This is a genomic window from Mesorhizobium sp. BH1-1-5 (genome assembly GCF_020165615.1).
Lineage (GTDB): Bacteria > Pseudomonadota > Alphaproteobacteria > Rhizobiales > Rhizobiaceae > Mesorhizobium.
Window position 1 is genome coordinate 333,810 of record NZ_JAIUIM010000002.1, and the last position, 48,776, is coordinate 382,585.

General features: G+C 64.5%; 33 protein-coding genes (1 of these 33 only partly in view). 15 read left to right on the forward strand and 18 right to left on the reverse strand.

Features of this window, described 5'->3' with window-relative positions:
- Nucleotides 1-511: the start of a GcvT family protein gene (locus LB572_RS04205; protein ID WP_224666832.1), read on the reverse strand. It extends 1,916 nt beyond the left edge of the window; the window shows 511 of its 2,427 coding nt (coding positions 1-511); it begins with the start codon at nt 509-511; the stop codon falls past the left edge of the window.
- A 63-nt stretch (nt 512-574) separates the two neighbouring features.
- The gene (locus LB572_RS04210) at nt 575-2,113 is read right to left on the reverse strand and encodes a trimethylamine methyltransferase family protein (protein WP_224666833.1); all 1,539 of its coding nucleotides are present in this window, start codon (nt 2,111-2,113) and stop codon (nt 575-577) included.
- Nucleotides 2,114-2,323: 210 nt separating this feature from the next.
- On the opposite strand from LB572_RS04210, the gene LB572_RS04215 reads away from it, so the two are divergent.
- Nucleotides 2,324-2,914 (forward strand): transglycosylase SLT domain-containing protein, encoded by a 591-nt coding sequence (locus LB572_RS04215; RefSeq protein WP_224666834.1) that lies wholly within the window; start codon nt 2,324-2,326, stop codon nt 2,912-2,914.
- Nucleotides 2,915-2,926: 12 nt separating this feature from the next.
- Here LB572_RS04215 and LB572_RS04220 read toward each other — a convergent pair whose 3' ends face one another.
- The 6 genes from LB572_RS04220 to LB572_RS04245 all read right to left on the reverse strand — a co-directional run bounded on the left by LB572_RS04220 (nt 2,927) and on the right by LB572_RS04245 (nt 17,575).
- Entirely contained in the window at nt 2,927-5,257 is a 2,331-nt protein-coding gene (locus tag LB572_RS04220; RefSeq protein WP_224666835.1) for an ABC transporter ATP-binding protein, read from the reverse strand.
- Between the two features lie 50 nt (nt 5,258-5,307).
- Nucleotides 5,308-6,465 (reverse strand): ABC transporter permease, encoded by a 1,158-nt coding sequence (locus LB572_RS04225; protein ID WP_140803568.1) that lies wholly within the window; start codon nt 6,463-6,465, stop codon nt 5,308-5,310.
- 12 nt (nt 6,466-6,477) lie between these two features.
- A complete protein-coding gene (locus tag LB572_RS04230) occupies nt 6,478-7,512 on the reverse strand; it encodes an ABC transporter permease (RefSeq protein WP_224666836.1) in 1,035 nt (344 codons plus the stop codon).
- A 149-nt stretch (nt 7,513-7,661) separates the two neighbouring features.
- Nucleotides 7,662-9,323: an ABC transporter substrate-binding protein gene (locus LB572_RS04235; RefSeq protein WP_140803572.1), complete on the reverse strand. Its 1,662-nt coding sequence runs from the start codon at nt 9,321-9,323 to the stop codon at nt 7,662-7,664.
- 264 nt (nt 9,324-9,587) lie between these two features.
- On the reverse strand, nt 9,588-15,644 hold the full coding sequence (locus tag LB572_RS04240) for a translocation/assembly module TamB domain-containing protein (RefSeq protein WP_224666837.1): 6,057 nt from the start codon (nt 15,642-15,644) through the stop codon (nt 9,588-9,590).
- Nucleotides 15,645-15,646: 2 nt separating this feature from the next.
- Nucleotides 15,647-17,575: an autotransporter assembly complex protein TamA gene (locus LB572_RS04245; protein ID WP_224666838.1), complete on the reverse strand. Its 1,929-nt coding sequence runs from the start codon at nt 17,573-17,575 to the stop codon at nt 15,647-15,649.
- A 277-nt stretch (nt 17,576-17,852) separates the two neighbouring features.
- Between LB572_RS04245 and LB572_RS04250 the strand changes: the two genes are divergently transcribed.
- The 10 genes from LB572_RS04250 to LB572_RS04295 all read left to right on the forward strand — a co-directional run bounded on the left by LB572_RS04250 (nt 17,853) and on the right by LB572_RS04295 (nt 33,742).
- Nucleotides 17,853-23,333 carry an alpha-2-macroglobulin family protein gene (locus LB572_RS04250; RefSeq protein WP_224666839.1) on the forward strand — a complete coding sequence of 1,827 codons (5,481 nt, stop codon included), beginning with the start codon at nt 17,853-17,855 and terminating at the stop codon, nt 23,331-23,333.
- 75 nt (nt 23,334-23,408) lie between these two features.
- Nucleotides 23,409-25,499, forward strand: a complete 2,091-nt coding sequence (gene pbpC / locus LB572_RS04255) for a penicillin-binding protein 1C (RefSeq protein ID WP_224666840.1) — start codon at nt 23,409-23,411, stop codon at nt 25,497-25,499.
- Between the two features lie 253 nt (nt 25,500-25,752).
- Complete coding sequence (locus LB572_RS04260) at nt 25,753-26,463, forward strand: M15 family metallopeptidase (RefSeq protein ID WP_412033532.1); 711 nt, start codon at nt 25,753-25,755, stop codon at nt 26,461-26,463.
- Between the two features lie 199 nt (nt 26,464-26,662).
- Complete coding sequence (locus LB572_RS04265; RefSeq protein ID WP_140839575.1) at nt 26,663-27,691, forward strand: sulfate ABC transporter substrate-binding protein; 1,029 nt, start codon at nt 26,663-26,665, stop codon at nt 27,689-27,691.
- Nucleotides 27,692-27,784: 93 nt separating this feature from the next.
- Nucleotides 27,785-28,636 carry a sulfate ABC transporter permease subunit CysT gene (gene cysT / locus LB572_RS04270; protein WP_140803584.1) on the forward strand — a complete coding sequence of 284 codons (852 nt, stop codon included), beginning with the start codon at nt 27,785-27,787 and terminating at the stop codon, nt 28,634-28,636.
- The gene (gene cysW, locus LB572_RS04275) at nt 28,629-29,513 is read left to right on the forward strand and encodes a sulfate ABC transporter permease subunit CysW (RefSeq protein WP_140803586.1); all 885 of its coding nucleotides are present in this window, start codon (nt 28,629-28,631) and stop codon (nt 29,511-29,513) included. Before cysT ends, cysW begins: the two co-directional genes overlap by 8 nt.
- A 14-nt stretch (nt 29,514-29,527) precedes the next feature.
- A complete protein-coding gene (locus LB572_RS04280; protein ID WP_224666842.1) occupies nt 29,528-30,568 on the forward strand; it encodes a sulfate/molybdate ABC transporter ATP-binding protein in 1,041 nt (346 codons plus the stop codon).
- Nucleotides 30,569-30,761: 193 nt separating this feature from the next.
- Complete coding sequence (locus tag LB572_RS04285; protein WP_224666843.1) at nt 30,762-31,748, forward strand: sulfate ABC transporter substrate-binding protein; 987 nt, start codon at nt 30,762-30,764, stop codon at nt 31,746-31,748.
- 235 nt (nt 31,749-31,983) lie between these two features.
- Nucleotides 31,984-32,433: an RrF2 family transcriptional regulator gene (locus LB572_RS04290; protein ID WP_027167615.1), complete on the forward strand. Its 450-nt coding sequence runs from the start codon at nt 31,984-31,986 to the stop codon at nt 32,431-32,433.
- Between the two features lie 163 nt (nt 32,434-32,596).
- Nucleotides 32,597-33,742, forward strand: a complete 1,146-nt coding sequence (locus LB572_RS04295) for a hypothetical protein (protein ID WP_224666844.1) — start codon at nt 32,597-32,599, stop codon at nt 33,740-33,742.
- Nucleotides 33,743-33,754: 12 nt separating this feature from the next.
- Here LB572_RS04295 and LB572_RS04300 read toward each other — a convergent pair whose 3' ends face one another.
- The 7 genes from LB572_RS04300 to LB572_RS04330 all read right to left on the reverse strand — a co-directional run bounded on the left by LB572_RS04300 (nt 33,755) and on the right by LB572_RS04330 (nt 41,754).
- The gene (locus LB572_RS04300) at nt 33,755-34,258 is read right to left on the reverse strand and encodes a gluconokinase (protein ID WP_224666845.1); all 504 of its coding nucleotides are present in this window, start codon (nt 34,256-34,258) and stop codon (nt 33,755-33,757) included.
- 44 nt (nt 34,259-34,302) lie between these two features.
- Nucleotides 34,303-35,289, reverse strand: a complete 987-nt coding sequence (locus tag LB572_RS04305) for an ABC transporter permease (protein ID WP_140803594.1) — start codon at nt 35,287-35,289, stop codon at nt 34,303-34,305.
- A complete protein-coding gene (locus LB572_RS04310) occupies nt 35,286-36,266 on the reverse strand; it encodes an ABC transporter permease (RefSeq protein ID WP_224666846.1) in 981 nt (326 codons plus the stop codon). The genes LB572_RS04305 and LB572_RS04310 overlap by 4 nt, the downstream gene beginning before the upstream one ends.
- Nucleotides 36,263-37,807: a sugar ABC transporter ATP-binding protein gene (locus LB572_RS04315; RefSeq protein WP_224666847.1), complete on the reverse strand. Its 1,545-nt coding sequence runs from the start codon at nt 37,805-37,807 to the stop codon at nt 36,263-36,265. The genes LB572_RS04310 and LB572_RS04315 overlap by 4 nt, the downstream gene beginning before the upstream one ends.
- A 73-nt stretch (nt 37,808-37,880) precedes the next feature.
- On the reverse strand, nt 37,881-39,008 hold the full coding sequence (locus LB572_RS04320; RefSeq protein ID WP_140803600.1) for a sugar ABC transporter substrate-binding protein: 1,128 nt from the start codon (nt 39,006-39,008) through the stop codon (nt 37,881-37,883).
- A 341-nt stretch (nt 39,009-39,349) separates the two neighbouring features.
- Nucleotides 39,350-40,378, reverse strand: a complete 1,029-nt coding sequence (locus tag LB572_RS04325) for a LacI family DNA-binding transcriptional regulator (protein WP_224666848.1) — start codon at nt 40,376-40,378, stop codon at nt 39,350-39,352.
- Nucleotides 40,379-40,521: 143 nt separating this feature from the next.
- On the reverse strand, nt 40,522-41,754 hold the full coding sequence (locus tag LB572_RS04330) for an MFS transporter (RefSeq protein WP_140803604.1): 1,233 nt from the start codon (nt 41,752-41,754) through the stop codon (nt 40,522-40,524).
- Nucleotides 41,755-41,911: 157 nt separating this feature from the next.
- On the opposite strand from LB572_RS04330, the gene LB572_RS04335 reads away from it, so the two are divergent.
- Nucleotides 41,912-42,199, forward strand: a complete 288-nt coding sequence (locus LB572_RS04335; RefSeq protein WP_140803606.1) for a DUF3175 domain-containing protein — start codon at nt 41,912-41,914, stop codon at nt 42,197-42,199.
- 296 nt (nt 42,200-42,495) lie between these two features.
- Here LB572_RS04335 and LB572_RS04340 read toward each other — a convergent pair whose 3' ends face one another.
- The gene (locus LB572_RS04340; RefSeq protein WP_140803608.1) at nt 42,496-43,272 is read right to left on the reverse strand and encodes a FadR/GntR family transcriptional regulator; all 777 of its coding nucleotides are present in this window, start codon (nt 43,270-43,272) and stop codon (nt 42,496-42,498) included.
- Nucleotides 43,273-43,353: 81 nt separating this feature from the next.
- Nucleotides 43,354-44,250, reverse strand: coding sequence for an NAD-dependent epimerase/dehydratase family protein (locus tag LB572_RS04345; protein ID WP_140803610.1), 897 nt, complete (start codon nt 44,248-44,250; stop codon nt 43,354-43,356).
- Nucleotides 44,251-44,395: 145 nt separating this feature from the next.
- Here LB572_RS04345 and LB572_RS04350 point away from each other — a divergent pair, with 145 nt between their 5' ends.
- Nucleotides 44,396-45,334 (forward strand): NAD(P)-dependent oxidoreductase, encoded by a 939-nt coding sequence (locus tag LB572_RS04350; RefSeq protein ID WP_224666849.1) that lies wholly within the window; start codon nt 44,396-44,398, stop codon nt 45,332-45,334.
- 102 nt (nt 45,335-45,436) lie between these two features.
- On the opposite strand, the gene LB572_RS04355 is transcribed toward LB572_RS04350, so the two are convergent.
- Nucleotides 45,437-46,426: a sugar-binding protein gene (locus LB572_RS04355; RefSeq protein WP_073985322.1), complete on the reverse strand. Its 990-nt coding sequence runs from the start codon at nt 46,424-46,426 to the stop codon at nt 45,437-45,439.
- A 452-nt stretch (nt 46,427-46,878) separates the two neighbouring features.
- Between LB572_RS04355 and LB572_RS04360 the strand changes: the two genes are divergently transcribed.
- Nucleotides 46,879-47,622, forward strand: a complete 744-nt coding sequence (locus LB572_RS04360; protein ID WP_140803614.1) for an ATP-binding cassette domain-containing protein — start codon at nt 46,879-46,881, stop codon at nt 47,620-47,622.
- A 42-nt stretch (nt 47,623-47,664) separates the two neighbouring features.
- Nucleotides 47,665-48,663 carry an ABC transporter permease gene (locus tag LB572_RS04365; RefSeq protein WP_140803616.1) on the forward strand — a complete coding sequence of 333 codons (999 nt, stop codon included), beginning with the start codon at nt 47,665-47,667 and terminating at the stop codon, nt 48,661-48,663.
- Nucleotides 48,664-48,776: the final 113 nt, after the last annotated feature.

Consider the following 48,776-nt stretch of genomic DNA (forward strand, 5'->3'; position numbering starts at 1 on the left):
AGCGCTCGACTTCGGCGCCCAGTTTGCGCGCCGCCTTGGCATAGGCATGCGTCACGCCAGACGGATCGAGGTGGCCGTCCTCCTTGTTGCGCACCGCGCCGACGAACTGGCTGGGATCGATGAGCGGCATCAATTCCGCCGCTTCCTTGGCCGAAATCACTTCGAGGTCGATGCCGAGATAGCGCCCCTTCGACACCACGCCGCGCAGCCAGTCGAGCCGCGCCTCGGTCGCCGCCAGCAGCACGCCGCCGGTGAGATGCACGCCGGTCGCCTGTCCCGAGAGTTCCTCGATCTCCTTGTAGAGCGAGATCGTGTATTTCTGCAGCTTGGCGACGTTGGGATCGCCATTGATCGTGTGCATGCCGCCGGCCGCGTGCCAGGTCGAGCCCGACGTCAGCTCGTCGCGCTCCAGCAGCACGACATCGGTCCAGCCATGGCGAGCAAGATGGAACAGCACCGAGCATCCGACGACACCGCCGCCGATGACCACGACCTTTGCATGCGACTTCATGGGTTTTCTCGTTGGTTCAGTGAGTTGAGAGGTTGAAATGAATCAATATGGGAAGCTGGTCCCTCACGGCTCGCCTTGCCCGATCGTTTCCTTGCGGCGGGCCATATAGGCTTCGAGCGCCTCGCGCACGGCAGGGTCCATGGCCGGCTGGACGTACTCCTCCAGCGCTTTCTTCCAGAGCCGCGTCGCGCGCGCCGTCGTGTCCAGCGCCCCCGCCTCCTGCCAGGCTTCGTAATTCTGCCAGTTGGACAGCATCGGCTGATAGAAGGCGGTGGCGTAGCGCTCCAGCGTATGCGGCTCGCCGAAGAAATGGCCGCCGGTCGGCACAGCGCCCAGCGCCTCGACCGCGAGCTCCGGCTCGTCGACCACGATCGGCCGCAGGAATTCCATCATGTGCTGGATCATCTCGACATCGATGATGAGCTTTTCGAACGAGGCGGTCAGCCCGCCCTCCTGCCAGCCGGCGGCATGATAGACGAGATTGCCGTGACCGAGCACCGCGCCCCACAAAGCCATCAGCGTCTCATAGGCGCCCTGCGCATCGGCTGCATTGGAGGCCGAGCCCGGCGTGGTGCGGTAAGGCAAGTTGTAGCGCCGCGCCAGCTGTCCGGAAGCGATATTGGCCTTGGTGTTCTCCGGCGTGCCAAAGGCTGGCGCGCCCGACTTCATGTCGACATTGGAGGTGAAGGCGCCATACATCACCGGCGCGCCGGTGCGCACCAGTTGCGTCAGCACGATGCCGAACAGCGCCTCGGCGTTCTGCTGCGCCAGCGCGCCGGCCAGCGTCACCGGGCTCATCGCGCCCATCAGCGTGAACGGCGTCACCGCCACCGACTGGCCGTATTCGGCCATGGTCATCAGCCCTTCGGCCATCATCTCGTCGAAGCGGCGCGGCGAGTTGACCGAAATGATGGTGGTGATGCCGGGGTCCTGCGCCAACTGCTCGAGAGTCAGCCCGCGCGCGATCGCCATCATCTCGATGCCGTCCAGCGCCCTGCCCCGCCCGATCGCCGAGACGTGGAAGCATTTGTCGGTCAGCGTCAGATTGGCGAAATAGGTGTCCATGTGCCTTGTGTTCGCCGGCAGCTCGATCGGCGCGCAGACCTGGTTGCCCAGCATGTGGATGCAGTTGAAATGCTGCGCCAGCCGGACGAGGTCCGAGTAGTCGGCGAGGTTGCCGGCGCGGCGGCCGCGCTCCATGTCGTGCACGTTGGGCGGGCCGGCGACGAGCGTGAAGTTGATGGTGCTGCCGCCGAGATGGATGGCGTGCGCCGGATTGCGTGGAGTAAGCGTGTAATTGCTGCGTGTCGACTTCAGCGCCGCCTCGACCATGCCGCGATCGACGCGCACATTCATCGAGCCGCGATCGACCTTGGCGCCGGCGCGCTCGAACAGCGACAGCGCCCGCGGGCTCATCACCTCGATGCCGAAATTCTCCAGTATACGCATCGATGCCTGGTGGATGGCCTCGATCTGGTCGGCCGACAGCAACGCCATCGGCGGATAGGGATTCTCCACCCGCCGCGGCGGCAGTTGCGGGATGGCGGCTGGCCCGCGGTTGCTGGTGCGCTCGGCGCCGCGCTTGCGTCTTGGTTCGCTCATGCGCGCATCAGAGCGCCGGCATCACATGCGAGCTGTCAGGAATTCGCCATTTGCCGGCGTGATTTTAGCCAAGGCGGCATTTTTCAAAATCAACGAAAAGAATAACGACACAGACAGTCGCGATACCGATACCCGGCTTTTTGCGCCCCCGCGCCGGCGTTAAGGAACCGCGCAAGACTCCTTTTATGATTTCGGCCTATTCGTCTTCCAATGCGTAGGTCGAGTTTTAGTAAAATTGTAGCTGTTTCCGTGCTGCTGGCGCTTTCGGCCTGCGCGACGGCGCCCAGCCACATCAACAATGTCTGCGCCGTCTTCGACCAGAATGACGGCTGGTTCGACAACTGGCAGTCGGCCGCCGAGCGGACCGAGCAGAAATACGGCATTCCCGTTCCCGTGCTGATGGCGACGGTGCGCAAGGAATCCGGCTTCAAGAGCAATGCCCGCCCGCCGCGCACCAAGCTGCTCGGCTTCATCCCGTGGAAGCATGTCTCGAGCGCCACCGGCTACTCGCAGGCGCTCGACGGCACCTGGTCGCAATATCAGCGGGAGACCGGCAACTGGGCGGCACGCCGGACGCGCTTTACCGACGCCGTCGATTTTGTCGGCTGGTATCATTCCAAGACCGCTGACACATACGGCGTCGCCCGCAACGACACCTACAATCTTTACCTCGCCTATTACCTCGGCTGGACCGCCTATGGCCGCGGCAATCGCGGCGACGCCGGCGTTCAAAGCTACGCGCGCGCCACCGATCAGATGGCGCGCGATTATCAGGCGCAGCTACGGCAATGCGGAAACTAGCTGCTTCCGGGACTAGTGCCGCCTCGTCCTGTCTTTTGGCCCTTTGACACCGGTTTCGGAAGTCTCGTCGCGCACTTTGTTGCGACGACCTCGCATTCCGGCCTGGTCCTGCTCCACGGCGTCGCCGATCTCGTCCGCTTCCGCGGTCGAGGATTTGCCACGCGGTCTGTTGGGCGCCGCGCCTGTCGACCCCGGCCCGGTGCCGTGCGCATCTTCCGGCACGCCTTCATGCGCGGCATGTTCCTTGTCGAACTTGATGACCGGCTCCATCTTGGCCAGCACGTCGTCCGAAAGCCAGCACAGGCTCGTATGGCCGCCGCCGAGATCCTTCACCGGCGGCACCTTCGTCTCGCACAGATTGTCCGGCACCAGCTTCTTGTAACCGCAGCGCGTCTGGAACGGGCAGCCTGTCGGCGGGTTCATCGCCGACGGGATGTCGCCTTCGAGCACGATGTGCTTCTTGACCACGCTGGTGTCGGCGATCGGGATCGCCGAGAGCAACGCCTCGGTGTAGGGATGGTAAGGCGGCGAGAAGATCTGGTCCGTCGTCCCCTGCTCGACGATATAGCCGAGATACATGACGACGACGCGGTCGGCGATGTAGCGCACCACCGACAGGTCGTGGCTGATGAACAGCATCGTCGTCTTGTTCTTGCGCTGGATATCCATCAAGAGCTCGGTCACCGCCGCCTGCACCGAGACATCGAGCGCGGAGACCGGCTCGTCGGCCACGACCACCTTGGCATCGCCGGCAAAGGCGCGCGCGACGCCGATGCGCTGCTTCTGGCCGCCCGACAGCTGGCGCGGCTTGCGGGTCTCGAAGGCGCGCGGCAGCTTCACCAGGTCGAGCAGCTCCAGCATGCGCTGGCGCCGCTCGGCGACATTCTTGCCGACATTGAACTTTTCCAGTGTGCGGATGATCTGCGATCCGACGCTGTGGCTGGGGTTCAGCGTATCGAACGGGTTCTGGAACACCATCTGGATCGACGAGACGGTATCGACGCCGCGGTTCTCGATGCCCGTCGACTGGATCTCCTTGTTGGCCAGGGTCACCGTGCCGGAGCTGGCGGTCTCCAGGCCGAGCAGCACCTTGGCCAGCGTCGACTTTCCGCAGCCGGACTCGCCGACGATAGCCACCGTCTCGGATTCGCGCGCGGTGAACGAGATCGTCTCGTTAGCCTTGACGACCCGGCCTTCGCTGGAGCCGAACACCTCGCTGCCGCCGACCCTGTAGTATTTCTTGAGGTCCTGGATCTTCAGCACCGGCGCGCCGGGCTCGACCTTTTCGCTGACCTTCTTGGCGCCGGGCGGCAGCGCCTCCCAGTCGATCTCGTTGAACCGCACGCAGCGCGAGAAATGCCCCTCATGGCCCTCGACCGGGATCATCGGGATTTCCGCGGCGTTGCAGACGCCCTCGACGAAATGGTGGCAGCGCGGCCCGAAATTGCAGCCCTTCGGCCGCTCATGCGGCAGCGGCAACTGCCCAGGAATGGAGATCAGCGGCCGTGAATTCTTGTCGGCGCCGGGCAGCGGGATCGAACGGAACAGCCCTTGCGTATAGGGATGGCGCATCCGGTCGAACACGTCCTCGATCTTGCCGGTCTCGACCGCCTCGCCGGAATACATCACCGTGATCTTGTTGCAGGTCTCGAGGATGAGGCCCAGATTGTGCGACACGAAGATCATCGAGGTGCCGAACTTCTCGCCGAGCCCCTTGACCAGCTCGACGATGCCGGCCTCGACGGTGACGTCGAGCGCGGTGGTCGGCTCGTCGAGCAGAAGCAGCGCCGGCTTGGACAACAGCGCCATGGCGATGACGATGCGCTGCTGCTGGCCGCCGGAAAGCTGGTGCGGATAGGAACGCATCATGCGCTCAGGGTCGGGCAGCTTCACCGCCCGCACCATCTCCAGCGCTCTGGTGTAGGCCTCTTCCTTCGACACCTTGTCGTGGATCAGCGGCACTTCCATCAATTGCTGGCCGATCTTCATCGCCGGATTGAGGCTCGCCATCGGCTCCTGGTAGATCATGGCGATCTTGTTGCCGCGGATGGCGCGCAGCTCTTCCTCGGAGAGCTCGCCCATATCCTTGCCCTGGAACTTGATCTTGCCGCCGACGATCTTTCCGATGTTGGAGAGGTCGCGCATGATGCCGAGCGACACGGTCGACTTGCCGCAGCCGGACTCGCCGACGATGCCCATCGCCTCGCCGGGCATCACCGTGCAGGAAAAATCCATCACGGCCGGGATCTCGCCCTTGCGGGTGAAGAAGGAGATTGAGAGATTCTCGATCTCGATGATCGGCTGACCGGTCGCCTTGGCTGGATCTCGAACTGCCTCGTTCATGGGTCGCTCCAATCCTTGGTTCTTGGCAAGTAGGGCCTAAGACCCCGCCATCAATCCTTCATCGACTGTTCGCGCAGTGAGTCCGCCAAAAGGTTCAGCCCCAGCACGAACGACATCAGGGCAATCGTCGGCGGCAGCGCCGGGTGTATGAAGGAACGCAGCAGCCGGCTGGCGTCCTTGATCGCGGTGCCCCAGTCGGGGCTTTCCGGCGCCAGGCCCAGGCCGAAATAGCCGAGCGTTCCGAGCAGGATCGTCGTGTAGCCGATGCGCAGGCAGGCATCGACGATCAGCGGACCGCGCGCATTGGGCAGTATCTCCCACAGCATGATGTACCAGGGCGATTCACCGCGCGTCTGCGCCGCCGCCACATAGTCGCGCGTCTTGATGTCCATTGTGAGCCCGCGCACGATGCGGAACACACCGGGGCTGGAGGCGAACACCACCGCCACGAAGATGTTGAGCTGGTTGGGATCGATGTGGACGATCTTGAGCGGATCCTTGTCGAAGACCAGGCCGGTATAGATCCAGCCGCCGACGACCAGCGTTATGCCGAGCAGGATATAGAGCCGGTCCGGCCGGTTCTTGTAGCGGGTCCAGAACAGCACGCAGAAGAAGATGATCGGGAACAGGAAGAACAGTCCCGCCATCGCATAGGGGATCGGCGTGTCCATGATGCCCGGCGTCACCAGCAGGTAGAACAAGAGGATAACCGGGAAGGCCAGCACCAGGTTGGCAAGGAACGACAGCAGCGTGTCGATCTTGCCGCCATAGTAACCGGCCGGCAGGCCGAGCGTGATGCCGACCATCAGCGCGAAACCGGTGGCGGCCGGCGCGATGATCAGCACGATCTGGCTGCCATAGACCATGCGCGAGAACACGTCGCGGGCAAGCTTGTCGCCGCCGAAATAATAGACGAGCTTCGACGCCGGCTCGATCGCGCCGGGCAGCGTGTCCTTCATCACCGAGACCTGCGCCAGCGGATCGAAGGGCGAGATGGTCGAGGCGAAGATCGCCGTGAACAGCCAGAACAGGCAGATGAAGACGCCGGCAATGCCGACGCCGCTGTCGAAGAGCTGGCCGTAGAGTCCCAGCCGCTTCTTGTAGGTAAAGCTGGCGCCCATCACCAGGATGAGGGCGACCCACACCGGCCAGAACCGCCAGAGCACGCCGAGAACCACGTCGAAGGCGCTGATATATTCGGTTTGCATCGGCCCTGCCCTCTACTGAACCCGGATACGCGGATTGAGAAACGCGTAGCCGACATCGGAAATGAGCTGCGTGATCAGCACGATGAACACCGAGACCAGCGAGCAGCCGAGCAGCAGGTCGATGTCGTTGTTGCCGGCGGCTTCGACCAGCGTGTAGCCGAAACCCTGGTAGCGGAACATCACCTCGACGATGACAACGCCGGTGAGCAGCCACGGGAACTGCAGCATGATGACGGTGAATGGCGCGATCAGCGCGTTGCGCAAGGCGTGCTTGATCACCACGCTGCTGAAGGACAGGCCCTTCAGCCGGGCGGTGCGGATATATTGCTGCGTCATCACCTCGACCATCGAGGCGCGTGTCATGCGCGCGATGTAACCGATGCCGTAGATCGCCAGCGTGATCACCGGCAGGGTGAAATTGTAGAAGGTGATGCCCTGGCTGGCGGACGCAGCCGAGCCGTTCAGCCAGCCGAGCCAGGATGCGAAAATGACGGTAAAGATGACGCCGGACACATATTCGGGCGTCGCCGTCGAAGCGATCGAGGCGACGGACAATGTCCGGTCCGTGCGTGAGCCTTCGCGCATGCCGGCAAGAATGCCGATGAGCAGCGAGATCGGCACCATCACCGCCAGCACCCAGAACATCAGCAATCCGGTGGCGCCGAGGGCCGGGAAGAGTTTCGCGGCGACGGTCGTCTTGAATTTGGTCGAGCAGCCGAAGTCACCCTCCAGCACGCCGGAGAATTTCGGCTCCGTCGGATCGTTGCAGAAGGAGAAGCGCTGCGTCGTCTTGCCGGTCGCCGGATCGGTGATCGGGTGCTTTGGCACGACGCCAAGCCACTGGCCGTAACGCACGAAGAAGTTCTGCCGGTAGCCATGATTGACCAGCCAGCTTTCAAGCTGGTCGGCGGGCGTGTGCATCTCGGTCTGGCTGATCGCCAGCTTCTTCAGATTGGGCTCGAGATTGACGAGGAAGAAGACGACCAGCGTCAGGCACAGCATCGTAAGCAGTATCGTTCCGATGCGTCTGGCGATGAATGAGAACATGCGCACCCCCTGCCGGCCGGGTTGGGGTCAGATACGTTCAACCCTGTTTCGTAATGCGGATGACGCCCCGCCACCGCTGCAGGATATGCAACGGCGACGAAGCTGCAAATACGAGGGGCGGCTGCCCCTCGTATTCATCGCGCCATGGATCACGCCTGGTCGAGCCAGACCTTGCCGAAGTCGTGCTCGTAGGTGGGGTGCATCGAGTGATTCTTCACCTCGGGCTTGATGTTGATGTAGAGCTTGCGCCAGTAAGGCTGGATGATGATGCCGGAATCCTGCAGGGTCTGCTCGATATCCTTCATCACAACCTTGCGCTTCTCCGCATCGGCGATGCCGAGCGCCTCGTTCACCTTCTTGTCGAAGTCCGGATTGGCATAGGCCGTCTCGTTCCACGCTTCACCGGTGCGGTAAGCGATGGCGATCACCTGGATGCCCAGCGGGCGCATGTTCCAGTTGGTCTCCGAGAAGGGATACTTGGTCCAGTCGTTCCAGAAGGTCGAGCTCGGCAGCACCGTCCGCTTCACCTTGATGCCGGCTTCGCGCAGCTGGGCCGCGATCGCGTCCGTGGTGTTCTTGTGGTAGTCCTCGTCGTTGCTGATCAGCTCGTGCTCGAAATCGATCGCGCCGGCTTCCGTCAGCATCTGCTTGGCCTTGGCGATGTCGCGCTTGACCTCGGGCAGCTTGACATATTCCGGATGGATCGGCGCGACATGGTGGTTTTCGGCCGGCGTGCCGGCATTGCCGTAGCCGAGCTGCAGCACGGTGGCGTTGTCGACGGCGAGCAGCATCGCCTGACGAACCTTCTGGTCGTCATAGGGCTTTTTGCCGACGTTGAAGCGCGACACAACCGTGGCGGCCGTCACGACTTCCGAAACCGGCGCGCCGACATCCGCGATGATCTTGATGTAGTCGGCGGTGGTTTCGTGGTTGGTCTGGACTTCGCCCGACTCGAAAGCCGAGACGGTCGCCGCCGGATCGGTGCCGTAGTCGATGAACTCGACGCCGTCGAGGAAGGCCTCGCCCTGCCACCACTTGCCGGTCGTGCGGCGCTTGTAGACCACTTTCTGACCGACGTCGTAGGAGACCAGCTCGAACGGACCGGTGCCGATCGGGCAGTTCTTGAAGTTGGCGCCCTTCTCGTCGAAGGTCTTGTGCACGACCAGCGCCGGGTAGTCGCACAGGTTCGGGATGATGGCGATGTCGGGCTTGGTCAGCTTGAGCTTGACCGTCATGTCGTCGACCTTGACGACGGAGCCCTCGCGCAGCTTCTTGGACGTCTCGTCGACCAGGCTGCCGAGGCGGCCAGGCATCGAGTTGCCTTCCGCGCCCTTGTCGGCCCAACGGGTGAAATTGTAGATCACGTCGTCGGCGGTGAACTTGTCGCCATTGTTCCATTCGACGCCCGGCCGCACATGGAGCGTGTATTCGGTGGCGTCGTCATTGATGTCCCAGCTTGCCAGCAGGTACGGCGCGAAGGTGTATTCCTTGGTGTATTTCACCAGCGGCTCGAGCGCCTGGCGCTCGGCATTGGAGATTTCGGACCAGTCGGCGGTGCGCGGATCCTTCGGGTCCTTGATGGACATCGCGACCTTGATCACGCCGCCCTTCTTGCCCTGCACATCCTCGGCCCTGGCCGGGGTCGGATCGGCGAGGCCGAGCATGCCATAGGCCATTGCCGTCGATGCGCCGAAGACGCTGGCCAATGCCAGGAATTCTCGACGGTCCACATTGCTGCCCGTCTTGGCTTCTTCGGCCATTTTCAGGATGTGATCCGGAACACGATCACCGTTGCTCTTATAGATTGCCATGACTTACTCCCATTGTTGGCTTTCCGCCTTTTAACATTCCGCATCCAGACCGCGTTGTCAAAAGACGGTGTGGAGCAGGAACATGCTAGGGAATGTGCATCTTTGGTGGCAACCCGGTTCGCGCGATAGCGACAGTCTTGACGCAAATTTGTTATCGCGACGCGGATTTCCCAAAAAATCGCCGCGACCGATTAAATCAATACATTTTATGCGGATAAAGGCCCCGCGCCCGTGGCGCGCAGGCAGGGAAACGGCGGCGCGGCCTCAATATTCGCGTTCGTAGAAGACGCCGCCCTTTGCTTCGCCGGCATCATTGGCCTCGCCGCGCAGCTTCACGCCGCGACCGACATTGAGGTCGATCGTGGCCTTGCCGGAGCCCGGCTTGTCGCCCTTCTGTATGGTCACATAGGTGCGGTCGTTGAGGTACTTGCCGGCCGAAACCGCGGTGCCGCCCTTCTCGTCCGTCGTCACGTCGAGATCGTCGACGCCGATGGCGCTTTGCAAATTCTCGAGCAACGAGGTCGAGCCGCCGACGCCGGCCAGTTGCGCGGCCGCGCTTGCAAGTTGCGCGATCTGCAGCGGCGACAGTTTGGACATGGATTGACCGAAGATGAGCTGCGCAAGCACCTCGTCCTGGGGCAGCGCCGGCACGGAGGAGAAGGTGAATTTCGGATTGGTCGCCTCGCCCGACACGAGGATCGTGACCGTGGCGCTGCTCGTCGTGGTGGTCGCCGTCATGTTGAGATAGGGCACCAGCGAACCCTGGAACCCGATCGTGCCCTCGGTGAAGGTCAGCCGCTTGGAGAGGATGATCAGCCGTCCGCGCTGCAGGGTGAAAGTGCCGACCGCCTGCGGCGCCGAAGCCGGCCCTGTCAACTTCAGCGAGCCCCCGAGCTCGGCGTCGACGCCCCTGCCCTGGATGAAGATCTGGTTCGGCGCGTTGACCGTCACATCGAGCGTCAGGCCGCTGCCGCTGTTGCTGCTGCCGCTGGACGTCGCCGGACGCAGCGCCTTGTCCTGCGCCCGCACCGAAGCCGGCGCATTCTTGTGCTTGACGTCCAGCGCCGACAGCGAGCCCGGCAGCTTCTCGGGAACGGTGATGACCGTCCTCGCCAGGTTGACGGTACCCGCGATCACCGGCGCCGAGACGAGCGGCCCCTTGACGGTCAGGTCGCCGCCGAGATTGGCGGTCACCACCCGGCCGTCGGTGTAGCGGCCGTCGGTGAGCTTGATCGACAGGTCGGCCGGGAAGCCTTGCGCCGGCGTGATGCCGACCGTGCCGCTGGCCGAAAGATTGCCTTTTGTCGAAAGCGTGCCGGTGAGCCGATTGATCCTGGCCACGCCGCTCCCGATTGAAACGTCGGCGGCGATGTCGTTCACCGCCAGGCCGGAGCGGGCATCGACCAGGCGGGCGCCGGAGGTGCTCACCGTTCCGCCGATCACCGGCGACGACGCCGGACCACGCACCTGCACGTTGACATTGGCGATTCCGGTCAGCCCCAGCCCTTGCGCGGCGAGCTTCGAGGCAAGGAAGGAGAACGGCACCTTGCCGTTGAAGTCGAGAACCAGGGCCGGCGTGCCCGCCGTCGTCACCGAGCCGCCGCCCTTGAGGCCGAGGCCGGCGCCATCGCTGATATTGGCGTCGAAGGCGAGCTTGTTGCCGGCAAAGGTTCCCGACGACGACACATTCATGCCGCCGAGCCCGGCGCCGCGCGTCTGCGAGGTCTGCACGCCGGAAGCATCGATGTTGAAGGCGACCGAGGGGGCCGCCGGCACGCCGGTGACCTTGACCGTGCCCGAGATCGAGCCGGCCGCGTCGAGGCCCGGCGAAAAACTGTTGGCGAGCGAGATCGGCACCCTGGCCAGATTGGCGTTGATGTCCAGCGCCTGCGCGACCTTGCCCGTCACCGTCGCCGTGCCGCCGCCAAGGTTGAGCACCAGCCGGTCGAGCGTCGTCACGCCGTTGGCGATGGTGACCGTCGAGGTCTGCGCGATCGCGGCCTTGATGCCCTGCACCGTCGCCTGCCCCGATGCGAGCTCGATGGTCGTCGTGCCGTTGGCGACCTTCACCCGGCCGGCCGCCTTCGCCGGGATGTTCTTGACGGTGGCCCCGCCCGAGAAGCCGGTCCAGTCGCCGTCGCGCTTGAGATCGACATCGATGCCGGTGATGGCGGTGCCGCCGGACGTCACGCTCTCGGCGCGCACAGTGCCCGCGATGACGGGTGCTGCCATATAGTTCGCGATCTGCGCGTCGATGGCGACATTCCTGGCCGAGAGGTCGCCGCGCTTGATCTCCGAGGTGTTCGCCTTGATCGCGACATTCGGCCCGTTGGCCGCCTTGGTGAAGGCGATCGTGCCGCGCACATTGCCCTCGGCCTTTTCCAGCGCCAGCGCCGCGAGCGGCCCGATATCGGGCAGGTCGAGCGACACTGTGCCGACCGGCACGAAGGCGTCGTCAAGGGCGAGATCGCCGGAAATCTTGTTCGGACCGAGCGACAACAGAAGCCCGTTGATCGCGCGGCTGCCATCGGTCGTGGCGAGCACCGCGCTGCCTTGCAGGTTCTGGCCGGCGACATTGCCGGTGAGCTGCACATTGGCCGCCGGATTGGCGGCATCGGCCTTGCCGCTGGCCGTCAGCTTCAGCCCGGTGATCTCGCGCGCCGCCACCGAAAGGCGGTCGCTGCTCACCGTCATCGACAGGTCCGGCGCGGTGACCGGGCCTTGCGCATTCAAGGCAAAGGCAATGGCGCCCTTGGCGTCCTTCGACAGCCCCGAAACATCGCTCAACGCACCTCTGATCCCAGCCGCCAACTTGCCGTCGGCAAGGCCTGCCTGCCCGTCGGCGCTGAGCGCGCCCGAATTCAGCTTCAGCCCGTCGACATTGACATTGCCTTTGGCATCGCGCTTCAGCGCGGCGCTCAACTGCGCGGTCTCGCCAAGCATGCCGCGCACCGCAGCCGGCAAGGCGGAAGAAGCGACGTCGGCCTTCATATTGAGGTCGACCACGCCGTCGCCCAGCGATATACGGCCCGCGACCTGGCTGTTGAGCGCATCGCTCGTCAAGGACCCGCTGTTGACGGCGACGGAATCGGTTGCCAGGCGGCCGTTGACCTTGGCCGTGACCTTGCCGGCGATGAGCGGCGCGATCAACTGATTGTCGAGGCCGATCCTGTCCACCGACACCGTGCCGGAAACCTGGCCTGCCCGTCCCCTGAGGTCGAAAGCGTCCGAATGCAGCGCGAGCGTCAGGCCGTCCACCTTGGTCTGGCTGGCCACGATGGACGGCAGGATTGCGGACACATCGAGCCGCGCTTGCGTGCTCTCGCCCACCATCTTCGCCGACAAGGACTGGACCGCGATTTTGACCGGGCTTTCGGCGCTGCCGACCGTCAGCGGCAGGCTGGGTCCGGACGACGTAAGGTCGAGGGAGAAATCGCTGGCGCCGTTGGGGTTGAGGGTACCGGTGGCCTTGCCCGAAATCCCCTGGCCCGAAAGCGTGGCGTGATCCAGGGCCACGCCGTCCGCCAGCGTGTAGCTGCCGGCAGCGTCCAGATCCAGCGGCCCGAGCCCCGCCTGCCGGGTCTGGCTGGTCTGCGCGCCCGCCACCTTCGCGTTGAACTGCACGTCGGGGTTGGACGATGGTCCCGTGACATGTGCCGTGCCTTCCACCGTCCCAGCCCCGTCGAGGCCGGGCACGAAATCATTGGCGAGCGCCACCGGCAGGTCGGCAAGATTGGCCGTCAGGTCGAGGGTCTGACCGGCGCTGCCGGAAACCGTAGCCGAGCCGCCGCCGAGATTGAGCGCTAGCTTCTCGATCGTAGCGACGCCATTGGCGATGGAAAAGCTGGACGGCTCGGCGATGGCCGCCTTGATGCCGCGCACCGTCGCCTCGCCGGAAGCGATTTCCACGCTCGTCGTGCCGTTGGCAATCTTCACCCGCCCGGTGGCGGTGGCCGGAATGCCGGACACCGTGGCACCGCCGGTGAAGTTGGTCCAGTCGCCGTCGCGCTTCAAATCGATGCCGATGCCGCTGATGACCGTGCTGCCGGACGTCACGCTGTCAGCCTTGATCGTGCCCGAGATCGCAGGCCCCTTGAGATAGTTGGCGATCAACGCGTTGACGGTGATCGTCTTTGCCGCCAGATCGCCGCGCGCGATCGACGTGGCGGCGGCATTGATGGTGACGGTTGGCGCCTCGCCCTCCTTGGCGAAGGCGATCGTGCCATTGATATCGCCGGTCGCGGTCTGATTGGCGAGCGCCGCGAGCGGCCCGATATCGGGCACGGCAAGCGTCAGCGTGCCGAGCGGCAGGAACTTGTCGTCGAGCGCGAGATCGCCCGAGACCTTGTTGTCGCCGAGCGCAAGGCTGAGCCCCTTGATCGAGCGCTTGCCGTCGGCGGTCACCAGCGACGCCTCGATATCGAGCGCCTGCCCCTCGGCGTTGCCGGTCAGCGAGACGTTGGCGGTCGGATTGGCGATGTCGGCCTTGCCCTTGGCCGAGAGCTTGATGTCCTTCACCGTGCGGCCGGCCGCCGTCAGGCTAGCGCTGTCGGCGGACACCGTGAAATCCGGCGCCAGGCGCGGACCGGTTGCGCTCAGCGCGAAATTGACCCCGCCGGCAAGCGGCGTGCCGGCGAGCGACGACAGCGACGAGACGTCGCCCAGAGTGCCTTTCACATCGGCCTGGATGTCCGAGCCTTGCGCGCTGGCGGTGCCGCTGGCGCTCAGCGAACCCGAGGTGAGCTCCAGCGAATTGGCGGCGAACGCGCCCTGCGGATCGCGGGTCGCGGTCGCCGAAAACTTCACGCGCTCGCCGAGCAGCGAGCTGATCTGCGGCGGCAATGCCTTCGAGACGGCGTCGGCATTCATCTTCAGCGTCATCGACAGGTCGGCGAGCGAGATGCCTGCCGTCAGCGCGGCATTGAGCGCATCGCTGCGCAAGGTGCCCTTGTCGATGGTCACGGTCTCGCGGCTGATCGTGCCGGAAAGATCGGCGGCAAGCTTGCCGGTCACCAGCGGCGCCAGTGTCGCCACGTCCGTCTTCAGTCCGGCGGCGGCGAGATTGATGCTGACCGGGCCGCTGAGGGTGACGATGTCGAAGCCGTCGGAATGGATCTGGCCCGTAATGTTGTTGAGCTGCGTGCCGCCGACGGCCACCGAGGTAAGCGACGTGCCGATATCGACCATCGGCGCCTTGCCGTCGCCGAAGGCGCGCACGGTCGCCTTCTCGACCGCGACCAGGATGGGAACCGCGCTGTTGCCGACATCGATGGTGACCGGCTTGCCCTTGGCGGAGAGCTCGACCGCGAGGTCGCTGGCGCCCTTCGGATCGACATTGCCGGTCGCGGCGCCGTGCACCGCATCGCTCTCGATGGTCGCGCGCTCGATATCGACCCCGCCCGACGTGGTCGCCGTTCCGGCAAGGTCGAAGCTCGTCTTGCCGGCAAACAGCGCCTTTATCTTTTCCGGCAGGAAGCCTTCGAACTCGCCGTCGCCCTTGGCTTCGATACGATGGCCCTTGTCGGTCAGCTGGTGCCGGCCGGTCAGCTGGCTGACGATCCGGCCATCGACCATGAAGGTGCCGACGCCGCTCCAGTTGGCCAAAGGCCCGCTGCCGGAAACGACGATGTTGACGGGCGGCGCATCCGGCAGCTTGAGCAGATTGGCGATGATGCCGCCGGCCGGCTCCGACGCCTTGAGATCGAGGTCGAGCTTGTTGTCGGCCGGCGCAAAGTGGATCTTGGCGTCGACATTGCCCTGCTTGCCGTCATGGCGGGAGACGTTGAGCACACTCTCGATCGCCAGCGGCGACGGATCGGCCTTGAGCGAGCCCTTGGCGGCCAACTCGGCAATGCCGGAGCCAGCCAGTTCCTGTCCCAGAGCGATCTCCGGCAGGTCGATCTGCTTGACGTCGATCGAAACCGGCAGGCTCGTCGAGCCGCCGCCCTGCGACGGCTGCTGGCTCGGCTGCGGCAGCCGCGCCACCTCTATGCGCTCGGCGGCGAAGCGGTCGGCAGTGAAATTCCGGGAGAGCAGCGCCGTCGGCGACCAGTCGAGCGCTACCTTACGCGCCACCATCCAAGGGCCGGCGCGGTCTTCCAGCACGACGTGGTCCACCCTCAGCGCACCCGACCAGATGCCTTCTATGCCGGCGACCGTGACCTTGCGGTCCTCGTTCGAAGCCATCTTCGAAATCAGGCTGGCGAGATTCTGGCGGCCGCCCTCGGTGCCGGTAAGCACGACCAGCGCGCCGATCGCCACCACCAGCAAGACGAGCAGCGCGTAGAGGCATATGCGGAGAATGCGCCAGGAAATCTTCATCGTCAGAACGCCTGACCGATGCCGGCATAGATGCCGAAATGCGGATCGCCCGGATCGCGGTTGAGCGGCACGGCGGCGTCGATGCGCAGCGGACCGAACGGCGTGATATAGCGCAGGCCGACGCCGGCGCCGACCTTCACATCCGAGAAATCGGGGAAGGATTTGATCGAGACCGTGCCGGCGTCGACGAACGGCACGATGCCGATCGTGTCGGTGACGCCGATGCGCATCTCGACCGAGGTTTCGAAGAAGGAGAGACCGCCGATCGGTTGGCCGTCAATGTCCTTCGGGCCGATGCCCTGGTAGGAATAGCCGCGCACCGAGCCGCCGCCGCCGGAATAGAAGCGCCGGTCGGCGGGCACGTTCTGCAGCCCGGTGCCGACGATCGAGCCCAGCGTCGCGCGTTCGGCGAGCACGAACCGGCTTGCCGTGTCCAGCGACTGGTAGGTGTAGCCCTCGCCCTTCAGCTTCAGGAAGGTCGCGCCATTCAAGATGTCGTAGCTCGGCTCGGCATAGGCGAGGAAGCGGAACCCCCTGGTCGGATTCAGCTTGTTGTCGCGGTTGTCATAGACATATTGCAGCGGCACGCTGGCGATCAGATAGGTATGCTTGCCGAAGGCGTCGGTGATCCGCGAATAATCGAGGTCGAATTCGGCCGAGACGCGCTGCTTCTTGTCGAGGTCGTAGGAAACGCCGACGTCGCCCTTGACCGAGAAATGGTCATAGGCATCGGGATGTTCGAACACCGTCTTGACGCCAGTGAAGAATTTCGACGTCGGCCCGAGCACGCCCGGCTTCTCGAACATCACGCCGGCATTGTAGTTGAGCGCCGAAAGGCTGTTGCTGCCGATGCCGCTGATCGAGCCGTCGATGCGCAGCTTCTCGGCCTGGCCGAACAGGTTGCGGTGTCCCCAATAGCCTTCGAGCCCGAGCCCTTCCGTGTTCGAGAAGGTGCCGCCGATGCCGAAATAGCGCGGCTTGCGCTCGCTCACCTGGACATCGATCGGGATGTTGCCGTTGGCGTCGAGGCTGTCGGCTTCCTTGATCGTCACGCTGTTGAAGACTTCGAGCCCGAGCAGCCGGTCGCGGGCATCGTCGATTTCCTGCGGCGAATATTGCTGGCCCCGCTTCAGCCCGGTCATGTATTCGGTGAAGTCGCGATCGACCTTTTCCGTGCCCTCGACCGTCGTATCGCCATAGCCGGCGACCGGGCCGGCCGCCACCGTCAGCGTGACGTCCAGCGTCGAGCTGGCATGCTCGGCGACGATCTCGCGGTCCGTCACCTTGGCCAGCGGCCGACCCTCGTCCTTCAGCGCCCGCACGATCAGGGCCTCGGCCTTGAGCACGGCGCCGGAACCGGCATCGCCGCCGGCGATCAGCCCGAAATCGGCGCTCGCCAGCCCGGCGGCATCGCCCTTCAGCCGGATGTTGCCCAGCGTGAATTTCGCCCCCGGGACGACGCTGACGACGACCGGAATGGGCTGCGGCCCCTTGAATTCGGCGTCCGGCGGCAATTCGTCGATCGATTTGCCGTCGATCGTGATGGTGACCACGCCCTCGTAGCGGGCATCGGCATAGAGCGCGGCGACGAGCTGTTCGCGGTCGCCGCGCGCCTTGGCCATCAGGCCGAGCGATCCGGACACCGGATGGTCCTCGTCGTTTTTCAGCGCCGAGGCGTTTTCGAGCTTCTTGACCAGATCCTTGTCCGCATCCGGGGCGTCGATCGTCACCGAATAGCGCAGCGGATCGACGATCTCGGCATCCTCGTCCTTGGACGAACCCCAAAGCTTGATGCCGAAAATCTCGAAAGCCGCCGCCTGCCGCACCTCCGTGGCCAGCACGGTCGAGCAGACGAGCGCGAAAAACAGGGCGCGCGAAAGCCCGCACCCTGGCGCGAACCCTCCTGACATCTGCGTTTCATGCGCCGGCATTAAGACAACCTAGTCGACAAAACTAAAATTGGAATGAAGTTCCGCAACGTTCGTAAAGGAGCCACAATCCAATTGTCTGAAACAGAGCGGGCTTGGAATTCACACCTTTTGCGATTCCGCAAGAAAGTGTGATCCGTCTCACAGAGGTTCTGTCGAAATACCGGCCTTTGGCCGGCATGGAAACCGTTTGCGGGTGATAAACCTGCGGCGCTCCGGCGTTGACAAGCCTGCACGAAGCTTGATCATACCTGGACGCTGGCGATGTCTGGAGGGTGGTATGGCAATGCGCGCGGCTCGTGGTCTCTCTTTCCTTCTTCTCATCTTTTTCGCCCTGGGCGGGGCGGCCTTTGCGGCCGAAGCCCGGCGAATCGTGACGACCGACAATTCCGACTATTTCGGTTTCGACCTTCGGTCGGAGCAGAATGTCAGCCTCGACCAGTGCAAGACCACATGCCTCGGCGACTCGGCCTGCCGTGCCTTCACCTACAACACCAAGGCCAAATGGTGTTTTCTCAAATCCGACTATAACCAGCTGAAATCCTTCACCGGCGCCGTTGCCGGCAAGGTCGCGAACGTCGATGGCGACCCCGATATCGGCGCTCCGCCGGCGCTGGCCTTTTTCCCGAACTGGATGGCCGACCAGGCCCAGCAGTTTCGCAACAAGCTGACCGATCCGGCCTATGACAAGCCGACCGAGGGCCTTTCCGCCCTGCAGGCCGCCGCCGAGCAGGCATCGCTTACCGGCGACCATCGCCTTGCCATGCAGAAATACCAGTCCGCGATCTCGGTCCTGCCCGATGACGGCGCGCTGTGGCTGATGCTGGCGCGCGAGATACTCGCCGTGGAGCCGGCGTCGAACACCACCGAACCCGCGACTTTCCCGATGAACGCCACCTCGGCGGCCTTCAACGCCTACAAGCTGGTGCGCACGGCAAAGACCCGCGCCGAGGCGTTGGCGCTGCTCGGCGCCGGCCTCGACAAGCGCGACCTCTACCGGCCTTCGCTGCAGGCCTATGAAGCGAGCCTTGCGCTGGTGAGCTCGCCGGCGGTCCAGGCCGACTACGCCGACCTCAAGGCGCGCAAAGGTTTCCGCGTCGTCGAGCACACCGTCGATGCCGATTCCTCCTCGCCGCGCATCTGCGCCCAGTTTTCCGAGGAACTGGTCAAGACCGGCGTCGACTATTCGCAGTTCGTGACCGTCGACAACGCCGCGCCCAAGGCCGTCGAGGCCAAAGACAAGCAGATCTGCGTCGAGGGTCTGGAACACGGCCAGCATTATGACGTGACCTTCCGCGCCGGCCTGCCGGCGGCGATCGGCGAGACGATCGCAGCGCCCGTCGTGCTGTCGATCTACGTCCAGGACCGTGCCCCGTCCGCCCGCTTCACCGGCGACAGCTTCGTACTGCCGGCAGGCGCCCGCCGCGGCATTCCGGTCGTCACCGTCAACATGAACGCCGCCAAGATGACGCTTTACCGCATCGGCGACCGTTCGCTGGCGCAGCTCCTGTCCGGCTATCAGTTCCTGCATCAGCTCGATGGCTATGACATCTCCACTATTTCCGACCAGATGGGCTCTCCCGTCTGGTCGGGCACGCTCGATATCGCCAATGATCTCAACAAGGAGGTTACCACTTCGTTCCCGGTGGATGAGGCGATCCCGCAGCGCAAGCCCGGCGTCTATGTGCTGACCGCTCAGCCTGTCGACGACAAGAGCGACGACTATGGTTCGCGCGCCACGCAGTGGTTCGTCGTCTCCGATATCGGCCTTTCCACCTATACCGGCCAGGACGGCCTCAACGTCTTTGCCCGGTCGCTGGGCTCGGCCAAGCCGATTTCCGGCGCCGAATTGACGCTGCTTGCCAAGAACAACGAGATCCTCGGCATCGCGACCACCGACGCCGAGGGCCACGCCGTCTTCAATCCCGGCCTCACCCGCGGCGAAAACGGCATGGTGCCGGCCGTGCTGATGGCCAAGCAGGGCGACAACGACTTCGTCTTCCTCGACATGGGCAAGGCCGGCTTCGATCTGTCGGATCGCGGCGTCGAGGGACGCGCCTCGCCGGGCGCTCTCGACGTCTATGCCTGGACCGAGCGCGGCATCTACCGTGCCGGCGAGGACGTGCATGTCGCCGCCCTCGCCCGCGATGGCGCGGCGAAGGCGGTCGAGAACTTGCCGCTGACCTTCATCTTCACCCGTCCCGACGGCGTCGAGAACCGCCGCGTCGTCAGCAATGGCGAGTCCGCGGGCGGCCACGCCGTCGACCTGCCGCTCGAGGCCAACGCCATGCGCGGCACCTGGACGGTGTCGATCTACACCGATCCCAAGCAGGCGCCGGTCGCCAGCCAGATGTTCCTGGTGGAAGACTTCGTGCCGGATCGCATCGAGTTCGACCTGACCGCCGACAAGAAGGAGATCGCCCAGGGCGAGACCGCCAACGCCACCGTCGACGGCCGCTTCCTCTACGGCGCGCCGGCCGCGGGCCTGGCGCTTGAGGGCGAGATGACGCTGTCGACCACGAGCAGCTGGGACAGCTTCAAGAATTTCACCTTTGGTCTGGCCGACGAGCAGTCGAGCGAGCCTACCGTGACGCCTCTCGCCAACCTTCCGGTCGTCGGCGACGACGGCAAGGCGACCTTCCCGGTCACCGTCGACCAGTTGCCGTCGACCACCAAGCTGGTCAACGCCAAGGTCACCGTGCGCATGCGCGAGGCCGGCGGCCGCGCCGTCGAGCGCTCTCTCGACATCGGCGTTCGCCCGCAGCGCGACGTCATCGGCGTTCGCCCCGATTTCGCCGATGATGAGGTGCCGCAAGGCGGCACCGCCAAGTTCAGCATCATCGCCGTCGACCCGAACGGCAAGCGCGAGGACTTGAAAGGCGCCCAGTGGTCGCTGGTCAAGGTCGAGCGCAATTATCAATGGTACCGTACCAACAATTCCTGGAGCTACGAAGCGGTGAACCTCACCAAGGCCGTCGCCAATGGCGCGGTCGACCTGAAGGCCGATGGCGAGGCGACGGTGTCGCTGCCCGTCGACTGGGGCCGTTACCGGCTCGAGGTCGAGACGGCCGATCCGGACGGTCCGGCGACCAGCTATGAGTTCGATGCCGGCTGGTATGTCGCTTCCACCACCACCGAGACGCCCGACGGCCTGGAGATCGCGCTGGACAAGGACAGTTACGCCGCCGGCGAGGTCGCCAAGCTGAAGGTCTCGCCGCATTTTGCCGGCGAACTTCTGGTCACCATCGGCGCCGAGAAGCTGTTGAAGACGGTCACCGCTTCGGTGCCGGCCGGCGGCAGCACCGTCGACATCCCGGTCGGCGACGATTGGGGCGCCGGCGCCTATATCACGGCGACCTTGTTCCGGCCCGGCGACGCGCAGGAATCGCGCATGCCGGCCCGCGCCATTGGCATCCAATGGCTGTCCGTCGATCCGGGCTCGAAGAAGCTGGCGGTCAGCCTGACACCGCCGGAAAAGACCGTGCCGCGCCAGCAGCTGTCGATCCCCGTTGCGGTGAACGGCGCTCAAGCCGGCAGCAATGCCTATGTGATGGTGGCTGCCGTCGATGTCGGCATCCTCAACCTCACCAACTACAAGGCGCCCGATCCCGAGGACTGGTTCTTCGGCCAGCGCATGCTGGGGCTGGAGATCCGCGACCTCTACGGACGCCTGATCGACGGCTCGCTCGGCACCATGGGTAAGATACGGACAGGCGGCGATGGCGCGAACATGCAGGCGCAAGGCAGCCCGCCGACCGAAAAGCTGGTCGCCTTCTTCTCCGGCCCGGTCGAGCTCGACGCCAACGGCAAGGCGCGGGTCGATTTCGACATCCCGCAGTTCAACGGCACCGTGCGCGTCATGGCCGTCGCCTGGACCAAGGATGCGGTCGGCCATGCCCAGACCGACGTCATCGTGCGCGATCCGGTGGTAATCACCGCCGGCCTGCCGCGCTTCCTGGCGCCGGGCGATGCGGCGACCATGCGCCTCGACATCGCCGACACCGATGGCCCGGCCGGGGACTACGCCTTGTCGGTCACCACGACCGGAGACCTTACGACCGGCGACAAACCCCTGCCCGAGAAGCTGACGCTCGCCCAGGGCAAGCGCCAGTCGCTCACCTTCCCGCTGGTCGCGAAGACCGCGGGCGACGCCTCGATTACCGTCAAGCTGGCCCACGCCGACGGCACGCAAGCCGAGCAAACGCTCTATCTGCCGGTGCGTCCGGCGCAGCTTCCGGTCACCAACCGCATGGTTGTCGACCTGAAGCCCAATGGCGGCTCGCTGCGCGTCGACAAGGAACTGCTTGCCGCAAGCGTGCTCGACGGCGCCTCGGTCAGCGTCGGCGTTTCGCAGTCCTCCGCGCTCGACGTGCCGTCGCTTCTGATGTCGCTCGACCGCTACCCCTATGGCTGCGCCGAGCAGACCACCAGCCGTGCCATGCCGCTGCTCTATGTCAACGACATGGCCAAGAGCATCGGCATGGAGAACGACCCGGACCTGCATCAGCGCATCCAGGACGCCATCTACAAGGTGCTCTCCTATCAGTCGTCGAGCGGCAGCTTCGGCCTCTGGGGGCCGGGTTCCGGCGATCTGTGGCTCGACGCCTATGTCAGCGAATTCCTGACCCGGGCGCGCGAGGAGAAATATGACGTGCCGGCGCTCGCCATGAACCAGGCGCTGAACAACCTGCAGAACTCGCTCGGCTACGACCAGGACGTCCAGGATAAGGGCAGCGAGATCGCCTATGCGCTCTACGTGCTCGCCCGCAACAAGAAGGCCTCGATCGGCGATCTGCGCTACTACGCCGACACGCAGCTCGAAGCTTTCTCCAGCCCGATGGCCGTCGCCCAACTGGCGGCAAGCCTGGCGCTCTACGGCGACACGCAGCGTTCGGAATCGACCTTCCAGACGGCGCTCAGGCTGGCGCAGTCGGAAACCGACTACGATTGGTACCGCTCCGACTACGGCTCGCGGCTGCGCGATGGCGCAGCGATGCTGGCGCTGGCGGCGGAATCGAAGCCGGTGCCGAGCATCATGCCGCAGCTGATCAAGCTGGTGGGCGTGGCGCGCGCCGATGCCCGCTGGACGAGCACGCAGGACGAATCCTGGATGCTGCTGGCCGCGCGGGCATTGAAGGAAGGCAATGATTCCATCACGCTTTCCGTCAACGGAGCGCCGCATTCGGGCGGCTATTCCGACCAAGTCGCCGGCAGCGAGCTTGTCGACAGCCCGCTCACCATCGCCAACACCGGCGCGACGCCGCTGCAGGCGGTGGTCACGGCGGTTGCCGCGCCGGTCGATCCGCTGCCGGCCGGCGGCGACGGCTTCACCATCGATCGCACCTACTACAAGCTCGACGGCACCGCGGCCAATGTCACCGAAGCCAAGCAGAACGAGCGCTACGTGGTCGTGCTCAAGGTCTATGAGCAGAACAAATGGCCGTCGCGGCTCCTGATCACCGACCTGTTGCCGGCCGGCTTCGAGATCGACAATCCGAGCCTGGTTTCCAGCGCGCAATTGTCGAACTTCTCCTGGTTGGCGCAGACCGACGCCGCGCATCTGGAGTTCCGCGACGACCGCTTCGTCGCCGCCTTCAATCCGAACGAAGGCGACGGTGACCGCAACATCACGCTGGCCTATGTCGTGCGCGCCGTGACGCCGGGCACCTACGCCCATCCTGCGGCGACGGTGGAGGACATGTACCGTCCGCAATATTCGGCCCGCACCGCCACCGGCGTGATGGAGGTCAAGGCGGAATAGCAAGGTTGCCGGTTTAGCCTTCTCCCTGTCACGATACAGGGAGAAGGTGCCGGCAGGCGGATGAGGGGCAGCGACATGCTCTCCAAGAAATTCTTCAGACGAACCGCAATCGCAGGCCTCTGCATCGCCGGCTTCGCAGCGCTTTCGATCGCCGTGCTCTGGGAGCTCGACCGCGCCTTCCCGCCGCCATTGCCGGCAAAGCTGACGGTCTCGACGGAGGTCCAGGACCGTGACGGACAGCTGTTGCGCGCCTTCGCGACGCCGGACGGCTACTGGCGGCTCGAAACCCGCCTCGATCAGGTCGACAAGCAATTCGTCGACATGCTGGTCACCTATGAAGACAAGCGCTTCTGGGATCACCGCGGCGTCGACCTGCTGGCGCTGTGCCGGGCCGCCGGCCAGCTCGTCACAAGCGGCCATATCGTGTCCGGCGGCTCGACCTTGTCGATGCAGCTTGCCCGGCTGATCGAGCCGCGCGACAGCCGCAGCCTCGGCTCCAAGCTCAAGCAGATGCTGCGTGCCATCCAGATCGAACGGCGGCTCAGCAAGCAGGAAATCCTCGAACGCTACCTGACGCTGGCGCCCTACGGCGGCAATCTCGAAGGCGTGCGCGCCGCATCGCTCGCCTATTTCGGCAAGGAGCCGAAGCGGCTCACCGTGTCGGAAGCCGCCCTGCTCGTGGCGCTGCCGCAATTGCCGGAAAAACGCCGGCCCGACCGCAACCTGGACACCGCCCACGCCGCGCGCGACCGCGTGCTGACCCGCATGGTCTCGGCCGGTCTGCTCGGCGAGCGCGAAGCCGTGCGCGCCGCGCTCGACGATGTTGCCGGCCTGCGCCGCAAGCTGCCGGCGCTGGCCGCGCATGCCTCCTATGCCATGCTGCCCAAGGCCGTGCCCGGCAAGCCGTTGCAGCTCACCATCCGCAAGAGCGTGCAGCAAGGGCTGGAACAGGTGGCAAGGGATGCCGCCAGGAAGCTCGGACCAAAACTTTCCGTCGCCATGGTCATGGCCGATGCGCGCACCGGCGACATCCTCGGCGAAGTCGGCTCCGCCAATTTCTTCGACGCCAGCCGCTCCGGCTGGATCGACATGACCAAAGTGGTGCGCTCGCCCGGCTCGACGCTCAAACCTTTCATCTACGGACTTGCCTTCGAGCAGGGCCTGGTGGCTCAGGAGATGATCATCGAGGACAGCCCAGCCGATTTCGGCGGCTACCGTCCGAAGAATTTCGACATGGGTTACCAGGGCGATGTCTCGATCCGCCAGGCGCTGCAATTGTCGCTCAACGTGCCGGCGATCCGGGTGCTCGACGCCGTCGGTCCGGCGCGGCTGACGGCGCGCTTCCGCCAGGCCGGCGTCAACCCGATCCTGCCGGTCAACGAGGCGCCAGGCCTGGCGATCGGGCTCGGCGGCGTCGGCGTGACGTTGCGCGACCTGGTGCAGCTCTATACGGGGCTCGCCAATGGCGGCAAGATGCACACGCTGCATGACGGCACCGAGCCGGCCAATGCCGAGCGCACCACCGCCACCATCCTCGACGACCAGGCGGCCTGGCAGATCAACGATATCCTATCCGGCGTGAAGCCGCCGGAAGGCGCCATGCAGCGCGGCATCGCCTACAAGACCGGCACCTCCTACGGCTATCGCGATGCCTGGTCGGTCGGTTTCGACGGCCGCTACGTGCTGGGTGTGTGGGTCGGCCGCGCCGATGCGAGCCCCGTCCCCGGCCTGTCCGGCTATGTCTCGGCGGCACCCATCCTGTTCGAAGGCTTCGTCCGTTCCGGCCTTGCCAGCGTGCCGCTGCCCAGCCGGCCGCCGGGCGTCTTCAACCCCAAACGCGATGAACTGCCGGTAACGCTTGCCCGCTTCGGCGCCGGCGCCGACGGTCTGGTGCAGGCCACCGTCACCGAGCCGGCGCCGACCATCATCTTCCCGCCCAATGGCGCGCGCGTCGACCTCGGCACGAATTCAGCCGATGCCACGCCGCTGGTGTTGAAACTGCAAGGCGGCCGCGCGCCGTTCCGCTGGCTCGCCAACGGCAAGCCGCTAGCCGGCATCGACCGCCGCCGCACCGCGACCTGGCAGCCCGATGGCACCGGCTATTCGACGCTGACGGTGATCGACGCGGCCGGACGCGCGGCGAGCGTGAAGGTGTTCGTTGAGTAGAACGCGGCAAGCGATTCAGCGGGTTGCGCTTTCTAAGGCTCCTGGCCACGAAACTTCTGGCCTGATGTATGGCGCGAGGCCCCCCTCTCTGCCCTGCCGGCCGTCTCCCCCTCAAGGGGGGAGATTATTCGCCTCGTTGCCTTCGCTAATCTTCAACGTTGAAAAGGCGGAGGCGGCGCCGAAACTGCCAATCTCCCCCCTTGCGGGGGAGATGCCCGGCAGGGCAGAGAGGGGGGCCTCGCGCCAACCTTTGTTGGGAACGTTCTTCGCGGGGCTTGCGCTGGCAATCGCGAGCCCTCTCTCGGCCCACGCCGATCCCCTGCCCGCCGGCTTCGTCAGGCTTGCCGATGTCGACCCGACCATCCGCCAGGACATCCGCTACGCCGGCCTCGACAACTTCCTGCACCGCAAGGCCGATGGCTATGACGCGCCGGTCTGCATCCTGACCGCGCAGGCGGCGAAGGCGCTGTCCGGCGTCCAGAAGGCAATGGCCGCCAGGGGCCTGACGCTGGTCGTCTTCGACTGCTATCGCCCGGCCCGCGCCGTTGACGACATGGGCAAATGGACGAGAGAAGGCGGCCCGCCGGATCCACAATGGTATCCAACAGTCCAGCGCGGCGACCTCATCGCCAAGGGCTATGTCGGGGAACTGTCCAGCCATTCGCGCGGCTCGACGGTAGACCTCGCCATCGCCGGGACCGGCAAGAAAAGCGCCGTTCATCCGGCCTGCGGCGCGCCCGACGGCGGCACCCTCGACTTCGGCACCGGTTTCGACTGCTTCGATCCGACGAGCGAGACGGCGCATCGCCCTCTTTCCGCCGAGGCGGCAGCGAACCGCAGGATGCTGCTTGCCGCCATGCGCGCCGCCGGCTTCCGCAACTATGCGCGCGAATGGTGGCACTTCACCCTAGTCAAAGAGCCTTTCCCGAAACAGCGCTTCCATTTTCCGGTCACCGCCGATTGAGCCACCAGGCTTGCCCTGGCCTCGACCGTTTCTAATTAGCCCGGCTGACGGGATGCATGCGGTCAAAGCTGAGGAAGTTATTTCCTCTACCAGCCCAATTACGGCGAAAAATTGCTTCGAGGAGGCGAAAAAGGCAACATTCAATGCATCTAAATTCTATAAACTCGGTAGAGTTCGCAGCAGTTCAACGGAGGCGGGAATGACCAAACCTCATTTCAGGAAACTGCTCGGCGCGCTGGTCGCCACATCTGTCCAGTTCGGCACGCTCGGTTTCGCGTTCGCCGACACGACCATTTTGAATGTGTCCTACGACCCGACACGTGAACTTTACAAAGCCTATGACGAGGCGTTTGCCGCGCACTGGAAGGCGGAGACCGGCGAAACCGTGACCATCCAGCAGTCGCATGGCGGATCCGGCGCGCAGGCCCGGGCGGTGATCGACGGCCTCGACGCCGACGTCGTGACGCTGGCGCTGGAAGGCGACATCAACGCCATCGTCTCGAAGACGAAGAAGATCAACCCGGACTGGCGCACGAAGTTCGAGAACAACTCGGCACCTTACACCTCGACCATCATCTTCCTGGTGCGCAAGGGCAATCCCAAGGGCATCCACGATTGGAGCGATCTGGTGAAGGACGGCGTCCAGGTGATCACGCCGAACCCGAAGACTTCCGGCGGCGCGCGCTGGAACTATCTTGCCGCCTGGGCCTATGCAAACGCCAATGACGGCAACGACGAAGCCAAGACCAAGGAGTTCGTCGGCAAGCTTTATGCGAACGTCCCGGTCCTCGACACCGGCGCGCGTGGCTCGACGGTGACCTTCGCGCAGAAGGGCCTGGGCGATGTGCTGATCGCCTGGGAGAATGAAGCCTATCTCGCGCTCGACGAATTCGGCGCCGACAATTTCGACATCGTCTACCCGCCGACCTCGATCCTGGCGGAGCCGCCGGTCGCGGTCGTCGACGCCAATGTCGATGCCAAGGGCACGCGCAAGGTCGCGGAGGCCTATCTGGGCTGGCTCTATTCCAAGGAAGCCCAGACCATCATCGCCAAGAACCACTATCGCCCGGCCAAGCCCGACCTGGTGCCGGCCGAGGACCTTGCCAAGCTCCCGGCAATCAAGCTGGTCACCATCGACGACCCGCAATTCGGCGGCTGGAAGAAAGCGCAGCCTTACCATTTCGGCGACGGTGGTATATTCGACCAGATCTACAAGCCGGCGCAGTGAGGCCGGGCGGCCGGTAAGGCTCCCGGGCATACCGGCCGGATGCGACCGCGCAAAGCCATTCTGGTTTGAATAGAAGGGACGATCCAGAACAGCATGACCACAGCACCCGCCAAGGCGGGGTGGCGGTTCAGACAGCCGAGCGTCATTCCGGGCTTCGGATTGACGCTCGGCTTCTCGCTTGCCTACCTCACGCTCATCATCCTCATCCCGCTTTCGGGGCTGGTCTGGCGTTCGGCCGCGCTCGGCTGGACCGATTTCTGGGCGATCGCCGTTGACCGACGCACCCTCAACGCGCTGAAGATAAGCTTCGGCACCGCCTTCCTGGCGGCTGTCGTCAACGTCGTGTTCGGCACCCTCGTCGCCTGGGTTCTGGTCCGCTACCGTTTCCCCGGCCGCCGCATCGTCGACGCGATGGTCGACCTCCCCTTCGCCCTGCCCACGGCCGTCGCCGGCATCGCGCTCACCACGCTCTATGCGCCGAACGGCTGGATCGGCCATCTCCTGATGCCGCTCGGCATCAAGGTCGCCTATACGCCGCTCGGCATCGTCATCGCGCTGGTGTTCATCGGCCTGCCCTTCGTCGTGCGCACCGTCCAGCCGATCATGGAAGAACTCGACAAGGAGGTCGAGGAAGCGGCCGCCACGCTCGGCGCCAGCCGTTTCCAGATCATCACCCGCGTGCTTTTCCCGGGCCTGGCGCCGGCGATCGTCACCGGCTTCTCGCTCGCCTTCGCGCGCGGCGTCGGCGAATACGGCTCGGTCATCTTCATCGCAGGCAACCTGCCTTTCAAGTCCGAGATCGCGCCGCTTCTGATCGTGATCCGGCTCGAGGAGTACAATTACGAGGCGGCGACCGCGATCGCCGCGATCATGCTGGCGCTTTCTTTCCTGATGCTTCTGGTCGTCAATCTCGTCCAGACATGGAGCCGCAAGCGCTATGGCTGATCCCGAGATCAAATCCTACGAGCCGCATCACGAGAGCCAGTCGGCAGCGGTGACCGAAAGCCGGCCCGTCAAGGCCGTGCTGATGGCAATCGCCCTTGCCTTCCTTGCCGTCTTCCTGCTTTTGCCGCTGATCGTCGTCTTCCATGAGGCGCTGGCCAAAGGCATCGGCGCCTACATGGAGGCCCTTTCCGGCCCCGACACGCGCTCCGCCATCCGCCTGACATTGCTTGTGGCGGCGATCTCGGTGCCGCTCAACGTCGTCTTCGGCATCTCGGCCGCCTGGGCGATCGCCAAGTTCGAATTCAAGGGCAAGGCCTTCCTGACCACCCTCATCGACCTGCCCTTCTCGGTGTCGCCGGTCATCTCGGGCCTTGTCTATGTGCTGCTCTTCGGCGCGCAAGGTCTGCTCGGCGCCTGGCTGAAGGCGCATGGCATCGTCATCCTCTTCGCCGTGCCCGGCATCGTGCTGGCCACCATCTTCGTCACCTTCCCCTTCGTCGCGCGCGAGCTCATCCCGCTGATGCAGGAACAAGGCAATGGCGACGAAGAGGCGGCGCTTTCGCTGGGCGCCAGCGGCTGGCAGGCCTTCTGGTACGTGACGCTGCCCAACGTCAAATGGGGGCTGCTCTACGGCGTGCTTTTGTGCAACGCGCGCGCCATGGGCGAGTTCGGCGCGGTCTCGGTCGTGTCGGGCCACATACGCGGCCTCACCAACACCATGCCGCTGCATGTCGAGATCCTCTACAACGAATACAACGCCGTCGGCGCCTTTGCCGTCGCTTCGCTGCTCGCCGGCCTGGCGCTGGTGACGCTGGTCTTGAAAACGCTTCTCGAGATGCGCTACGGCGCCGAGCTCGCCGCCACGCGCGGGCACTGACAAAGGTCTTTTTTATGGAAGTTCGCGTTGCCAACGTGCGCAAGGAGTTCGAGCGGTTTCCGGCGCTCCATGACGTCTCGCTCGATATCAAATCGCGTGAACTGATCGCCTTGCTGGGCCCGTCCGGCTCCGGCAAGACGACGCTGCTCAGGCTGATAGCCGGGCTGGAGCGGCCGACACGGGGAAAAATCTTCTTCGGCGACGAGGACGCCTCGCAGAAGTCGATCCAGGAGCGCAATGTCGGCTTCGTCTTCCAGCATTACGCGCTGTTCCGACACATGACGGTTGCCGACAATATCGGCTTCGGCCTGAAGGTAAGGCACGGTGCAGCAAGGCCGTCGGGGCAGGAAATCCGCCGCCGGGCGCTCGAACTGCTCGACCTCGTCCAGCTGTCGGGCCTGGAAAAACGCTATCCGGCACAGCTTTCCGGCGGTCAGCGCCAGCGCGTGGCTTTGGCCCGCGCCATGGCGATCGAGCCCAAGGTGCTTTTGCTCGACGAACCGTTCGGCGCGCTCGACGCGCAGGTCCGCCGCGAGCTGCGCCGCTGGCTGCGCGAGATCCATGACCGCACCGGCCATACGACCGTCTTTGTCACGCATGACCAGGAAGAAGCGCTGGAGCTCGCCGACCGCGTCGTGGTCATGAGCCAGGGCCGCATCGAGCAGGTCGGCACCGCCGACGATATCTACGACACGCCGAACTCGCCCTTCGTCTACTCCTTCATCGGCGAGTCGAGCTCGCTGCCGGTCAAGGTCGAGAACGGCGAGGTCTGGATCGCCGACCGGCCGATCGGCTTGCAGGCGCCGCATGCGCCGCCCGGCGAGGCGGTTCTCCACTTCCGCCCGCATGACGTCGACCTGCTCGACGGCTGCAGCGGCTGCATCGCCGGAACGGTTGCCGCCAGCCGCCGCGTTGCCGGCACCAGGCGGGTCGAGCTCGAGGTCGGCGGCGAGCGCCGGCGCGTCGAGATCGAGCTGCCGGTCGACCATCCGGCCGCGCAGAAGAGCCGCGTCGCCTTCAGGCCGCGGCGCTGGAAGCTTTTTCCCGCATCCTGAACCGTCTTCCACTCCGGCGCCCCGGCTTGACGCCATCCATGAATCCGCCTGGAAGAAAATCCTAGCAAAGAGCTGTTTTGGCGAGATTTTTTCCAGTGCTTCGCCCACCGCTCGGAGCGCGTGCCTCGTCGCACCAGGCTTTCCCGACTATGGTCTCGCCATAGCTTGATGCATTTCCAAGGAGCCTGTTTTCATGAAGCGTCTATTGTTCGGCATCGCAGCTGTTGCCGGCCTCGTCCTCGCGTCCTCCCAAGCCTGGTCGGCCGACAAGCTTTTGAATGCATCCTATGACGTCGGCCGCGAGCTGTTCGTCGCCGTCAACAAGGCCTTCATCGCCAAGCACCCGGGCGTCACCGTCGATCAGTCGCATGCCGGCACCTCGGCGCAGGCGCGCGCGATCGCCGAAGGTCTTGGCGCCGATGTCGTCACCTTCAACCAGGTCACGGACGTCGATTTCCTGGTCAAGAAGGGTCTTGTCTCACCCGGCTGGCAAAAGGATTTCCCGGACAACGCCTCGCCCTTCTACTCGCTACCGTCCTTCCTGGTCCGCGCCGGCAATCCCAAGCACATCAAGGACTGGAACGATCTGGTGCGTGACGACGTGCAGGTGATCTTCCCGAACCCGAAGACGTCCGGCAATGCGCGCTACACCTACCTCGCCGCCACCGCCTACGCCAAGGAAGCCTTCAAGGGCGACGACGCCAAGGTGAAGGAGTTCATCACCAAGCTCTTCAACAACGTGCCGATCTTCGACACCGGCGGCCGCGCCGCCACCACCACCTTCGTCCAGCGTGAGATCGGCGACGTGCTGATCACCTTCGAGTCGGAGACGCGCGGTATCCGCAAGGAATACGGCGACGACAAGTTCGAACAGGTCACGCCTTCGGTCAGCCTGCTGGCCGAGTTCCCCGTGGCGGTTGTCGACAAGGTCGCCGACGAGCACGGCAGCCGCGACCTCGCCAAGTCCTATCTCGACTTCCTCTACACGGCCGACGGCCAGGAGATTGCCGCCGAGAACGGTCTGCGGGTTCGCGACGCGACGGTCGCCGCCAGGCACAAGGCCGACTTCCCGGATGTCCGGCTGCTGACTGTCGAGGAAGTCTTCGGCGGCTGGGACAAAGTACAGAAGGAGCATTTCGCCGCCGGCGGACTGCTCGATCAGGCCTATGGCAGCCGCTGAACCGCTATACAATCAGGAAGCGCAGGAAAGCCGGCTTTAGCCGGCTTCCTCATTTAAGCCGGCCGGCATTTCGCGGGGGAAATCTGGCGTCCAACGTGAAAAACGTTACGAAGAATCAACGCGTTTGTGCCTAAGCTGCCGGGCAAATTGTTGGGCCAGGCGGTCAACTGTCATGATTTGCACACAAACAACCGCCAGATGCAGGCGCATTGGGGTTTGATGGACTGAATCGGGCATGCTGACCAAAAAAGGCAAATACGGCCTCAAGGCCCTCGTGCATCTTTCCAGCCTGCCGGCTGGCCAGCTTGCATTCGTCAACGACATCGCTGTCGCCAACAACATCCCGAAGAAATTCCTGGATGCGATTCTGGGCGAGTTGCGCAATGCCGGTTTCGTCCAGAGCCGCAAAGGCAAGGAAGGCGGCTACCGCCTCGCCCGGCCTGCTTCCGAGATCAAGATCGGCCATGTCGTGCGCGTGCTCGACGGCCCGCTGGCGCCGATCCCCTGCGCCAGCCGCACGCAATACCAGCGCTGCGAGGATTGCGACGAGGCCACCTGCCAGGTCCGCCACATGATGCTGGAAGTGCGCCAGGCGATCGCCGAGGTGCTCGACAACCGCAGCCTCGCCGCCATGCGCGACGCCGACAACGACGATTTTCCAGCGGAGCTCACCTCTCAGATTTGAGGCAATTCGAGCAAGCGGTAGCGGCCGGGTTCCGCCCTTCGCCTCAGCCTTCCGTCCGCAATTGCGCCCAGCGACAAGTCGCCCGCCGGCCTTGTCGCCCTCGGTTGCCAGTCTACGGCGGACGCAGTAAAGCGGCTGGCAGGATGAAACAGGGCTCTGACGCATGAGGCTGCCTTGGCTTGGCAATTCCCGCAGGGCCAGCCGGCAACCGACGTCGAACGACCTCTATCACACCGAGATCACTGCCGACGTTCCGGTGCCGGAGCGCAACGAGTCGGTTCGTTTCTTCAGCCGCAAGGTTATCCGCCCCGGAAAACTGCGCCGCTTCACCAATCGGGATCTGCGCGAGAGCCTGCTTTCCTGTTTCTATCTCGGCGTAGCGGCGATGCTGCCGGTGTCCTGGTGGGGACCCATCTGCGGCTGGGTGTCCGGGCTCAGGCGCAAGCGCCACTTTCGCAAGGAATTTGCCCGCTACGACATCGCGGTGAAGGCCGTGCTCGGCAATGCCGCCGACACGAAAAGCATGTTCGAGGCGCAACTCACCGCCGTTCACCGCAGGCGGCTGACGCTTGCGGCGCATCTCGTCGCCGGCTGGCGCTGGTCGCCGGCGATCCGGCTGGAAGGCCTCGAAGCGCTGCAACAAGCCTTGCGCAACGGGCGCGGCGCGATCGTATGGTGCGACCAGTTCACGGCGCAGACGATCATGGGCAAGCGCGCCCTGCATGAGGCGGGCGTCGATGCCCATCAGGTGAGCGCGCAGTATCACGGCTTCTCGCCGAGCCAATTCGGCTACCGCGTGATCAACCCGCCATTGGTCAAGGTAGAGAACCGCTTCCTGAAAAGCCGGATCGTCTTTGAGCGCACCGACGCCTATCAGGTGACCACGCGCATCCAGAAAACCCTGAAGGCAAACGGCGTTGTGCTGATGACCAACACCGCCTATGCCGGCTCCGCCTTCACCGAGGCCGCCATGGGCGAGCGCGGCTGGACCCACCTCGCCTCGGCGCCGGCAAACTTCGCCGCGCGCGCGGGTGCCGCGCTGTTCCACATGGCGACCATCGAGACGGTGCCTTTTCGCCAGTATCGGTCGATCGTCAGCGAGCTGAGCGCGGGTCCGCAGGCGTCGGCTTCGCCGGCAAGAGACACGGCGGCGAAGAACCTCGCTGTCCAGGCGCGATACATCCTGTCGAAGCGCGACCATATGCTCGAAACGCTCGGACTCTGTCCGGAGCAGATGATGGCCTGGTCGAGCGCCGTGCGGCTGACCGAGCGGCCAACCGAGGCCGCGATCGGCAACGACGGCGCATGAATACCAACTGACCTAGCTGACGACCGCTTTTAGGATCCCGGCAACACTTCGCGTTCCGTCGACCGTCACGGCCCGTTCGTCGACCGCAGGCTCTTCTAGCGTGGCGAACTGGCTGTCGACCAGGCTTGCCGGCATGAAATGGGCCTTGCGGTTGGCGACCCGGCGCCAGGCGGTCTCGCGATCGATCTTCAGATAGAGGAAGACCGTGCCGGGGCAGAAGCGGCTCAGCCGGTCTCGGTAGGCGCGCTTCAGCGCCGAGCACGCCGCCACCGCCTTTCGTCCATCGGCAACGGAGGTCGCGATACGCTCGCCTATGGCGTCGAGCCAGCCCGCGCGCAACGTATCCGTCAGCGGCTCGCCGCGCGCCATGCGCGCGACATTCTCCGGCGGATGCAACCGGTCTCCTTCGATGAAGTCGGCGCCCAACGCCTTGGCGAGCGCCTCGCCGACGGCCGTCTTGCCGCAACCGGCAACACCCATCACGACGATGGCCGGCGCCGTCCGAAGATCGTTCATGCGAAGCGCCGGGATCTGTGGTCTTGCCCTCGCCTCATCCACGGTCAGCGGCTTGCCGGCGCGCGCCCGTAGAGCAGAAGCATGGCGACGATGACGACCCCATAGATGATCTGCCGCCCCGCTTCCGGCATCTGCATGACCGAGAGGATGGATTGCAACAGCGTGATCAGGATCACGCCGGCCACGGTGCCCAGATAGGAGCCACGCCCGCCCAGGATCGACGTGCCGCCCAGCACGACGGCGGCGATCGACGGCAGGAGATAGGCATCGCCCATCGACTGCGCCGCCTTGGATGCATAGCCGGCCAGAAGCACGCCGCCAAAGGCCGACAGCCCGCCGGAGACGGCGAAGGCGATCAGCACGATACGGCGCGTGTCGATGCCGGAAAGGTAGGCGGCGCGCTCGCGATTGCCGATACCGTAGACGGCGCGGCCGAAGCTGGTGCGGGTCAGCACGAAGACCATCGCGGCGCCGATCAGCGCCCAGATGATGACGGCGTTGGGAACGCCAGGAATGGTGAAGCCGGTGGCGAGATAGCGCATCGCCGCCGTCGCCGAATCCTGCGGCGAGAAGCCGCCAGTGTAGACCACCATCAGCCCTTGCGCGACGGCGTTGGTGGCCAAAGTGATGATCATCGAGGGGATGCGCAGATAGGCGACACCGATGCCGTTGACGACGCCGATCGCCACGCCGCACAGGACGCCGAATGGGATGGCGAGAGCAACGCCGACCGGCCCGTAGGCGGCCGCCGCGCAGGCCATCATCGCGCCGGCGGCCACGGCCCATGGCACGGAGAGGTCGATCTGGCCAAGCAGGATGACCAGCATCATGCCTGTGGCGATGACGCCGAGGAAGGACGCGACCTTCAACTGCTGCAGCAGATATTCCGGCGAAAGGAAGCTGCGCGAATAGAGGCTGCCGAGCAGGAGCAGGATCACGATGCAGGCAAAGGCCGTGAGCACCGCCGGATCGGCGCGGCGGATGAATTTCGGCATGCGGCCGGCGATGCCGCCAAGCGTCGTTTCGCTCACAGGAACCACTCCAACCGGTTGCGCACCCGAAACAGCGCGAAAGCGCCGAGGCTGACCGCGATCAACAGGATAACGCCCTGGAACAGCGGCTGCCAGAGTGGATCGAAGTCGAAGACGAACAACAGGTCGCCGATGGTGCGGAAGGCAAGCGCGCCGAAGATCGCGCCGATGGCGCTGCCCTTGCCACCGAACAGCGACACCCCGCCAAGCACGACGGCCGCGATCGAGAACAGCGTGTAGGCGTTGCCGCTCGCATAGGCCGCCTCGCCCGTATAAGTGAAAAAGGTCAGGAACAGGCCGCCGACCGAGGCCAGCAGGCCTGCCAGCGCATAGGCGATGAACTTGCCGCGCCGGATCGGCACGCCGGACATATAGGCTGCCGTTTCCGACGAGCCCGCGGCGTAAGCCGCGCGGCCGAACTCCGAGCGGCTGAACGGCACCCAGACGACCAGCACGACGATCAAGAGCGCGACCAGCGAGGTCGGGATCACGTCGAACAGCTTTCCCGTCAGCGCGTCGGCCAGGTCCTCATTGACCGATCCGCCCGGAAACGGCCGCAGCAAAAGACCAATGCCGTAATAGACGGCACCCGTGGCAATGGTGGCGACGATCGGCTGTAGGCGTCCATAGATGACGATGGCGCCGTTGATCGCCCCGCAGACCAGCCCCGCCGCCAGGACCGCGATCACGCCGAGCGTGGTCTCCAGCGGCGTGCCGACCACCAGCCAGGACGCCAGGCAGTTGGTGAGGAGCAGGATCATGCCGACCGACAGGTCGATGCCGGCGGTGATCACCACCAGCGTCTGCGCCATGGCGACGAAGGCCAGAAGCACGCCCTTGTTGGCTGCTGTCTGCACGACATTGGCGGTGAACCCCGCGGGATGGTTCGTCGTGTAGATGATGAACATGACGATGAAGATGCCGAGCGCCAGCAGCGTCCCGCGCTGCTCGGCCAGTAAGTAGCGCCAATCCTTCACGCGCCCGCTCCCTGCTTCATGTCGGCGCCATCGCCGTGGATGTTGAGCGCGCTGGCGATCAGCGCGTGCTCGGTGATGTCGGCGCCGACGAGCTCGCGCTTGACGCTGCCATCATAGAGCACGAGCACGCGGTCGCAGCAGCCGATCAGTTCGTCATAATCGGTCGAATAGAACAGGATGGCGGCGCCGGCATCCGCCAGCTTGCGCATCAATTGGTAGATCTCCTGCTTGGTGCCGACATCGATGCCGCGCGTCGGATCGTTGAGAAGGATGATGCGCGGTTGCCGCATCAGCCATTTGGCGATGACGACTTTCTGCTGGTTACCGCCCGAGAGCGCGCCGACGGGAATGTCGAGCCCCGCCGTTTTGATCGCCAGCAGTCCGACCATGTCGTCGATCAGGCGCTGCTCGGCGGCGCGATCGATGATGCCGCCCTTGGCCAGCCGGTCGAGGGCCGCGAAGGAGAGGTTTTCGCGCACCGTCATCGGCAGCATCAACCCCTCGGTCTTGCGATCCTCGGGGATCAGCGCCATGCCGACGCGGTCGTCGCTGGCGGCGCGCGGGCTGGAGATGGAAGCCGGCTTGCCGTCGATCAGCACCTCGCCGCGCAGGCCGCGCAGCACGCCGAAAAAGGCAAGCAGCAATTCGCGCTGCCCCTGCCCGTCGAGACCGCCCAGGCCGACGACCTCGCCGGCCTTGACGCTCAGCGAAATATTGTCCAGCCGGTCGGCCCAGGAGAGATTGCGCGCTTCGAGCACCGGCGTGGCGGCCGGAGCGGCGACGGGTTTCGGCGGGAAGATGTGGCTGTATTCGCGGCCGATCATCAGCTCGACCACTTCATTGTCGCTCTTCGATCCGGCCGGGTAGCTCGCGACGTTGCGGCCGTTGCGGAACACCGTGCAATGGTCGGCGAGCTCGGCGATCTCGTTCATGCGGTGCGAGATGTAGAGCAGCGCCAGTCCTTCCGCGCGCAGCCGCTTCAGCACCTCGAAGACCTTGGCGACATCCGCCGCCGTCAGCGCCGAGGTCGCTTCGTCGAGGATCAGGATGCGCGGCTTGCGGGCCAGCGCCTTGGCGATCTCCACCATCTGCCGGCGCGACAGCGGCAGGTCCTTGACCAGGGCGCGCGGATGGATGTCGGAAGCGCCGGCGCGTGCCAGCGCTTCTTCAGCGATCTGCCGCTGCGCCTTGCGGTCGATCATGCCGAAGCGCTTCGGCGGATCGGAAATGACGATGTTGTCGGCGACGCTCAATTCCGGGACGAGCGAAAGTTCCTGGAAGATGCAGACGATGCCGGCCTGGTTGGCGGCGGCCGGCGAGGCGAAACTCACCTCGCGCCCGTCCAGCGTCATGCGGCCTTCGTCGGGCGCCACGACGCCCGCCATGGTCTTGATCAGCGTCGACTTGCCGGCGCCGTTCTCACCGAGAATGGCGTGGATGCTGCCGGCGGTAACTTCAAGATCGGCCTTTTCCAAGGCCCTTACGCCGCCATAGCGCTTGGATATGCCTTCCATGCGGAAGAGCGGGACCGCACCGTCCATTGAGCCTCCAGGTGATATCTGCATGAGGCGGCGCCGCGGCTGATCCGCGGCGCCAGGTCATCGATTTGGAAGCTTACTGGTCCGCCTTGGTCTGGCCCATGATTTCCTGCGCGCTGAAATTGATGCCGCAGGTCGGGAAGGAGTTGCCGACGAAGAAATTGTCGGATTCCTTCGGGAAATAATCGGTGCCTTCCTTCATGCTCGGATCCGAGGCGATCGCCAGCGGCAGCTTGATTTCCTGCGGCACCACCTCGCCTTCAAGCGCCGCGATCGCGGTCTTGATGGCGACGGCAACCTGTGCCGGGCCGGAGCCGGCGGAGGTGCACTTCAGGCCGTCGGCCGAATGTGCCGCGCAGAATTTGCGGAAGCCGTTCTCGGTTTCGCCGCCGAATGGCACGAAGGGATGCTTGGCATCCATCATCGCCTGGACGATGCCGGTGTCGCCGCCCTGGCCGGTGATGCCGTCGAACGGACCGTTGGTGGCAATTGCGTCGGCGGTCACCTTCTGCGCCACGCCGTCATCCCACTTGCCGGCGACCTCGGTGACGTCCCACTTCTTGCCGGAAGCATCCAGCACCTCATGGATGCCGTTGTGGCGGTCGGTATCGACCGAGGTGCCGGCGACGCCGCGCACTTCGAGGATCTTGCCGCCGTTCGGCACCTTGTCGACCAGCCACTTGGCCCACAACTCGCCAAGGCCCTTCTGGTCCACGTTGACGTTGATGGCGTCCTTGGTGTCGAGGATGTTGTCGAAGGCGACCAGCACGATGCCGGCTTCCTTGGCGCGCTTGATGACCGGACCGAAAGCGGTCGGGTTCTGCGCGTCGGTGACGATCGCGTCATAGCCGGAATCGATGAAGTTGTTGATCGCCGAGATCTGCGCCGGAACGTCCTCGCCGGTCGAGACGACCTTGAATTCCTTGATCTTGGCCTTCACGTCCGGCTGCGCCGCATAAGCCTTTGCCGTCTGCACCATCTGGATGCGCCATGTGTTGGCGATATAGCCGTTGGAGAAGGCGATCCGGAACGGGCCCTCCTTCTTGGGGAACTTGAAGAACTTAGTGTCCGCCGACCATGGCGCGAAGCAGTCCGGCTGCGCGGCGGGGCCGGAGACGACTTCCGGTCCGGCGGCCATGGCGGCCGAATGGAGCATGACGAACGCAGTGGCGGCAACGACGCCGCCAACGAGTGACTTGATCATCGGTATTCCTCCCAATTTGCAGATCTGCTGAATGAAGTCCTGACACGCTCGGCGGCACCCTCCTGCCGAACCGAGATGCTTGCCGGGCGACGTGGACCGCCCTGCCTTCTCCTCTTCCCTCACCCTCCGGGACGGTCAGAAAACTATCATATTATACATAATAAACAAGCTTGAGCTGTTGCTTATGTATAATAAACAGGTCTGAACTTTGCCGGATGTTGATTTTACAGACAAATGGTAGCGCTACCATGCAGGGCTGTAAAGCGCCGCTTTCGTCATTTTTCCGTGTTCATGCTCCAACAAAGAGTTAGAGCGTTATGGCGATTCAACGAAATTACGCCCTAACGCGCGGTGCTCTCGCGCCGCATGAGCTCGAAACCGAGATCGACGATCCGCTGTTCCGGCCGGTTTCCGGCGATCGCCGCCAGCGCCATGGCGACGGCGCGGGTGCCGATTTCATAGCGATGCGTCCGCACGCTGGTGATCGAGGGAAACGACACCTGCATCATGTCGAGATCGTTGAAGCCGGCAATGCCGATCTGCTTGGGCACATCGATGGAAGCGCGATGGCATTCGAACAGAACGCCGAGCGCGATATCGTCATTGTTGCAGAACACGCCGTCGAGCGTCGGCATCTTGGCCAGCGCGTCGCGGAACAATTCGCGCCCGAGCGTCACGCTTGACGGCACCGGCGTGGTGGTGATCAGCCGCGGATCGAACAGGCCGGCGGCCTCCATGGCGGCGCGGTAGCCGGCAAGGCGCCGCTGCGAGCGCGGGTCCATCCGCGCGCCGATAAAGCCGATCTTGCGATATCCGGCTTGCAGGAGGTGCTCGGCGGCCGTCCTGCCGCCGTCGAAATGCGAGAAGCCGACCATCATGTCGACCGGGTCCGGCCCGGTCTCCATCACCTGCACCACCGGGCAGCCGGCATTCTCCAGCAGCCGTCGTGCGCTGGGGGTCTGGTCGACGCCGGCCACGATCAGCGCCGCGGGGCGTTGCGATCCGAAAACCTGCAGCAGCCGCTCTTCCTCGAGGCCCGAATAATGGGTGTTGCCGATCTGGATGCGGAACGGACTGTCGGAAAGACTGTCATAGATGCCGCGCACCACTTCGGCGAAGACGTTGTTGGTCAGCGAAGGCACCAGCACGCCGAACACCTCGGCGCGCGCCGAGGCAAGCGCGCGGGCATTCGGGTCGGGCACGTAGCCGAGCTCGTCGACCGCGGCCTGTATCTGCCGTCGCAGATCCTCCGACACCCGCTCGGGCTCACGCAACGCCCGCGATACGGTGATCGCGCCGACACCGGCCTTGCGCGCCACGTCGGCAATGGTCGGACGGCCGCCGCCACGGCGGGAGCGCGGCTTGGTCAAAGCCCTGTTCCCCCATCGTCGATGCGCAGCCGCAACATCGGGATCGGCATCCGTGTCATCGCGCCACCAAGCCAACTTTGCCCGTTGGCGTCGCGCATGCCTCAACCGTTGTCAAGCAAGCCGACGTCGGCGCCCTAGGCGCGTCAGGCGATCGCTGCTGTGCTGCGGTTGGCTTTCCACATCAAAAGCACGATGGCTCCGAGATTGACGAGGTTCCAGCCGATCCCGTTCAGGAAGGCGGCGGCGTAGGATCCGGTGAGGTCGTAGATCCAGCCCGACATCCAGCCGCCCACCGCCATGCCGAAGATCGTCGCCATCAGGACGATGCCGACGCGCTGGCCGGCTTCCTTTGCCGGCATATAGTCGCGCACGATGATGGCGTAGCAGGGCACGATCCCGCCTTGCGACAGGCCGAACACCAGCGAAACGACATAGAGCGAGGCAAGCCCGTCGAAGGGGATGTAGAAGAGCAGCGACAGGCACTGCAGCGCCGAGCCGATCAGCAGCGTCTTCACCGCGCCGATGCGATCGGCGAGGAAGCCTGAGCCGATGCGGCTGATCACCCCGGCCGCCAGCATGATCGACAGCATGTCGGCGCCATGCGCGACGCCGTAGCCGAGATCCATGCAATAGGCGACGATATGCACCTGCGGCATCGACATCGCCATGCAGCAGCCGAAGCCGGCGATCACCAGCAGGACCTGCAGTTGCGAAGGCGACAGCGAGATCGGCTGCACCGGCCGTCCGCGCGGCGCGCCGGAGGCACCTTCATGCGGCGCGCGCCGGCGCAACATCAGGACCAGCGGCACCATGGTGACGAGGCAAACGACCCCGATCGCCGCGTAGGTGAAGCGCCAGCCATGGCCTTGCATCGTATAAGGCATGATCGTCGGCCAGATCGCCCCGGCAATATAATTGCCTGACGCCGCCACCGTCACCGCGACGCCCCGGCGGCGGTTGAACCAGTGCGAGACGTCGGCGATCAGCGGCCCGAAGATCGCCGAACAGCCGACACCGATCAGCAGTCCTTGGGCAAGCGTGACGCCGAGGATCGAACTGGCGAGCGACGCCGACAGAAACCCCGCGCCAAGCGCGAGCGAAGCGGCGAGTGCCGGCAACCAATATCCGAAGCGGTCGATGGCGCGCCCGATGACCGCATTGCCGGCGGCAAATCCCACCATCGTCGCGGTATAGGGCATCGACGCGGCGGCGCGGTCGACGCCGAATTCGGCCTGCACCGCGGGCAGGACCACGACCACCGCCCAGGTGCCGACCCCGCCGATCGTGGCCAGCAGCAGGGAAATGCCAAGCCGCGTCCATGCATAGAAGCTGTCGATGCCGGCGTTGTTTGCCGCGTTTGCTGGAACTGTCGTCACGGCGTCTCCTGTCCGCGATTTCTTCAAAATCGCGTGTTTGAGCGCACTATCGGCGCATTTGCCGAGCCGAGCAGCGCCACGGCTGGCAAATCCGTGGCTCCAGAAACCGGAACCCGCCTCCCCTCATGGCGTTTTTGCCTGAAGGAAGGAGTTCGCCATGACCGCCAGGAAAAAATGGTCGGCCGACGTGACCGAACACAGCGATGCGATGGATCTCGAGGATCATGTCTTCGAATCCGACGACGCCAGGAAGATCGCCGCTTCGCTGAAGCGCTCGGCCGAGCACAGCGACCGCCGCAAGGCCGAGCCGTTCCAATCCGCTATGTCGATGTTGAATTTCTACATCAACCGCGCCGGCAGCAACCTGCCCGAAGAGCGCAAGAAAGTGCTGGAAAAGGCGAAGGACGAGCTGCGCGTCGCCTTCGGCCGCGAAAAGCAGGATTGAGGGTTGCTGAGAGCGGCTGGCACTAGGTCCTCAACACAGGGATCTGGAAAGATCGCAGGCCTGTCGGGCAAGGCTATCAACGTCCGTTAGGGTAGTCAGCGCAAACGCTGGCGATGAGCTGAAGGCTCCTGACCTCGTCATTCCTGGGTCTGCGCGCGTCGCTTGGCTCCTTGTTCCGCCCGTGGATGACGACCTCGACAGGCGTCTTGGCCAATCGCCAAGGCATGGGATCTGCCAATGCACGCATGGGCAGCGGGCAAAGTTTTTGTGCTGGAGAACTGGCCCGGTACAAGGCCTTAGCGCGAGTGGATCACTTCGTCGGTGTTGGCGAGCAGCTTGCGGACAGCGTTGCGCGCCGCATCCGGCCGCTTCAGGCGGATGTTCCGCTCGATCGCCTCATGCAGCTTCTGGGCGTGCTGCAGATCGTCCAGTTCGCGCGTCGTGTAGGTGAAGAGATGGTCGAAGGCGGATTCGATCAGCACGCCGAGCGGCACCAAAAGGTCGTTGCCGGAGGCCCTGAGGATGGCGAGATGGAAGCGCGTGTCGGCGCGGGTGCGCTCCTGAAGGCTGGTCGCCTCGCCCATCTCGCGGCAGGCCTGGCTGATCTCGGCCATCTGCTCGTCGGTGCGCCGCAGCGCCGCGAAGGCGGTGGCTTCCGGCTCGATGATATGGCGGAATTCCTGCACCGTCCTCAGGAAAACCACGCGATCCGGCGATGTCGCGTACCAGGACAGCACATCGCGGTCGAGCAGATTCCAGCGTTCTTTCGGTTCGACCCAGCTGCCGATCTTCGGCCGCGACGCCAGCAGGCTCTTTGCCATCAGCATCTTGATCGCCTCGCGCACCGCCGAGCGGCTGACGTCGAAGGTCTCCGACCATTTCGCTTCGTTGGGCAGGATGGTGCCTGGCGGATAGTCGCCGCGCACGATCCTCAGCCCGATCTCGCCGGCCAAGGACGTGTGCACGCTGGCGCCCGGAATACGCGGCGCATTGGCCCGGCGAACGCCGGCCGGACGCTCCGTGGCTGCCGCCTTCGTCGGCTTTTTTTCGTTGTTCGGCTTCGCGTCCCGCATATGATCCAGAAAATCCGCTTTTGAGAGGCTGTCAAGCAACGTGCATGGATGTGCACAGCTCAACCGGCATTTGGCGCCGCCTCACGCTGTTTTGACATATTTGCGCCAGCTGTGCTCGGGCCGGAAGCCGAGCACGTCGCGCGCCTTGCGGTTCGAAAGCAGGGTCTCATATTCGCCGAGCTCGGCCTTGACCGGCACGCCCGGATAGAACCGCTTCAACAGCTCCGCCGTCGGCAGGTCCGACGAGGTATCATCATTGGCAGCGTTGAACACCTGGAAGCCCAGGCCATCTTTCTCGATGGCGCGCAAAGTGATCTGGCCAAGATCGCGCGCGTCGATGTAGCTCCAGGCGATGCGCTTGCGGAAGCCGGGATCGGCGAACCATTTCGGGAACAGCGAATATTCATGCGGCTCGATGACGTTGCCGATGCGCAGCGCATAGATGTCGGCGCCGCTGCGCAGCGAGAAGGCCCTTGCCGTCTTCTCGTTGACGATCTTGGACAGCGCGTAAGAGTCCATCGGGTCGACGTCATATGCCTCGTCGAGCGGGAAATGCGTGGGATTGCGCGGCTCGTTGGCGAAGACCAGGCCGTAGGTCGTCTCCGAAGAGGCGATGACGACCTTGCGGATGCCGAGCTTAACCGCCGCTTCGATGACATTATAGGTGCCCATCGCGTTGATGCGGAACACCTCGTTGTCCGGCGTGATCATGATGCGCGGGATGGCGGCGAAATGCACCACGGCGTCGACCGGCTGGGCTCTCAGCGACGGGTCGAACTCGTGCAGGCCCATATAGCTCGACAGCGCGTTGAAAACCTGGCCGCTGTCGGCGATGTCGGTGATCAGCGTGCGCACCTTCGGATTGTCGAGCGGCTTGGTGTCGATGTTGAGCACCTGGCAGCCATGTTCGACCAGATACTGAACGACATGCCGGCCTGCCTTGCCGCTGCCGCCGGTGAACATGATCCGCTTCGTCATTTTGCTCTCCACAACGCTCGGGAATTATGTGTATTGTCAGACAATATGGCAATCCGCAACCGCCCGCTACCGCGATCCGCGGAAACCTCCTCGACAATCGCCCGCCGCGCGGGCTCATCACCACGAAAGACAGGGAAGAGACGACATGAGCACCACCGCTGCCCGCGAAAACATCGGTTTCATCGGCCTTGGCCTGATGGGGCACGGCATCGCCAAGAACATCGTCGACAAGGGCTATCCGCTGACCTTCCTCGGCCGCAAGAACCGCAAGCCCGCCGAAGACCTGGCTGGCCGCGGCGCCAGGGAACTTGCTACATCCAGGGAAGTAGCTGCTGCCTCCGACATCGTCTTCATCTGCGTCACCGGCTCGCGCGAGGTGGAGGCGATCGTCCGCGGCCCCGGCGGACTGAAGGAAGGCCTGAAGCAAGGCTCTGTCGTCGTCGATTGCTCGACCTCCGATCCGGTCTCGACCGTGGCCCTGGGCGCCGAGCTCAAGGCGCTCGGCGTCGACTATGTCGATGCGCCGCTCAGCCGCACGCCCAAGGAGGCCTGGGAAGGCACGCTCGACGCCATGGTCGGGGCGCCGGACGCGGTGTTCGCCAGGCTGAAGCCGGTGATCGAGACCTGGGCCGGCCGCATTGTCCATATCGGCGACACCGGCGACGGCCACCGCATGAAGCTGCTCAACAACTTCGTCTCGCTGGGCTATGCCGCGATCTATTCGGAAGCGCTGGCGCTGGCGCAGAAGGTCGGCATCTCGCCGTCGCGCTTCGACAGCGTCATCCGCAACGGCCGCATGGATTGCGGCTTCTATCAGACCTTCATGCGCTGGACGCTGGAGGGAGACCGCGACGCGCACAAGTTCAGCATCGCCAATGCCTTCAAGGACCTGACCTATCTGGAATCGATGGCGGGCGCGGCTAGCATCGCCAACCCGCTCGGCAACGCCACCAAGAACTCCTTTGCGACCGCCTTCGCAGCCGGTCCCGCCGAGCAGTATGTGCCGATGCTCGCCACCCATATCGGCAAGCTCAACGGCGTCGACCTGATGCCCTCGAAGGACGGCGTGAAGCAGAAAATCTGAAAGCGCCCTGCCCTGGCCGACCGCGAAAGCGGGCGCCGGAAAAATCAGGGGCGCCTTGCGGGCGCCCCTTTTTTGACGGTTGGCTTTGGATGCAGCCTGCGCCTACCTCTGGATGCAGGTGTCGGCCGTTTCCTTGGTGCATTCGTCGAGGCCGGTGAAGACCGGATCGTCGACCTTCTTGTTGCCGATGAGGTCGAGCATCACCGAAGGCGCCTTGTAGCCCATTTCGAACGGCCGCTGGCCGACCAGCGCGGTAACCAGGCCTTCCTTGGCGATCGCCACTTCGTCGCCGATCGTGTCGGCGGCGCCGATGACGAACTCGTTCTTGGCGATCTTGTCGGCCATCGGCTTGAACAGGTCGCGATAAGGCTGCGGGGCGCCGAACAGCGGCCAGCCGCCCATGATGCCGAAGGCATCGAGCTTCGGATTGGCGGCGAGGATGTCGGTCATCGCCTGCACGCCCTTGGCGCCGTCGTCATTGGTGAACACCGGGCAGCCGGCGACTTCGGTCCAGCCGCCTTCGCCGGCAAGGGCTGCAAGGCCTTCCTTGCCCGACAGCGCATCGCGCATGCCTTGCGCGCGGCGCAGGATGTTGTCGGCCGCCGGATTGCCCTCGATGGTGCAGATCGTGCCGCCATTCGGCTTGGCCTTCTTGATGTACTCGCCGATCTTCTTGCCCATCAGGTAGTTGTCGGTGCCGAGATAGGTCTTGCGAAGGGCTGCGTCTTCCTTGGCAAGGTCGGCGTCGACCGTCATGATCGGGATCGACGGATTGGCGCTCTTGATCGTCTGCGCGATCAGCGGTGCGTTCGACGGCGAGATCGCCATCGCCGCCGTGTCTGGCTTGCTCAGCATGTCCTGCACGATCTGCGCTTCGCCAGCTTCGTCCGAGGTCGATGCCGGGCCGGTGTAGAAGCATTCATATTCCGAGCTGGCGTTTTCCTTGTTCCACTTCTCGCAGCCCTGATGGATGGCTTCGAAGAACGGATTGTCGAGACCTTTTACCACGATGACGAGCTGTTTCTTGGCCAAAGCCGGCCCGGCGCCCAACGCCATGGCGGCGACGGCGGCAAGCAAAAGTGTTTTCCTCATATCAGTCCTCCCTTGAAACAGACGGACACCGCGTGCCCGCCACACTGATCAGCCCGGATACACAAGACCCATGACGAGCATCTCATGATGTTCGCGTCCTGCGCCGGGCTGATAAGCATTTGCCGATCCGTTTGCCCGAATGCTGGCGCAGCCGGATCCTTGACCTTCAAACCATTTGCCCGCCTTCCGCCGGACAGGCGGACGAGGAGCAAAGTCTTCCTCCGAGGCTTAGCTAATATCGGCTTTTCGCCAGCGTCAATTCCTATTTGTCCTACAAAACCGATTTTTCGTCGAGTCTCGAAATTAATCGTCTGACAATTGATTGACGCCCTTGTCCGCTTTTGCCTAAATGCGTGAACGCGCCGTTCGGGAGGAAATGGACGGAGCAACGACGCAAGCGGCGCCGGCCAGGCCGGCGGCAGCTGCGCGATAAATGGGGAGGCTTAAGGCTGGTGCCGGTTCTCGAACTCGCCAACATCTCGAAGCATTTCGGCGCCATCCAGGCGGTCAACGACGTCTCGTTCTCGCTGGAGGCTGGCGAGGTCGTCGGCCTGATGGGCGACAACGGCGCCGGCAAGTCGACGCTGGTCAAGATGATCGCCGGCAACTTCCATCCGAGCCATGGCACGATGCGCCTGGACGGCAAAGACCTTGTCCTGCACAAGCCCGCCGATGCGCGTCAGCACGGCATAGAGATCGTCCACCAGGACCTGGCGCTCTGCAACAACCTGACGGCCGCGGCCAACGTCTATCTCGGCCGTGAGCTGCGCCGCGGCATCGGCCCGTTCCGTATCCTCGACTATGGTGCGATGTACAAGCGCGCCGGCCAGCTCTTTGCCGAGCTGAAATCCGAAACGCGGCCACGCGACCTCGTCAAGCAGATGTCGGGCGGCCAGCGCCAGGCGGTGGCGATTGCCCGCACCATGCTGTCGCAGGCCAAGATCGTGCTGATGGACGAGCCGACGGCGGCGATCTCGGTCAGGCAGGTCGCCGAAGTGCTGAACCTGATCCGCCACCTGCGCGACCAGGGCATCGCCGTGGTGCTGATCAGCCATCGCATGCCGGACGTGTTCGACGTCGCCGACCGCGTCATCGTCATGCGGCGCGGCCGCAAGGTCGCCGACAAGAAGATCGCGTCGAGTTCGCCCGAGGAAGTCACCGGCTTGATCACCGGCGCCATCGAACAGGTTGCGTGATCGCGCTGATCCTCGCGCCCCACCTCTCAGGAAAGGTCGATAATGGCAGTCACCCTTGACCAGACGATCGCGCAGAAGCAGCACACTTTCCTGTCGCGGCTATTCTCCAACCAGACCTTCTGGGTGGTGATCGCGGTCATTCTCGCCTGCCTGTTCCTATCCTTTGCCACCGATTCCTTCGCCACCTCGAAGAACCTCTTCAACATCACCCGAAACGTCACCTTCGTCGCCATCGTGGCGCTCGGCATGACCTTCGTCATCATCACCGGCGGCATCGACCTTTCGGTCGGCTCGGTGCTTTGCCTGTCTTCGATGGTGCTCGCCGTCACCATGCATGCCGGCTATTCGATCGAGATCGGCATCCTGGCGTCGATCGCCACCGCGCTTGCGGTAGGCGCCTTCAACGGCGTGCTTATCGCCTATCTCGGCTTCCCGCCCTTCGTCGTGACGCTCGGCATGCTTTCGGTGGCGCGCAGCCTTGCCATGGTCGCCTCCAACAACACGGTGGTCTTCCAGTTTGGGCCGGATCATCAGAAGCTGCTCGCATTGGGCGGTGGCGCATGGGTGTTCGGCATCGCCAACCCCGTGCTCTACATGATCATTCTGGGGCTGATCACCGGTTTCACCCTGCGTTGGACCAAGTTCGGCCGGCACATCTTCGCCATCGGCGGCAACGAGCATGCGGCGACGCTGACCGGCGTTCCCGTCAAGCAGATCAAGGTCGCCGTCTACATGATCTCGGCGCTGTCGGCTGGGCTCGCCGGCATCATCCAGACCGGGTGGCTCGGCGCCGTCACCACCAATCTCGGCAACGGCATGGAGCTGCAGGTGATCGCCGCGACCGTCATCGGCGGCGCGGACCTCGCCGGCGGCGTCGGCACCGCCTTCGGCGCCATCGTCGGCGCAGCCCTGATCGAAGTGATCCGCAACAGCCTCGGCCTGCTTGGCATCAATGCCTTCTGGCAAGGCACTTTCATCGGCGGCGCGATCATCCTGGCCGTGCTCTTCGACCGCATCCGCAATTTCCGCCGCAGCGATTAGCCCCCCCCTTGTGGGGGAAGGTGGCCGCGAAGCGGTCGGATGAGCGACTATCTGAGGTGTCAAGTTGCATTTGCGAACTCGATGCGCGCGTCGCGTGCTTTTGCATTGAGAAT

What these genes read in the sequence shown, in the direction of transcription:
- LB572_RS04210 (WP_224666833.1), bottom strand. Translation starts at nt 2,113, where the DNA reads ATGAGCGAACCAAGACGCAAGCGCGGCGCCGAGCGCACCAGCAACCGC.
- LB572_RS04215 (WP_224666834.1), top strand. Translation starts at nt 2,324, where the DNA reads ATGCGTAGGTCGAGTTTTAGTAAAATTGTAGCTGTTTCCGTGCTGCTG.
- LB572_RS04220 (WP_224666835.1), bottom strand. Translation starts at nt 5,257, where the DNA reads ATGAACGAGGCAGTTCGAGATCCAGCCAAGGCGACCGGTCAGCCGATC.
- LB572_RS04225 (WP_140803568.1), bottom strand. Translation starts at nt 6,465, where the DNA reads ATGCAAACCGAATATATCAGCGCCTTCGACGTGGTTCTCGGCGTGCTC.
- LB572_RS04230 (WP_224666836.1), bottom strand. Translation starts at nt 7,512, where the DNA reads ATGTTCTCATTCATCGCCAGACGCATCGGAACGATACTGCTTACGATG.
- LB572_RS04235 (WP_140803572.1), bottom strand. Translation starts at nt 9,323, where the DNA reads ATGGCAATCTATAAGAGCAACGGTGATCGTGTTCCGGATCACATCCTG.
- LB572_RS04240 (WP_224666837.1), bottom strand. Translation starts at nt 15,644, where the DNA reads ATGAAGATTTCCTGGCGCATTCTCCGCATATGCCTCTACGCGCTGCTC.
- LB572_RS04245 (WP_224666838.1), bottom strand. Translation starts at nt 17,575, where the DNA reads ATGCCGGCGCATGAAACGCAGATGTCAGGAGGGTTCGCGCCAGGGTGC.
- LB572_RS04250 (WP_224666839.1), top strand. Translation starts at nt 17,853, where the DNA reads ATGGCAATGCGCGCGGCTCGTGGTCTCTCTTTCCTTCTTCTCATCTTT.
- pbpC (WP_224666840.1), top strand. Translation starts at nt 23,409, where the DNA reads ATGCTCTCCAAGAAATTCTTCAGACGAACCGCAATCGCAGGCCTCTGC.
- LB572_RS04265 (WP_140839575.1), top strand. Translation starts at nt 26,663, where the DNA reads ATGACCAAACCTCATTTCAGGAAACTGCTCGGCGCGCTGGTCGCCACA.
- cysT (WP_140803584.1), top strand. Translation starts at nt 27,785, where the DNA reads ATGACCACAGCACCCGCCAAGGCGGGGTGGCGGTTCAGACAGCCGAGC.
- cysW (WP_140803586.1), top strand. Translation starts at nt 28,629, where the DNA reads ATGGCTGATCCCGAGATCAAATCCTACGAGCCGCATCACGAGAGCCAG.
- LB572_RS04280 (WP_224666842.1), top strand. Translation starts at nt 29,528, where the DNA reads ATGGAAGTTCGCGTTGCCAACGTGCGCAAGGAGTTCGAGCGGTTTCCG.
- LB572_RS04285 (WP_224666843.1), top strand. Translation starts at nt 30,762, where the DNA reads ATGAAGCGTCTATTGTTCGGCATCGCAGCTGTTGCCGGCCTCGTCCTC.
- LB572_RS04290 (WP_027167615.1), top strand. Translation starts at nt 31,984, where the DNA reads ATGCTGACCAAAAAAGGCAAATACGGCCTCAAGGCCCTCGTGCATCTT.
- LB572_RS04295 (WP_224666844.1), top strand. Translation starts at nt 32,597, where the DNA reads ATGAGGCTGCCTTGGCTTGGCAATTCCCGCAGGGCCAGCCGGCAACCG.
- LB572_RS04300 (WP_224666845.1), bottom strand. Translation starts at nt 34,258, where the DNA reads ATGAACGATCTTCGGACGGCGCCGGCCATCGTCGTGATGGGTGTTGCC.
- LB572_RS04315 (WP_224666847.1), bottom strand. Translation starts at nt 37,807, where the DNA reads ATGGACGGTGCGGTCCCGCTCTTCCGCATGGAAGGCATATCCAAGCGC.
- LB572_RS04320 (WP_140803600.1), bottom strand. Translation starts at nt 39,008, where the DNA reads ATGATCAAGTCACTCGTTGGCGGCGTCGTTGCCGCCACTGCGTTCGTC.
- LB572_RS04335 (WP_140803606.1), top strand. Translation starts at nt 41,912, where the DNA reads ATGACCGCCAGGAAAAAATGGTCGGCCGACGTGACCGAACACAGCGAT.
- LB572_RS04340 (WP_140803608.1), bottom strand. Translation starts at nt 43,272, where the DNA reads ATGCGGGACGCGAAGCCGAACAACGAAAAAAAGCCGACGAAGGCGGCA.
- LB572_RS04345 (WP_140803610.1), bottom strand. Translation starts at nt 44,250, where the DNA reads ATGACGAAGCGGATCATGTTCACCGGCGGCAGCGGCAAGGCAGGCCGG.
- LB572_RS04350 (WP_224666849.1), top strand. Translation starts at nt 44,396, where the DNA reads ATGAGCACCACCGCTGCCCGCGAAAACATCGGTTTCATCGGCCTTGGC.
- LB572_RS04355 (WP_073985322.1), bottom strand. Translation starts at nt 46,426, where the DNA reads ATGAGGAAAACACTTTTGCTTGCCGCCGTCGCCGCCATGGCGTTGGGC.
- LB572_RS04365 (WP_140803616.1), top strand. Translation starts at nt 47,665, where the DNA reads ATGGCAGTCACCCTTGACCAGACGATCGCGCAGAAGCAGCACACTTTC.